Source organism: Levilactobacillus zymae (genome assembly GCF_032190635.1).
Classification (GTDB): domain Bacteria; phylum Bacillota; class Bacilli; order Lactobacillales; family Lactobacillaceae; genus Levilactobacillus; species Levilactobacillus zymae_A.
In genome coordinates this window covers 692057-749727 of sequence record NZ_JAVLAS010000001.1, presented here as the reverse complement: position 1 = coordinate 749727, position 57671 = coordinate 692057, and the positions used below count along the sequence as shown (strand labels likewise).

Genomic DNA, 57671 nt, shown 5'->3' with positions numbered 1-57671 from the left:
AAATTTTTAGTCAATGTCTGTTCCCCCTACTTCAACAGTTGGTAACCGGTGTCCTGCGACAAATTGGCGCGGAACAGGTCTTCCAAGGTCAACGGTAATTCTTCCAACAAGACCGGATTTAGGGCCCGTAACTGGTCGTCGAGTTCGGGCGTGTAGTCCGGAAAGACCACCACTAAGACCCGCCCGGACACGCGAATTAGCTTGCTGTGGGTCTTCAACACCTGCGGGATTTCTTTATCCTTAAAGACCAGCTGCATCTTCTTGGCCTTAGCCCGCACGTCCTCCAGATTGTAGTCATGGGCTAACCGACTGTCCTTGAGTAACAGGACCCGGTCGCTTAAGCCGTCGAGTTCGTTCAAATCGTGAGACGAGATCAAAAAGCCCTTGGTCTGATCGGCCACCTCGTCGATTACCATGCTGGCGATGTTTTCGCGCACGATGACGTCCAGACCGTCGAACGGCTCGTCCAGGATGATGTAGGTCGCGTTAGACGTCAACGCTAAGATCAGGTTGACCAACGCGCGCATCCCCTTGGACAGACGCCGGTACTGGTCTTGGCCGTTCAGTTTGAAGCGCGTCAGTAACTGCGCGTAGCGGTCCCGGTCGAACTGGGTGTACACCAGCGCGTAAAAGTCGGGTAAGTCGCGTAACCGGTAATTGCCTAAAAAGTTATATTGCGTGTCGATGAAAAATAATTGCCGTTGGGCCGCCGGTTCAGCCCCTAAATCGTGTTGGTCAATCAGTACTTGACCGGCGTCGGCCAGGTATTGGCGCGTCATGGTCCGAAATAACGTGGTCTTCCCCACGCCGTTCCGCCCCACGAGGCCGACAATCTCGCCGGGTTGCCAGTCGAAGCTCACGTCTTCGATGATCTGCCGGTGGTCGATTTGTTTCGTTAGTTTGCTGACCCGTAACATCTAATCTGCCTCCTGATATGCCGTTTTGATCCACCCGATAACCTCGTCGGCCGGTACGCCTAAGTAGCGTATCTCGGTCAATAGGGGCATCAGGCGTTGTTTAGTTTCAATAATTTGGCGGGTGTTGTCACTCGCGGTACTCGATTCTTTGACGTAGGTGCCCTTACCGTGAACCGTGGTGATCACCTGCTGGGCTTCCAGCTGTTTGTACGCCTTGCTGACCGTGTTGGGATTGAGCTGCTCTTGGCGCGCCATCTCCCGCACGGACGGCAACCGGTCCCCCGGCTGTAAGATACCGCGGACAATCTGCTGCTTGACGCGTAAGACCAGCTGCTCGTAGTACGGTAGACTCGAGCCATCATTGACTTGCATCCCCTCACCCCTTTGTGTGTCGTGTGTGTCCTGCGTGTACTATTATACATAGTACACTTAGAAAAACAAGCCCCCTTAACCAAAAGAAAAGGAACGCCACCGTCGTCGCGTTCCCGAAGTTTTGAATTAACTGCGTTGTGAAATGACCAGTCCGCTAATGGTTAAGCAAATCCCCACGATGATCCAGGGCGTAATCGGCTCATGCAAGACCAGTGCGGCGAAGATCACCGTGATTACCGGTGTCAGGTAGATGTACACGCTGGTCTTAACCGCTCCCAGGGTTTTGACTGCGTAGGCCCAACTCAAAAAGCACACGGCCGAGGCCCCGAGTCCCAGAAACAGAAAGTTCCCCAGGTTAGTCGGTTGCAGGATGGTGCTGAGGTTCAGTGTACTGTGCGTCAACCCAAAAATTGGCAGGATAAAGATAATCCCATAGGTAAACGTCCGTCGGGTCACCTGGATAGGATGGTACTGCAGCTGATTCAAGTAGATGACCACGTAGGAATACAGGGCCCAGACCAACGCCGCTAGAATTGCCATCAGGTCGCCCCAGAAGTTAAAGTGCACGCCGCTGGTGCCGTTAAACGAAATCAAGACGATGCCGGCCATCGCGGCCACGAACCCGAACAAAAACTGGCGGTTCAGCGTATTGTGGTGCATCAGTGCGCCAATCATGGCAATGAAGAACGGCGAGATCGACACGATCACCCCGATATTGGAAGCTAACGTCAGGGTCAACGCAAAATTTTCCAACAGGTAATACAGGCAAATCCCCAGCAGCCCCGCTAACGCGAAGGCCCCTTCTTCGTGCCAACTGGTGAATTTAAGGACCTTGGGGTAGGCCACAAACAGGGCAATTAACCCAATCACAAAGCGGGTCAATAGAATTTCAATGGGGGCAAAATCCACCAATAAAATTTTAGTCGAAATATACGTGGTTCCCCACAATAAAACGGTCAATAGAGCCACCAAATGCCCACTCAATACACGTCTCTGTTGCACGACAAAACCAATCCTTTCTCAATCCATTCTCTTAAACCTAAGACTAACATCCAGAACTTTCAGTACTTCCAGGCTACTCTGATAGCGCCGGTAGCTATGGTTCTGGTCCCCAATTGTGCAGCGGTCATCCGCTTAACTTGGCGCCGAATTTCACCCCAGATTTTATTCCGTTTCGGGCGCATGTTGGGCCGCCCCCACGACTTGATTGTAGAACTTCGCTAAGCTCAGGTCGTAGTACGGCATCACGAACAGGCTGGGTAAGCCCCAGAACAGCCCGCCAAGGATGAACCAACCGATAAACGACAGGTTCATGACGAACAAGAACGCCTTGTTGCCGTCCATCACTTGCCGCGAACGAGTAATCGCCGCCAGCGCGGTGATGGGGTGGCCCTGGTCATAGGCGTCGCGATAGAGGTAGAAAGCCTGCGAGTACGACAGGGTCTTGATGATGCCCGGAATCACGAACAAACAACTCCACAGGAAAATCAACACGGTCGACCAAATCGCAATAAACAACCAACCTAAGAAGTACCGGCCGTTTTCAAAGACCCGCAAACTACTTTGCACGGGCTGGTCAAGTTGGCGGGCTCCCCGGTCCACATCGATCATGGTCAGCATGGTACCGGCGTGCAACACCGCCCCCACCAACATCAAGAGCCCGGCAAACGAAAACGGACCGGCATAGTCGGTCAGACGGAGGTTCCCCGTCATGGCTTCCGCAATCCAGCTAAGGTGGCGATCGTTAATCGCCGCACCCACCCAATACAGGGCCAGCCATAAAATAGATAATAATAGATAGAATTTAAACTGGTCCAGGATCTGGCGTTTAGCCCCGAGCTTTAAATTTTTACGATCTTGTGCCGTCATGGTTCATTCCCCTTTCAAATGGTGCGTCATGCCCCTTAGTATACCGTTTTTCGGGGACGCTCGGCATCCCAATTTTTCTAGAATTACCGAAAAAAGCGGTATCATTTCATGAAAGCGGTTGTTGTTCAAAATGAATATTGCTAGAATAAATGGGAATGTATCAAATAATGCTACTGCAAATTATTTTAGGGAGTTGTCACCATGTCTAAGAAATTCTGGCGCATCACCGGGCTCGCTATCGTGGCGTTACTGGTCCTCGGCGGGGCCACCGCCTACCACGAGCGGCACAACATTCGGCGTTACTTGCTGGTCCACCAGCACTATACCAAGAAAGATATTTTGGCGACCAGCCAAATCAAGTTGAACTTACGGCCGGCGTTGTCAACCAAGCACACCACCGCGACGAATCACCTGACGGCGAAGTATCAGAAACAGCTCAAGGCCTTACCGACCGGGGTGGCGCAGGCTAAAACCATCGTTAACCCGTACCAGACGTCGCCACTCTCCGGGCTGATTTTAGTCAAGACGCCCCACGCGACCAAGGTCCGATTAACGGTCCACGGCGACACACCGGCTACCACGATTCATCAAACCGTGAGCGGTTACCGCACACAACACAGTGTCGGCGTGCTGGGACTGTACGCCAACCGCAATAACCGGGTGACGTTGACCTTTACCACCAAAGCGGGCACGGTAACGCGCCACACCTACCGGCTCAAAACGGCCAAGACGCCCCACGGCATTGGGACTAACACGCTCAAGACCAGTAAGCCCCAGCAAATGGTCCTAGGCAAGGGCCACACCAAGTTGACCTTCGCCGTCAGCAGTCAGGGCTACACCTACGGCCTCGACGCTCGGGGGAAGATTCGCTGGTACAGTTCCCTTAAAATTTCGCACGTCTTCAAGGAACTCAGCAACCACCACCTCTTGATTCTCACCAAGATCGCCCCAACCGAGCACAAATATAACGCGCTCCAGGAAACCGATTTTTACGGTCGAGTCTACCGCCAGTACAATTTCAGTGGGCTCTTCCCGACGCGGCAGGACACCAGCAAGTTGGCCACTAACACGGTGATTCACCACGACGCCATCGAACTGCCCAACCACAATCTGTTATTAACTGTGGACGACGGGAGTAAGAAGTTCGTCGAGGACACCATGATTGAGATCGACCGGAAGACCGGGAAGATTCAGAAGGTCATCGATTTGAAACGCCTGCTCCCGGCCTCGGCCTACCAACAATACACCGGGACCCACCGGCCGGACGGGAAGATCGACTGGTTCCACCAGAACTCGATGACTTACGACCAGAAAAGAGACGAACTCGTGGTGTCCGGGCGCAACCAAGACATGATCTTCGCCATCAACTATAAGACTACTAAGCTCAAATGGATCTTGGCGGCCCCCGAAAAACTACCCAAGAGCTACCAGAAGTACCTCTTGAAACCGACCACCAAGGACTACCGTTACAACGGTGGCCAGCACGCGGTTACCCTGATCCACCAGAACCAACACCAGGGCGATTCGGTTGAACTGGAATTCTACGACAACAACGTTCCCGTGACCCGGGGCAAGACCGCGCAGTCCAAGCAATGGTCCGCCGGGGAAATTGTGACGATCAACCAGTTAAAACGAACGGTCACCAAGACCTGGGAATTCGGTCAGTCCCTAGGCAAGCGCAACTTCACCAACATCGTCGGTAGTAGTTACGCCGTCGGCAAGGGCAACACGCTGATTGGCTTCGGCTATGCCGACTGGGGGAAGCGCAGTGAATTCGTCGAGGTCAACCGGAAGACGAACCGGGTGGTCTTCGACGTCGACCGCACCCACTTCGCGCACGGCGATTGGAGTTACCGGGCCGAACGGCTATCGTTGTACCCGGGTGAGTCCAACCTGAAATTAACCACCATCAAACCTTAATTAAGCATCCAAAAGGCCTAGAACGGTTGTGTGCCGTTCTAGGCCTTTTGCGTTAATTATTCAAGTTATGGCCCGCGCCCCAAGACGAAGATTTACGCGGAATGTTCGTTAATTGCTACTGCTACTCTGACTTGGCGTTCCACTGGGTTGGCCACTAGGCCGCTTGCCGCCCATGCCTTTAGGCGCCTTTTTCATCTGCTGCGTCTGTTGGGCCTTGGCCTGTTGTTGGCCCAGCATGTAGCCAGTCCCGCCGCCCCCGAAGAAGAGAATAACCCCCGCTACTAAGAGGGCGAGCCACTTTTTCGGTCGTTGATTTTGAATTGGTTGCATGGTAAACCGCCTTTCTAGAAACTAAATTGTTTTTCAGTCTAACAAAGTTGGCTTAACGTTGCCCTAAAGTTTCGGTAACGGGGCTTGCAATTTAGTCCGGTTCCCCGTATTATAAGAACTATCAAAGCGAGTTTTGATTATAATGTTCGTAATAAGAGGGAGAGACTTTTTATGCGTAATGTCTATTTTAACCACGACGGTAGCGTCGACGATTTGGTATCACTCTTGCTGTTGTTGCAGATGCCCGACGTTCACTTGACCGGAGTCGGGGTCGTTGGCGCGGATTCCTACCTGGAACCGGCCGTTTCCGCCAGTCGGAAGATCATTGATCGTTTCGGCCACGGAACCACGCTTAACGTGGCGGCCTCTAATTCGCGTGGGGTGCACCCGTTCCCCAAGGAATGGCGCATGGATGCCTTTAGCCTCGATGCTTTCCCCATCCTAAACGAAAGTGGCACCGTCAAGACACCCGTGGCTTCCAAACCCGCTCATCTGGATCTGATCGATAAGGTTCAGACCACGACCGGCAAAACCACGTTAGTGATGACCGGTCCCTTGACCGACCTGGCCCGGGCCCTAGAAGTCGACCCGACCATCACCGCTAAGATTGACAAGCTCTACTGGATGGGGGGCACCTTCGACGGTCGCGGCAACGTTGCTGAACCCGAACAAGATGGCACGGTCGAATGGAACGCCTACTGGGACCCACAAGCCGTCAAGACCGTTTGGGACAGTGATATCGCGATTCAAATGGTCGGCTTGGAAAGTACCCGTCAGGTTCCCCTAACGCCCGCTATCCGGCAACACTGGGCCACTTTACGTCAGCACCCCGCCCTCGACTTCATTGGCCAAGGGTATGCATTAGTCCCCCCACTGGAACATTTTGAAACCAACTCGACCTACTTCTTGTGGGACGTGCTCACCACGGTCGCTAGTGACACACCGGCCATCGTGACGACTAAGGAAGTGACCAGCGACGTCTTAACCACGGGGCCCGGTCAAGGCCGGACGTACGAAGTGGCAGACGGTCGCCCGCTCACCCTGGTGACTCAAGTCGACCACGACGGGTTCTTCGCCCGCATCGACGACCTCGCTAAGTTAGCTGATTAACCGCCCATCCCAGCTTGTGAAATAATAAGCGATATGGGTTGCACTTCCCTGACAAGTGGTTTACAATATCTTCGTGAACTTGCTAACAAGCTATCAGAGAATCTATGGAGGTTGATGAGATGAGCCATCGATTAGACGGAAAGGTCGCCATCGTAACGGGCGGCACTTTAGGCATTGGATTAGCAATTGCTAACAAGTTCGTTGAAGAAGGTGCTCGGGTCATGATCACCGGTCGGCACGCCGACGTCGGTGAAGCAGCTGCTAAGCGCATTGGCAACTCAGACGTGATTCAATTTTTCCGCCACGATGCAACTGATGAACAGGGCTGGCTCGACTTGTTTGATACGACGGAAAAGGCCTTTGGCCCCGTCACCACGGTAGTCAACAACGCCGGGATGGCCGTTAATAAGAGTATCGAAAACACCACGACGGCAGAATGGAAGAAGCAACTCGCCGTCAACTTAGACGCCGTCTTCTTCGGTACCCGATTAGGGATTCAACGCATGAAGAACCAGCATCTGGGGGCTTCCATCATTAACATGTCATCCATTGAAGGTCTCATTGGTGACCCGAACTTAGGGGCCTACAACGCTTCTAAGGGGGCCGTCCGGATTATGTCCAAGTCCGCCGCCTTAGACTGTGCCTTAAAGGACTACGACGTGCGGATCAACACCGTCCACCCCGGCTACATCAAGACGCCGTTAGTGGACGATTTGCCGGGTGCCGAAGCGGCGATGTCCGCTCGGACCAAGACGCCGATGGGCCACATCGGTGAACCAAATGACATTGCCTACATCTGTGTCTACTTGGCTTCTAACGAATCCAAGTTCGCCACCGGTGCCGAATTCGTGGTCGACGGTGGTTACACCGCCCAATAAACCCAACCGGTTCCCACTAGTAAAACCGCTTATTTTCAAAAAACCACAAATAACCCTCAGACGTGTGCTTGCGCCTGAGGGTTATTTGTTGGTTCTACTAGTTTTTACTCAACCGGATCTAACACTTTGGCCTTCTTCCGTTCGTTCCGCTTAGCCACCCAAGCCGTCAGCGTGGGCGTCAAGATGGCGGTCACGACCACCGCGGCTGTGATTTGCGCCGTAGCCGTCGCGGCAACCGCCTGGTAACTCGAGTCAACTGCCGCTAAGGCCGCTGGGGTTGCCATATTGGCCCCCGCACAACTCGAGATAGCGGCTCCGGCCACCCCGGAACCCCCGGTCAACCGGTCCGTCCAGATGGTAATGGCCCCGCCGACCAGCGTCACGATGACCCCTAATAGGATACCGGAAGCCCCACTGACGAAGATTTGCTGGAAGTTCATGGTACAGCCCAAGGCAAACCCCACCACAACGATTGAGGCGTTCATCCCATCGTTTAGGATCTTCTTGACCGCCGGGAAGAGGTTCGCTAAGACCATCCCCACTAATAATGGCAAGATGGTGGCCAATAGCGTCACGATGGAGAACGTGGCCAACCCCGACGACGCTAAGGCAATCATGGTGATGTACGGCCCCACACTAAGGATCGTGATTCCCACGGCGGCCTCGTCGATATCATCCCCAAAGTCGTGCACAATTCCCGCATACATGGCGTTATTGGCACCCGACATTGCCCCAATAATGGCTAGTGCGCTTAGACCTAAAAAGTTATTATTTAATAATTTCCCAAGCAACAGTCCTAGCGTCACGGCCACGATAATCTTGGTCAGAATAATGGTTCCGCCCCGCTTCACGGCTGCGGGCGTGGCTTTAAACGAAATCGTGCCCCCAATGACAAACAGGAAGGCCCCCACTAGCGCCCCCGACCCTTGGGCTAACGGCGTGGTAAAGCCACCAATTTTCAGAAATGACGGGAAAAAGGTGTTGATCAACGCCCCAATAAACATTGGAATGATGATATTCCCGCCCGGAATGGAAAAATGCTTCTTCTTTTTTACGGGTGTCGCAACATTTTCAGCCATAATTTTCCCTCCTAGCCGTCCATCACAACGCCACCATCGGCATCCCCAATCTCACCCGTGATAAAGCTTGCCGCATCCGACCCAAAGAACAGGATCATCTGGGCAATTTCCACGGCTTCGGCCGGCCGCCCCAACGGAATGATCCCAATGACCTTCTGGTTCTTCACGGGATCTTCCGATAGCGAAGTGGTCATCGAGGTGTGCGTGAAGGATGGCGCCACCGCATTCGCGTAAATACCGTACTTACCGCCTTCCTTGGCAATTGCCTTGGTAAACCCGTTGAGCCCCGCCTTCGACGACGCGTAAGCCACCGTTCCCAGCAGGCCCCCACCAATCTTACCGGCCACGGAGGACACGTTAACAATCCGCCCGCCACCGTTGGTCTTGAAATGATCCCAAATGGCGTGGACCGTATTGTAAGGCCCCGTCAAGTTAATCTGAATAGTCCGATCCCATTCTTCGGGTGACAGTTGGTCAAATGGGCGTGCACTGATAATTCCGGCTACGTTAATCAACCCATCCACGCGCTGATAATCGTGAATGATGGTCGCAAACGTTTTGTTAACTTCTTCACGATTTGCCTGATCGACGTGGTACGCGGTCACCTTACCCGGAAATTCCTGGGCGGTTGCTTGCGCGTTGACATCGTCAATATCGAGCAGGGCTACCCGGCCCCCACCGTCGACAATGCCTTTCACCACTTCTTTTCCAATTCCCTTAGCGCCACCAGTGACGATTACCGTTTTATCTTGATAGTCGTATCGCATGTCATCAGCCTCCATATGTTTAGGGGTGTCGTCGGTCAACTCGTTTGTGTAAACGTTTACAATAAGTACCATACCGAAGAATCGCTTTTTCGACTACTCCATTATTAACATAATGTGCGATTATTCAATTATGCATAAATTATATAGGCGTAACCGTCACGCCCCCAATCGATTAGAAATCCCTTTCCTCCGCCGTTTAGTTAGTACGTCGGCGGGCGTAGGCCCTTGGGCCGGTGACTTAAGTAACTCACGGAAAAAACGTCCAAATATTCACCACTCAATAACGGTTGCCGTTCTCCCGGAGATTACTTTCTGTGACACCCCGATCACGCCAGCAAAAAAAGGCCATGACAATCGTCATGACCTTTTTCGTGTCTTCGAATAGGTGGTACCGCAACGTGCACTAAAGGGCTACTAATTTGGCTTAACCCCGGAGGTCAAAAGCACCTAGAGCCCGGCACACGCTTGAGAATTAGGCGTACAATTTAGCCACTTGGGCTTGGACTTGTGCGTGGCCCAGGAATTCATCGTAGCTGGTATCCGCCCGGTCAACTAAGCCGTTCGGGCCAACCGCAATGATCCGGTCGGCAATCGTTTGGATGAACTCGTGGTCATGGGAAGTAAAGAGCATACTCCCCGGGAAGGCCACCAGACTGTCGTTTAACGCGGTGATCGATTCCAGATCCAAGTGGTTGGTTGGGTCGTCTAAGACCAAGACGTTGGCCTTACTCAACATCATCTTGGAGAGCATCGCCCGCACCTTTTCTCCCCCGGATAAGACGTTGACCGTCCGGGTCACGTCTTCACCGGAGAACAACATCTTGCCCAGGAAGCCCCGCAGGAAGGTATTGTCGCTTTCTTCCTTCGCGGCGTATTGCCGTAACCAATCCAGCACCGTCATATCGTCGGCCGAGAAGAACTCATTGACGTTCTTGGGCAGGTAGGTCCGGCTGGTCGTTTGGCCCCAGGTTACGGTCCCGTTGTCTGGTTCCAAGTTGCCGCCCAGGATCTGCATCAACGTGGTAGTGGTCAAATCGTTTTGACTGACAAACGCGGTCTTTTCACCAGGCCGTAAGGTAAAGCTCAGGTCGTCAAACAACGTCACACCGTCAATGGTCTTGGTCAGGTGTTCCACCCGGACCAGGTCATTGCCCAATTCGCGTTCGGGCACGAACTTGATGTAGGGATATTTCCGGGACGACGGTTGGATGTCATCTAGGGTAATCTTGTCCAGTTGCTTCTTGCGTGACGTGGCCTGCTTAGATTTCGAGGCGTTGGCACTAAACCGGGCGATGAATTCTTGGAGTTCCTTGATCTGGTCGGCCTTTTTGGCGTTAGCGTTGGCCTTCAGTTGGGCGGCCAGTTGGCTGGATTCCAACCAGAAGTCGTAGTTCCCGACAAAGACCGTAATCTTGTTGAAGTCAACGTCACACATGTGCGTGCAGACCTGGTTCAAGAAATGCCGGTCATGGGAAACCACGATGACCGTGTTTTCGTAGTCGGCCAAGAAGTTTTCTAACCAGCTAATGGATTGGACGTCCAACCCGTTGGTCGGTTCGTCGAGCAGCAGCACGTCGGGATGACCGAACAAGGCTTGGCCTAACAAGACCTTCACCTTTTGGGGTTCGGTCAAGTCACTCATCAGGCTGCCGTGCAGGCTATCATCGATCCCCAGGTTTTGGAGGAGCTGAGCCGCTTCAGACTCGGCTTCCCAACCGCCCATTTCGCCGAATTCGCTTTCTAATTCGGCGGCGCGAATCCCGTCTTCATCGTTGAAGTCGGGTTTCAGGTACAGGGCGTTCTTCTCGGTCATGATATCGTAAAGCTTCTGGTGACCGCGGATCACGGTGTCTAAGACCACGCTGTCTTCAAAGGCAAAGTGATCTTGGTTCAGGCTAGACATCCGCTCGTTGGGCCCCATGCTAACCGTTCCCGTCGTGGGTTGTAAGCGGCCTTCCATGATCTTCAAAAGCGTTGATTTACCGGCACCATTGGCACCAATCACCCCGTAACAGTTACCGGGCGTAAATTTCAAATTCACGTCGCTGTAGAGCTTGCGACCTGAAAACTGCATACTAACGTTGGAAACAGTGAGCATAGAACAATCCTCCATAGGTTGAATTTTGACAAGAAAAAACAACGCGACGTTTGCGCGTCCACGCTGTTTTTTTCTGAAAAGTCGTGGTTAATTTGCGTTAGTTTACCATAAAATTGCGGGATTCGCAACGACTGCCGCTTACCACCCCAACCGTTCAATGCCATTCCTGCTGAGCGGCGTACCGTTCCCGGTAGGTCTTGGGCGTCATCTCGAAGCGCTGCTTAAACGTCACGAAGAAGTTTTTCTCCGTCCGAAAGCCCGTCTGCCGGGCGATTTCTTGGATTGATTCTTGCGACCTCATCAGCAGCTCGGTCGCTCGTTCCAACCGAACCTGTCCCAGGTAGGCCTTGGGGGAAATCCCCATATAGGACTTAAAATACCGCGAAAAATAGACGCTGGAGTAACTCAATTTAGCCGCCAAGTCCGCAATCGACACCGAACTGACATAGTTCTCCTGAATCTCGTTAACCGCCTGCCGAAGCGGCTGCGGTAACGGTCGCTGATCGTTTAAGATCTGACCGTTGACCGTCAATCCCTTGATCAGTTCCCCGACCAACCGGTAAGCCATTCCCAGATCAATTAGGTACTGTGCGCGGGTGGTCGACGGTCGCTGGGCACTAGCCACCAGTGCCTGAACCACCTGGTGCAACGCCTGATATGGTGGCGTAGTCAAGTCCAAGTCCAAGGGTCCCCAAACCGGTAGCTGGTCGCTATCAACCAGATTACGCAGCCACACGGCCGGCAATAATAACGTGGCCACCTGATTGTCCTCATCTAAAATTGATTCGAAACTGTGGACCACCTCCGAATTAATCACGTACAGGTGCTGGGCCTGCATGGCAAAGGTGGAACTTCCAATGTGTACATCGCCCGGCGTTCCCCGGTAAACGTAGGTCAATTCGACGGCTTGGTGCCAATGGGGCAAGACGTTCTTGGGCCCCGCTGCTCCGTGCAAAATGATTCGCAGGGGTAACTCCATCGCAAAATTTAAACGTTCATGATACGGCCGTGGCATCTCGGTTCCCCGTTTCTTTTTCGTGTAACGGTCCCCAGACCGTTTACAGCTTCTCTATTTTTTACCAGTTCAGTCATTCCAGTCATCGACAATAGTATAACGCAGCCAGTCCTCAGGTGGTTAATTTTAGTAATCCAATAACTAAATTACGGGATTATATAAATGTAACAGTTTGGTTACAATGGGGTCATAAACGTTAAAGGAGTTTCAACCGTCACAGTGCTTGTAATTTCTCACACGTTTACTCACCGATAGCGGAAGCTTGGGGGAGTGTTCCGCTCCGTCGGTAAATTTGACTAGTCCGGGACTGGCTTTGGGGGAAGCCGGTCGCCGGTTTGGTGAACCCTTTCCAACTAACATGCCTTGTGTCCCGCCGCACCTTGGGGGAGGAACGGCGGTCACACAACGGCTAACTTCATAATGGTCATCTGCCTAGGGGAAATCAGCTAATTCGCATGGTTAGCTGATTTATTTTTGTCCTCAGCAATCTAAAAAAGACGTCGCTACAGCCAGCGACGCCTCTTTGCTATACATTGACTTAGTTTTGTTTGACCGGTTGGGCCGTCTGTGGTCGGCGTAACAGGAACGCCATCAGGTACGACACAATCAGGAACCCGGCCACCACGATGTACGGGTAGTGGGTGTTCATGTCGAGCAACATTCCCGACATGATGGGTCCGGCGATGTTACCGATGCTGGTCAACGACATGTTTAACCCGTTGATCAGACCCTGGTTGGTCTCGCTGGCCTTAGTCAGTAACGTGGTAATCGCCGGCCGTAAGAGGTCGAACGCCGTGAAGATGATCAGCGTGGCCACCATGACTTCCAGCTTGCTGTGCGCCTGGGTAATCCAGATGGTCGACACGGCCGCTAAGAAAAAGCAGATTCGAATCAACCGCCGTTCCCCCAGCCGACTGACCATGCCGTCGAATAACGCAACCTGGAAGAATAACGAAATCAACCCATTTAACGTTAACACCAGCGCGATGTTACTCAGACTGAAGTTGAAGACCTCGTTGACGTAGATGCTGTAGATGCTTTCGAAGCCCTGCAGGCCAAACGACGAGACCAGAATCATGGTAAACAGGATAATGATGGGCACCGTCCAAAACGCCCGACTCATCGGGTGACTGGTGGGTGTGGCCGTAGTGGTGGCCACCGGTTGTTCGTGTTCGGCGTCGTTGGGCAGTAAGGTGATCAAGACCACCGCACTCAAAAGACCCAACGCCCCGGCGACCCAAAACGGCGTCTTGTAGCTGACGCCGGCCAGGATACCACCGATGCCGGGCCCCAAGATCAGGCCCCCACTAAAGGCGGCGGACAACCAGCCAATCACTCGTGCCCGTTGTTGCTTGGTGGTGATGTCGGCGGCTAACGCCATGGCGGTCGGCACCACCATCGCGGCGGACAGGCCCCCGATGACCCGCGAAATGTTGAAGACCCACAAGTGGTTGGTCAGCGCGAATAACACTTCGGAGACCATATACAGGAACAACCCGGCCGTTAAGACCGGCTTGCGGCCAATCCGGTCGGACAGTCGGCCAATTAACGGGGAGGCCACGAATTGCGCGAAGGCAAACAGGGCGTTCATGATCCCCATATCGGTGGCACTCAGATGCAATTGCGTTTTAATAAACGGCATCACCGGTATCACTAAACTAATCCCTAAACACACTAGGAATTCACTAAAAATTAAAATAAAAATGGCCCGTTTCGTCTTCTTCGTCACGTGGCTCCACCCCTTTTCGGCAAAATTTAGAACAATATTGCTATTCTACAGGGTTTATTATTAATTGTCTAATAATAAGCTCACTTAACAAACTATCGGAGCAGCGCGCCGAGGGCCAGGGCTTCGATGTTCTACCTTTGCCTCCTATCGGAGCTGAGCGGCGAGCTGGGCGTAGTCCGCCGCAAAAAAGCTATCCTTGACGTAGACTAAGTCCAAATCGTGTTCCAAGCGTCCGGAAGCTAAGGGCAGTTCGACCAGCTGACCCGTGGCGAGTTCGGCCTGGACCACGGACCGGTAGACAAAGCTGACCCCCACGTCGGCCAATAACAGTTGGCGAATCGCCGCCGGGTGGTTGACCGTGATGACCTGCGGAAAGTCTGCCAGACTGACGTTGGCGGCCTGCGCCAGGTGCAGTAAGATGTCCCGGCTACCCGATCCACCTTCCCGGATAATCAGTGGGTAATTGGTCAGATCGGCCCAGGTCACCCGCGTCAATTGGGCCAACGGCGACGTGGCCCCCACGATACCCACGAAGGGTTCGTGGCGAATCACCTGGTAGTCGAAGGCGTGCTTTTCAAAGTTTCCTTCAATTAAGGCAAAGTCGCTGGTTCCCGTTTGGAGGGCCCGTAGCGCCGTTTGGGTGTTCGTAATCTGACAATTAATTTGCCGATAACTGCCTTGCGCTTGTAGTACACGCACCAACTGGGGCGCTAAGAATTCACTGATGGACAGGGTGGTACTAAAGGTCAGTTGTCGTTGCTGCCCCGGTTGGCGCAAGTCGTTGAGTAACTTGGTCGACTGAGCCTGAGTCCGCTGAATGAACGCGGCTAGTTGTTGGCCAGCCGTCGTGATGGTCAGATACGGGCGCTGATAATGGACCAACGGCACCCCGACTTCGGTCTCTAGACTCTTGATTTGTTGAGAAACGGCCGGTTGGGTGATAAATAATTCCTCGGCCGTACGGGTATAGGATTTCGTGGCGACCAGAACCCGAAAGGTTTGATAGCGTTGATCAAACATATGAAAGCACCTCATCATTAGCTAGATTTATGGAAACATCAGAAATAACAATTTTATCTTATGATACCACTCCGGTATACTCAATTTATCGATTTGAGAGGAGAAAATTGCTGATGTTAGAAATTCGAACGACCTTAGCGTCCCGACCATTCTGGGGGGCCGCCGTGATCACGTTGATCTGTGCCGTGGCCGGTAGCGAACTGGCCCAACTGCCCTACCTCAATCTAGTGGGGGCTTTGGTCATCGCCCTACTCTTGGGGATGGCTTGTCAGGTCCGGCCCCAACTGGTAACCCCCAACCTGGCCGGAATCGGCTTCATTTCCAATAAGTTCTTGCGTTTAGGTATTATTTTATTAGGCTTCAAATTGAACTTAATCCAACTGGCCAGCGCCGGGGTCAAGACCATCACCTTGGCCGCCGTCGTGGTTACCGGGATGATCTTACTGACCTACAACCTGAGCCGGAAGATGGGGGTCGAAAAGGACCTGGCCATCTTGACGGCCACCGGGACCAGCATCTGTGGGGCCGCCGCCGTCATGGGCGTGTCGCCACAGATCAAGGTGCCCGCCGAAAAGGCCGAACAACAACGGGAAAACGAAGTCCTGGCCGTGGCCATCGTCGCCATCTTGGGGACCGTCTTTACCTTGATTGAAATCGGCTTAAAGCCGCTCTTGCACCTGACCGCCGTTCAATTCGGGGTCATGACCGGGGGCTCACTACACGAAATCGCCCACGCGGTCGCCGCCGGGAGCGCCGGTGGTCCGGTCAGTCTGGACACCGCCATCATCACCAAGTTATCCCGGGTGCTCCTGTTAGCCCCGGCCGCCGTGATCATCGGGCTGTGGTACCAAAAGACGACGCCGCAAGCCAACACGGACGCCAACGCTAAGTTACCGATTCCTTGGTTCATGGCCGGCTTCATCCTGACCAGTGTCATCGGTACCTTTATTCCCTTGGGGGACGCTGTCGTCGCTGGGCTGGTCAAGTTGGCCTACATCTTCTTGGGGATGGCCATGGCCGCCCTGGGGATGAGCGTGAACTTCAAGGTCATCGCCCACCGCGGTAGTCGACCATTCTTAGCCGCCACTTTAGCTTCCGTAGTCTTAATGACCTGCGTCACGATTGCCAGCAAGCTGTTCTTCTAATAACCACGTTTTGAAAAGCGCGACCCGCCCACTGCGGATCGCGCTTTTTTTGATTACCTTAACCGATGCAACTGTTTCTTCTGGTCTTTAGTAAACAGGTAAACGGCTAACAGGCCCACCCAGAAGAACACTAACAAGCGACTCGTTTGGCCCGCCACGCGCCACCTTAACGCCCGCAATCGCCGGGTGTAATGAGCAGCGTCGACCTCTTCGACGGCTAATTTTAACCGATTAACGGCCCGGCTCAACCACCATTCGACCAGCAAGATCACCAGCAAATTACTGCCGATCAGTCCCCTAAAACCAACGTCGTTGAAAACCGCAACGTGGCGAGTAACGCTACCAGGTTCGACAGTAACAAGTATCCCCATAGGACCTGAAAGGTGCGGTTGCCTAGCCGATTGAGTTCGGCCACCCGGTACTCGTCTAACACGCCATGAATGTGGTAAAAATGCTGCAATGTCCATAGATAACCCTGAGTCATAACCTGCTCCCCCCGTCGATCGTTGTTTGCACTGGTCGCCCGTACCGCGCCGTCACTCGACAATCTTCAAGTGTAACCGCCAAACCACGTACATCCAGACGCCAAAGAACACGCCCCCGCTTAAGCCGGTGCCGTAGAAGCCGGGTGAGGTAAAGGTCGCCACTAGGCTGGTCCCGTCAAACCACCAATCCATTAAGCTCTGCGTCAGCAACGTGATTCCGAAAAAGTAGAGGCCCGCGCCCAAGGCCCGCCAACGCAACCGCTTCACCCGCTGGGGCAACTCGGCCGCCGTAATCTCAACATCATCTAACTTAAGTTTCCGTAAGACCCCGATCAGCACGCCAATCACGATGGCCACGACCACTAAATTGGCAAAGATGGCGACGGTCAGGACTTGCTCGGCGGGCACCTTCACCAGGGCAACCATGAGAGCCAAATCGCCCAATAGTAGGTACCCCATGAGCCACAGAAACATCACGTTGCCTAAATGATTGATCTTTTGTAATTTGTACTCGTCCAACACGCCGTCGATGCCGTAGAAACGCTTGACCAACCGGACGTATAAACTCGATTTCCCCATACGTCATTCCTCCCAGAATAAGCTGTTTAAATCCGTCCCTAGGGCCTTAGCGATACCCAAACACAATTTGAGTGACGGATTATATTTCCCATTTTCGATCAAATTAATGGTTTGCCGCGCGACCCCCACGGTCTGCGCAAGCTTCAACTGCGACAATCCCCGTTGTTGTCGATAGTCTTTGACGTGGTTCATGGCCCGCCACCTTTCGAAATGTCACTTATAATTGACACTTTTAGTTTACCCGTGGTTGCCAGTCGTGTCAACTATATATGACATTTGGTCATCAAAAAAGAGCTGCTCGGTGGCAGCTCAATCAATAATTGTTAAATGTTCCCGCCAGGTTTGATAGGTGTCAACGGCAAGTAATCCCGCGACCACGACACTAATACCTAGCGTCACCCGCCAATCAGCGACCGGTAACATGGTTCCCCAGAGAACCAGGGCTACGCCACCGCCCAGGTTCATCGCCCGGCGCCGTAATCGCCGCACCCGCTCTGCGTACTCTTGCCGGGTCGTTCGCAACTCGCGCAGTCCCAGCTGCTTGGCAAGATGACGGAACCACAAACCGCCACCACCGATGCCGACCCATAATCCGCACCACAGCCAACTGGTACTGCCCCCGTCACTAGCCGTTACTCCCCACGTCGTGACGCCCAGACCTGCCAGTAGAATCACTAACCCATTACTGGCGGTCCGGTTAAGCTGAGCAATCTGCTTCGGCGTAATCGTTTCGTCCTCAATTCCATAAAAATACTTGATCAAAATAACCACTAAATTAATATTAGACACGTCTAACTCCCCACTAGGTACTTCCCCCTACCCCAATCACGTTCTCGGTCACAACTTGAGCAGGCCTCTCTTGGATGCCTAACCCCACAACTTTAAACTAGTGTACCAATTCCCACTAAATTTTCCAACTCAATACAGCGCCGACTATCCGCTTAGCCAATGGCTAATCCATTGGCTAATTATTCAATTAAATAACTTACAATAAGTATTGGCAATCCGCGCAATTACTGATAGTTGCCATAGACATTGAGGCTAAACTAATTTATCATAGATGAATCAATCGTACTGGGGGAAACTAAACTTGATAAACGTCTTAACCACCTTTTACTTATTCGATTCACTCTATTACTTAGTGGTCTTCGCTGGTCAAATCGCCATCATTATCGGCATCGTCTGGCTGATTCGCCGACTCCTTAAACATAAATAACGGGCACCCTGAAGTACGGGAGCCCGTTTTAGGACGACTTTAGCTGAGTAATTCTGGCCCCACGATCGCATTAGTGTAGAGCCACCGACAAAGCGGCTCCGCAGCGGCGTGCCGATAAAAGTCATGAAGCACCCTTTGAAAAGCTACTTGCTGGTCGTCTGCCACCATCAGCAGTCCCGCCCCCCGCTTGGCTAGCACCTGATTGCCTACCAGAAAAGCAGTTTCCAGGTTGCCATCGCTAAATAATTGCTGGTGCAACAGGTAAGCCAGTGTTTGTAACGCTCGGTCAGTATAATCGCTATGGATTAACCGCAGATCTAGTAAATCCTTCTGCACGGCGGCTTGCTGGGGTAGGGGCAACCGGACCGCTTGCGTCCCCAGGTTCACCACGGGCATCTTCCGCAGCTCCCCGCCACCTAACCCGATGCCGGCGGTCACCAGGTCGTTGATGTGGCTAAACGTCAAGAGGTCAAAGCCTTCCGGTGAACCAGTAATGAAAGCGACCGCGGTTCGTAGATTTAACAAGCGCTGCACCACGGCATCATTGAGTTTGCGGTTGGTTAATCTTCCTTGCAGAAAGGCGTTCACCTGCGCAAACGGTGTCTTGGAATCCGTCAACCGCAAGAGCGCTGCAACCAAACTCACCTGATTACGAATTAATAACTGTTGCTGCTCAAACCGACTGATATGATAGCGTCCCTGCGGGTAACTAGCTTTAGCGTCCATGAACCAGACCGTCCTTTCCATCCATCATCCAATTGCTCCGTCCAATGGCTCTGATTATCTCTATTATAGCTAAATCTTTCTCACCCAAACATTAAAACAGCCTTCAACCAGTAAAAGCTTACGGTTGAAGGCTGTTATTTGGTTAGCATAGAAGATTCAATGAAAATTTGGCGGTATCCGTGAGTGGTGAGCTCACGAATCGTTGGCGCCATCTGTGGCCGCCGAAACGTGCTTATCAGGGGCAACGGGTTCCGCTTAATTCCACTAACGGAATCACCCCCTAAGACCGGGGATAAACCCGTTAGCGGCCTTAATGCTCGCCCGCTGACCGCCCCTGAACGCACTCTTTACATCTTCATCCCCATCTTATCGTACGAACTCATTCCGGCTAAGTGGAGGTCCTTGACGTCGACGCCCCGTTCCTTGGCGAACGCGTTCATCAGCGTGTCCATATCCATCAGCTTGTAGGTCTTTGGCTGGGCCGGATCATAGGCCTCAATTTGGGCCATCATCCCACCATCTTCGTGTTCGATAATGTGACAGTGATACATGAAGACCCCCGCCTTTTCGAACCGAACCTTGAGCCGGACCGTTTCACCCGGGTTAACCCCGACCGTGTCCTTGTAGCCCCGTTCGTTCGGGTACGGTGCCTTACCGTTACGGGAGACCACCAAGAATTGGGTCCCGTGCATGTGGAAGGGATGCACCATGCCGCTGTCCATCTCATTGCTGTTGGTCACATCCCACAGTTCGACGTTCCCTACTCGTTGACGTGCATCAATTCGTTGCATATTGAACTTCTTACCGTCAATCATGACGTATTCGTCCATTCCCGCCATAACGACCTTCCGAACGGGCGTATTAGGCGTGACTTCCGGATCCAGAATGTCGACCAAATGGTCCGGCAACGTCACGTCTTCGCGTTGATAGTCGTGAATCCGAAACTTTACTAGTGGCGTATCGTCGGAGTACAGTGTGACTGTTTCGCCCGGCTTGACACTGCCGAAGTCCACGATGATTTCGGCCCGTTCGGCACAGGTCAACATCAGGTGGGTAAATTTAACGGGTTCGGGCATCACACCACCATCGGACGCAACCTGGGTAAATGGCAAGTCGTGGCTAAAATGCAGCCGCCATTCGCGCCGGTTAGCACCGTCCAGAATCCGCAGCCGTAGCCGTTGAGTGGTGACGTCAAAGTACGGGTTGATGGTCCCGTTGATCATCGCCGTGGGGCCTTGAACGCCATCGGGATCGTAGTCTTGATTGTAGTCCCACTGGTTATCCTCGTGGAACCGGCGATCCTGTAAGACCAACGGAATGTCGTCGACCCCGTAGTTTCGCGGAAACGGCAATTTAGCTTCTTGATCGTCGGTGACCAGCACCATGCCGGCCAGTCCGTGCCAGACCTGTTCGGCCGTGGATGGACACGGGTGCGCGTGGAGCCACAATGTCGCGGCGGGTTGGTCCACCGTGAAATCAATGTGCCGCGTCTCTCCCGGGTACACGGGCGCGTGGCACCCACCGTCAGTGTACGGTCCTGGCACGTTTAACCCGTGCCAGTGGAACGTCGTCAGTTCCGGCAGGCTATTCTTCAAATCAATGTGCATGGTCTTCCCCTTCGCAAACACCAGGGTTTGACCTAACAGAGCCGTGTTGTACCCCCAAGTCTTGGTCTTCTTGCCCGGGAGTAACTGGGTTTCGCCGGCTTGGGCTTCGACCGTGTAATACGTATCCGTCGCAGTTTCCTTGTCCGGTTGCAACAATGGCGGAATCCGTAGCGCCATCTCGGGCGCATCGGCGACCTCCAGCGGAACGTAGCCCCCATCGTGGGTGTTGTACGCTGGTTCGTCAAAGAAATAATCGGTATAAGTTGGTTTAGTCATCTGGTTCTAGACGCCCCTTCCTCAGATTTATTGACTCTTGGCTCCCCCTCATCATACCGCAATTTCGGAACGGCGGTGTAACCGTTTTTTTATGATACCGGTTTCCGTCACACCCCACCAAGTCACAAAAAAAGTTCGATCCCCTGATCGAACTTTCTTAGTAACTCATTGATATTAGAAATGACGCCGAATAACCGCCGCCGTTGTGACCATCAGGAGGCTCAAACCGGCGAATGCTGCCCAGTTCCAACCCACTTGTTCGTTGGTTTGGGGTAACTTAGTCCCGTTGTGGGCCCGTTTAGCGTGGCTTTGGGTGGCCACGACTGGTTTAACGGCTTGTGCTTTAGTAGCCGCAGCGGTTTTAGCCTTCTGCGTCTTGGTTTTAGCCGTTACCTTAGCGGGCTGCTTCTTCGCAGCTTCTTCCTTTTCCCGAGCCGCTTCTTCGGCCGGTGTTTCGGTCCCGGCATCCACGTCAATGGTCCCGGTCCCCGGATCAGTAATATCGGTATTCCCGTTTTCGTCGATGTCCCCATCGCCGTCTTTATCTTCGTTACCGTCCTTATCGACGTTGTTCCCGTTACCGGAACCGGAATTGGTACTGGACGTCGACACTTTACCGTTCGCCTTTTCGGAGTTCGGCGTTCCCGACGTTCCGCCACCCCAGGTCATCGTAGCCTGATTGGTGAAGACGTAGCCACTGTGAATCAAGGATGGGTCATCAACTTTGGTGTAGTAGTCGATGGCGTACATATCGTTCACTGTGTCCTTAAACTTCAAGGTAAAGCCTTCGTCCGTGTAGTTGACCGTATACTCATCGGCGGCCAAGGCGGGCGTTTCGCGCTTATAAGAGGTCGGGCTGACCCAGTAAGCCTTGGAGACCGTGACATCGTGAATCATGGTCTGGTGCGCGCCAATCGTGTCTTCGACCTTCAGGTTCTTCATTTCCAGCTCTTGCCGGTTGACCAACACCGTCCATCTGACGGTATTGTTATCCTGAATAACCCCCTTCTTGGAGAGGTTAGCCAAATCTTCCACGATATTGATTTTGTCGTGGTGGTTGTTCGGGAAGTTCACGTCTTGTTCCCCGTAATTAGTTCCCGCGTATTTGGTGGCGATCTTTAGATCCAGCACCTTGTTATCCAGATTTTCCACCTTTTCGTTCAAGGTGATTTCGATGCTGTTGCCGCCCTTGGCGACATGTCCGGTCCCAATCACCGTCTCACCATCGGGACCCGTCACGTCAAAGGTGCTTTCCTTAGATGATTTCAAATTATCGGGCAACGGGATCGTAATCTTGTCGCCATTATGTAGGGCGGTACTGCCAAATTCTAAGTGATATTCCACGTTGATGGTATCTACTAGCTTAAAGTCTGGTCCGTTGGTCACCTTAGCGGACGTGACGTACGGGCTACCGTCAATCGTGGCCGCCTGTGCGTGTGTCGTCCGTCCACAAACGACCAACGCAAGCAAACTAACCAAAGCGATTAGCCATTTAGTGAAGCGATGGTTATTCCGCAAAAAAATCCCCTCCTAAAAGTTGTTCTCGGGGTTAAGTATACCCGTGAGCTAACACCGATTGCAAGGGACGACCGGGAAACTTTGGTCATATACCGTCCACTATCCCATCAAAAAACGGAACCCGCTCCCGCGACTTCCGTTTCTGATTCTATTCTGTTAGCAAATTCGCGTGCCTAAGGTTTGCATTTCTTTCTTTAAATCCAGCTTGGATTTTTCCGCGGCCGTGTAGGTAATCAGTCCCACCGCGCTATCCAGCATCCCGCTATCGTCCTTCAACGCTAACTGGTTGTGAACCCGGTCCAAGTTTAGACCGTTGCCCAAGTAAATGGCATCATTTTGGTTCGTCCGCATCTGGTAGCCGGCGTTGTTCTCAATCACTAATTGATAATCGGGATCTTCGGCCGTTAACGCGACCAGCTGGAACTTATTGCCGATGGCACACGACCCACCAATGGTCGAGTACTTGTTCGACCCATCGTCGGTCACCAGTAATAAAATACTGCCGGCCGTGACGTGGGCTGCCAAATAGTCCTTCGCTGCGTCTTTGATCTTGATGTCCATGTGAAGTCCCTCTTTCTCTGTGCTAACAATTAAATTGCGTACAATTATTTTATACACCGCTTGACCGCGTTTGTAAACTCATTAGCTCACAGAAAAAGGGTGATTGCCCTGATGCACAATCACCCTAGCCTTCAGTCCTGGTACGCCCGTTGAATCAGCGCAATGACTTCCGCTTCCGATAAATTTAATTTTTTAGCCTCGCTGGTAAAACGACTCACGTACCGGTCGTAGAACTGGGCGCGCCGCTTCTCACGGATCATCTCCGCGGCGTTGGCCGTCACGAACATCCCCACCCCCCGGCGTTTTTCAATCATCCCCGCCGCAACCAACTGGTTGATCCCTTTGAGGACGGTTGCCGGATTGATGTGAAATTCTTTGGAGACCTCCGTGGTGGAAGGCACCTGTTCGCCCGCCTGATAGACCCCCGTGAAGATTGCTTCTTCAACCTGTTCGGCCACTTGTAAATAGATGGGTTCTGGACTATCAAAATTAAATCTCATGTTTTATCTCACATTCTTCTTGAACTCGTCTTAATCCCGCGCTACGTCGCGTGGCATGACCAAGTTAAGGTATAACCCTAAGGTAATCACGTAATAAATGACGTACAGCCCGATGAAGATGGCAAAGGTGGTGCCGATTCCCAAGTAAGGACTCATGGGTTTGCCCATCAACGGCTTAAACATCTGTAACCCGAACAAGACATCGATTACTCCCATGATACCAGGAATCGCGAATAAAATCCCGATTTCTTTTGCCAGACTACCGCGCATTAAGCCTCGCCGGACCCCGACCTTATTGAGCATCGCGTAACGCCGTAAATCGCCGGGGGCACCGGACAAGATCTTGAACATTAAGCAGGACGCCAGCATGGCCAGGAAAGCAATCCCTAAGAAGTAGCCGATAAATTCTAACCCGCCGAAGATCCCGTTCATCATTTCAAACGATTGGTAAGTCCCGATGGTTAACTGAGACGCCGTCTGGGGAAACCGGCGTTGTTCGCTGCGATCGAGTTGTTTCAGCACCGTCAGGTCATCGGCCATGTGCTTCACGCGCACCGTGGTAACCCGGTAAGTTGCCCCCTTGAGTTGTTTAAAGGCCGTCGCACTCACGATTTTAGGCGCCGCAAAATCGCCTAACTTGTTGGGATTCAACATGATGAAGTCAAGTTGGGTGGCCCCACTAGTCTTGAACTTGGCCAGGGGTTCCGTGTAGAAGTGCGGTTGGCCGTTGGTACTACTCTGCATGCTCTTGATCAGTTGGAACGGTTGGGCCTTTAATTCGGCCGCGTTGTAGTAGGTGGTCTTGCCCTGAACCTTCTGGGTGTAGGTGGCCTGGTGCGCCACGTGAAGTTGCTTAATCAGACGCTTTTGGTGGGCGTTAGCGTCGTGGACGGCCACCGTGTAGGCGCCCAGTGAATCGGCAGTCATCGGCATTTGCCGGTGGTAGCCGGACCCCACGGTAATCGCCCCCAAGGCCATCGCAAACAGTAGCGACACGATGGTCAGCATCCGGGTGTAGTCGTGCACCCGAAAGTTCAGTTGGCCCAATAAAAAGCCGTTAAGCCGCTTTTGCGCCCAGGTCGTCCGCCGTAAGCCCCGAATTACGGCTAAGACGGCCGCGTGGAACAAGAGGTAGGTCCCTAACGTGATGGTAACCAGAGCCAACGGAATCGCCGTCATTTGCAGCTGTTCAATGGCAGCCAAGGCCCAGTACCCCACCGCCAGCAACCCGATGCCGACGAGGCCCAAAATGAACTGGCGGAACGGCCGGCTCTTGGGTTGGTTGGCCTGTTGGTCGGCGTGTAAGAGTTGTTGAACCGTGGTCCGCATCAACCGCGTCAGGTTAAACAATGACGCCAGGATGAACAGACCGATGTAGAGGACCGCCGTAAACAGAACGGCCGGCAGGTAAAAGGACGTCAGGTGGGCCAGGTGCAGCACCAGTTGGTCCAGGAGAAAGCCAACCAACAACTTGCTGACTACGATCCCCAGCACGATCCCGATGGCCGTGGCAATGGTCCCCAAGATTAAGGTTTCCAAGAAAACCAGTTGACCGACCCGGCGGCGTTTAGCCCCCAGCATCATGAACAGCCCGTAATCGTGTTGCCGCATGCTCAGTAAGAATGAGTTGGCGTACATAATGTAGACAATGGTAATCAACGCCAATAGAACCGCCCCGAAGCCAAAGACTACGCTCGCGGATTTGACCACGGCGTTGGCCTTGATGAAGGCCTGGTTGGTCGCGAGGTTGGCGAACATGTAGAAGATGGCCGCCGACATGGTCAGCCCGGCCAGTAGGACCAGGTAATCGCGGCGCCGGTTCTTCACCCCGGCTAAAGCTAATTTCGTTAACATCTGTTGCGTTCCCCCTATTCGCTAAACGTCCCCAGTTCGGTCAGGACTTGTTGGTAAAAGTCCTTGCGGTCCAGCTCCCCCCGTTTGAGTTCGGAGCCAATCTGCCCGTCCTTGATAAACAAGATGCGTTGGCAGAAGCTGGCGGAGAACGGATCGTGGGTCACCAGTAACACGGACATGTGCTGGTCGCGGTTGATCGTGGTCAGTAAGTCCAATAACTCGCGCGCACTGGTCGAATCCAGTGCCCCGGTGGGTTCGTCCCCCATCAAGATCGACGGTTGGTGCACGATGGCCCGTGCGGCGGCGACCCGTTGCTTCTGACCCCCGGAAAGTTGCGCCGGGTACTTCTTTAAGAGGTCCGTAATCGATAAGGTCGCGGCCACGGATTGAATCGCCTGGTCCATGACCTTCGATGGCGTGCCCTGTAAGGCTAACGGCAGGCCGATGTTTTCTTCAGCGGTCAGGCTTTCCAGCAGGTTAAAGTCTTGGAAGATGAACCCGACTTCTTGGGCCCGAAAATCCGAAAGTTGGTTGCCCCGCATCTTGGTGACGTCGTGACCGTTGACGATCACGTCCCCCTTGGTAGGCGTGTCCAGCGTAGATAGCATGTTCAGCAAGGTGGTCTTCCCCGAGCCCGACGCCCCCATGATGCCGACAAATTCCCCCTCGGCTACCGAGAAGTTCAAGCCCTTTAAGGCGGTGTACGGCCGCTCACCGGCCTTACCGTAGGTTTTTTCTAAATGATGCACGTCAACGACTGTCTTCGTCATGTTGATTTCCCCCGTTTGTTAGTTCATTGGTTAGTTACTTGTGTAATTAACTATACTGTTGAAATTTGAAAAGTCAATAAGTAATTTTAGTTAACCACGATGTTTAGGCGCGATTACTAGGGCCCTTATAGCTTTGGGTGTAGACTAGATTTGTATTGGATGAACCAGAAAGGAAGGATTTTTAGCATGAAACAACTTAACTTAGGTGGCACCGACTGGCAAGCTTCTGCCGTTGCCCTGGGCATCATGCGCATTGCCGATCTTTCAGTCGCCGACGCCGCTAAGGCCCTAGAAGCCGCTCACGACGCGGGCATCACCTACATCGACTCCGCGGACATTTACGGGGACGGTGCGTCAGAGAAGAAATTCAAGGAAGCCTTGGCTGCCTCAAACTTGTCGCGCGACGACTTTTACATTCAATCTAAGGGTGGCATTGTCTTAGACCCCGCCCGTAGTCACGACGGCTTGGTCTTCGGGAAGCGCTACGACTTCTCCAAGCAACACCTCTTGGATGCCGTGGATGGTATCCTCTCCCGGATGGGCGTGGATTACCTGGACGCCTTCTTGCTGCACCGGCCGGACCCGTTGATGGAACCTGAAGAAGTGGCGGACGCCTTCAACACGCTCCAACGTGAAGGTAAGGTACGCCACTTTGGGGTTTCCAACTTCAACGTTCAGCAATATCTGATGGTCCAAGACGCGGTCGACCAGAAGTTGATGTTCAATCAACTGCAATTCGGACCCGCCCATACCGGCATGATTGACGCCGGTATGCACGTCAACATGGAAGACAAGTGGGCCGTCGACCACGACGGGGGTATGTTGGAGTTTGCTCGACGCCACCACGTCACCATCCAGGCTTGGTCCCCGTTCCAATACGGGCTTTTCGCCGGGATGATCATCAACGATCCAAAATATCAAAAATTAAATGACGAGCTGCAGAAGTTAGCCGATAAGTACGGTGTCTCCAAGAACGGCATTGTGATTGCCTGGATCTTGCGGCATCCGGCTAATATTCAAGTCCTGTTGGGCACCATGAACCCCGCCCACATCGCCGACAGCGCAGCCGGTGCGGACGTGACGTTGACCAAGCAAGAATGGTACAACGTCTACTTCGCAGCGGGCAACACGTTACCTTAATCACCGGTGTTTGGTTTTATCCAGTTAGGGTAGCTCAACTGGATAAAACTAAACGGACACGTCAAACCCATTGATCTAAAAATTCGACCAGCTGAACGGCTGATCGAATTTTTTTATAGTTATTTAAAGCTTGGCCATGCTAAAATTCACATCAGGAGATGATTATTCCTAGACAAACCGATTCTTGGTGTGACTAATCTAAGAAAAAGTCGCTTTTTGCACTGATTTTTAGCGATGAAGGCGTACGTAATACGCCCAATAACAAAGTCAGATATTGTAGAGGAGCTTGACAATGACATTCAACAAGGTATTGCCTCTGATGAGCGGCCTATTGATTATTAGTGTGGGGTTAGGTGCTTGTGGCCAAGCAACCACCAAAACGAAACACAAAACCAGTACGGCGGCTCAAGTGGCGAAAGCGACCAAACAGACCGTCACCAAGGCAGACGTGACCAACGCCAAAAAGTTGTTAATCAATCACAAAAAATGGCGCTACAATGCGACTAATAAAGTGTACTATCAAGTCGGCATCAAATATGGCACGAAAACCACAAGTAGCACGTACGAATCGATGGGAATTTTTATTCCAGCTAAGTACGTCAAAGCCAAGACTAGCGGTCATCAAACTTACACGATTACGTTCAACCGCAAAGCCAAAATCAAGGGATACACAGCCAAGACTGCACCAATCGTCATGCCGGTCAATACCCCCGGCTACGCGGCCCAAGCAGCACCAACGGGTTACGATAGTAGTGCCAATAAGTACACTAAGGCCGGTTTTATCTATGTTGCCGCCGGGTGTCGCGGTTTGAATCAGTCTGACAAATCTAATGGTTCGTCGCCCTGGGGGGTAACCGACTTAAAAGCAGCCGTCCGCACCCTCCGTTTAAATCGTCAGAACATTGCGGGGAATACGAATCGGATCTTTACGTTCGGCCACAGCGGTGGTGGCGCGCAAAGTGCTTTGATGGGGGCCACGGGTGATAGTAAAAAATACACCACTTACCTAAAAGCCATTGGTGCCCCGTTGGCAACGACTACCGGCAACGCAACTAGTGACGCGGTGGCCGGTGCGATGGCGTGGTGCCCCATTACCAGTCTAGACACGGCTAACGAAGCTTACGAGTGGAATATGGGCCAATATTCTAACTCCGGAACGCGCAAACAAGGGACGTGGACCAAGGCATTGTCGAATGACATGGCGACGAGTTACGCGCAATACATTAACAAACTAGGTTTAAAAGATGCTAGTGGTCAGACGCTAACCCTCAAGAAATCAGCTAATGGCATCTACACCTCAGGAAGCTACGCAACGTATTTGAAAAAAGAAGTCGAACAATCACTGAATAACTTTTTGAAAGATACCACCTTCCCGTATAAGGCAACCAGTAATGAAGGGCCAAGTGGCGCGGCCACGCAAACTTCAGGACAGAAACCTAGTGGCAGTAAACCAACCGGTGTCACCAAGAGTGGAAGCAAGCCTTCCGGAAGTGCCCCTACTGGTGGAACGACCTCTAGTGGCAAAACTTACAAAACCGTAACCGCCTATATTAAGTCGTTAAACAAAAATGGCAAGTGGATCACGTATAATGCCAAGAAAAATACCGCCACAATCACTAGTATGAAGGCGTTCGTCAAGCACTGTAAGACGGCTTCAAAGGACGTTGGCGCATTTGACGGTTTGACACGGCAACAAACGGAAAACAAACTATTTGCGACCAGCGGAAGCAGTGCTAATCACTTCGACTCAACGATTAGTAACTTATTAACGACCAATCAAGCTAAGTACGCCAAGTTAAAAAATTATAAAACCAGTTACGCCAAGGCTTATCGCGCAGACTTAAAGAAGACTGATGCGCAAGGCAATTCAATGCAAACGCGACTGAATTTGTATAATCCACTGTACTACCTGACTAATTATTACGCTGGGTATAACACGAGTAAAGTTGCCAAGTATTGGCGAATCCGGACCGGTATTAACCAAAGTGATACTGCGCTAACCGTCGAAACAAATCTGGCCTTGACGTTACAACAAAATCAACAGGTTAAGAGCGTTGATTTTGCGACCGTTTGGGGACAAGGACACACGGAAGCAGAGCGTACAGGAAACAACGAAACAAACTTTATTAAGTGGGTCAATCAAAGTTTAAACTAATTGGGGCCTAGAAACGGTAGTATGACCTCCACAGCCACCTCACTGCATTCAGTTAAAAAGAATCTTCAATTGACTAGTTTAGCCGATTGAAGATTCTTTTTTATTGATTCCGTTCTTAATCAAGAGTTGCACCCACAGATTCTCAGTGATAATCATTTCCGATTACACCCCCAAACCGGCGTCCCACTAAACTGCGAGACGCCGGTTAGTTTGGCTGAATTTAAGTGATAACTCCGTTACTTAGGGGGCACGATGAAGCGTACTCCCCACCAGTTCATCGGGTTGACCAACGAGGTACCGGCTAACGTCACACCATGCGGTAAGCGGTAACGGGTTGTCGGTAAGGTCGCCCCGTGGTGAACCACCACGGGCCAGCGCAAACCGGCAATCTGGAATCGCCAGACCTGATGCGGTAACGTTAACCGTTGAATATTCTGTGGCCGGCCACGGTAAACCCACTGTTTGTTAGCCGTGATGTAGCGTCCGTTAGTTAACTGGTACCGGGTGGTCTGACCGTGACGAACCAGGCGTTTGACCACTAAGTGTTGGCCCTGCCGGTAATGCAAGTGCCGCCCGGTGAGTTTGATCGTGTGGTAACCGTTGATACCGCGGGCGTTGATCACCGTAATCACGCGAGTCCGGTGGTGGGGATGGTAATAGGTCGGCTGGACGTATGCAGCGCGCGTCGTGATGTACCCCACTAGACCATAAGTCTGGGAGTGGCGGTTAATGTCTCGGACCTTATACCGCCAGGTTCCGTGCCTAGATTGTCGTTGTCCCAGTACCTCAAACATTGGCTGGTGCGTCCGCGTCCGCTGCGCGTACCAGGTCAACCGGGCGTGCCGACTGAAGTTCGGTGAGAGGTACAGTCCCAACTTCTTCACCCCAGTCACCCGGAAGCGCTGAAAGCGGGCCTGATCAGCCACCGTATGCCGATGCTTCTTCCCCGAATGGTGTCCCCGGTGTTCTAATTGTCCCGTCTGTGGCTTAGCCCCGGATGTCGGTCGAACCGGATTCAGCATCGCGGAAGCGACCGCATTCGCCCAATCCTCAGCTGCAGCCTGACTAAGCGACGCGACGCTTTGACTGGTGACCACCGAACGTTCCCGTTGTGACGTGGTACTGACACTGACCTCGGCACGTGACGTCGCCTGGGCCACACTGGTTAACGTTTGTGACCGGTGCGACGTCCTGTGCTCCGCCACCGTAAGCGATGCGAGCTGACTGTCAGTTGCCTGCGACCGAGCATTCAGGCTGGCCAACGCGTCCGACACACTCAACTGGGCCACGGAATGTTGCGCTACGCTATTCACCAGTACGGTGCTGGTTTCTGCGGCTGCTTGATTCAATAAACTCGTGATTTGTGCCTGCTCCGTCGGCGTTGCGGGTTGGTGTGCGTGGACCAGACTCAAAGAGGCCGCTGAAGCAGCGCTTAATTGACTCACCGTTACGCCCAACGAGGTCAGTACACTCTGTTCACCCGCCTGTAACTGACTGGCGGTCGCCGTTAAGCTCGCCACGATGGCCTGAGACTGACTGGTGAGTGATGCTTGAACGTGCTGCTGAACATCCGCCGTGCTAGCCGCCAAGTCAGTAGATTTTTGACTCAGTGATTGCTCGCTTAAACTGGTTTGTGCTGATTGTGATAACTGACTGATGACCTGGGCGAGGTGGGTGCTAAGACTAGTTGCCACCGAGGACCACGTCCCCTGGCCAGTTTGCACCGAATCGGCCCCGCCAAGCACTTGGGAAACCCCAGCGCTCTGACTCGCTAATACCGATATTAACTGCTGGGATTGCTCACCAGCGGTACTACGCAATTGACTATCTTTGAGTTGCAGACTGGTCTGCAACGAGGTTACGGCGGATTGTCGTTGCTGCGCTTCCGACCATTGTGATTGGAGTTGCTGATCGCGTGTGGACTGTTGGGCCAGCTGACTCACTACTTGCATCGAGAGCGATAAACTGGCACTGGCCGAAGTTGTCTGACTCGCAACTATGGCCAGACTATCACTGGTCAGGCTCCGCTGTTGGGTTACGGACTGCAACGCCTGACTAACGGCGTGCATGGCCTGTCGTCCACTAGTCAACTCGGAGACCTGTGCCTGACGCCAAACTGACTGGTCACTCGCACTAGCCGCCGCCTGCGAATTCAGTGAAGCGGTGGCCCTTAACTCCCGTGAAGCTGCGCTTTGACTGGCTAAGGCAAACGACACTTGAGAACGGTCCTGAGCTAAACTGACACTGGTTTGAGTCACTGAAAGCAGGCTCAAGCTAATCACGCCACTGGTCAGGGCCAACGATGACTGAACATCGGTGGGCCGTTGCGCGAGAACGTGTTCACCGGCCGCTACCTGATCCGCCATCGAACTCGATGCCTGGTGAAAGGCTTGGGCCGCCGCCTCACTCGCCTGAGCGTACTGATGAACGATGGCTTGATTAGCTTGCTTTTGGTGAGCGATGGCTTGTTGGGCCGCGATTAGTGCCAGACTAGTGTCAATTTGTTGGTCAGTTACCCATAAGCTGGTGGCGACGTCTAGCACGGAAGCTGCCGTTAAGCTATCCCGTTGCGCCGTCAATAAGCTTTGCGTCGCAACGTTTGTTTGACTTTGCTCACTGAGACTTACCTGAGCGGAGTCCAACGCACTGAACTGCGACAACGGCGCCTGCGGATTCTGAGCAAGACTTTGTTGCACCTGCGTCCACGCGGACAATTGACTTTGACCAAACGCCGACTGTTCACTCATACTCGTCGTTATTAGGGCCTGTTGACTAGCCGCCTGGGCGAGTGATTGCTGGGCCGTGGCCGCGAGTTGGGCCGTTAAACTAGTAGTTGATTGTTGCCCACCGTCCCATTGGTGAGTCTGAGCCGCGATTTGCGTGTCCTGGTTATGCGCGGTCGTGATCAATTGGGTCTGGTGTGCAGCAATCGCCTGGGACTGCTGCTGCCAATCGTGATAATTTTCCTGCTGGTGGGTCACTTGGTCAGTAACACTCGTAGTCAGGCTCGCCAATGATTGAGAAATAGCCGTTGAGACACTTTGGTTCGCGGTCTGCAGGACCAGCGACAGGGATGCTAACGACTTAGACGTGACAAGACTGGTGTCCTGGTAGCCTTGCGAAGCCGTGACGTTTTGTTTATCAACCATCGATTGCGCACTCGTGCTGGCTTCGTAAAGCGACGTTAGCGATAACAACGAGGCGTGCAAGTTCGCTTGGCCCGCCTGTGCCAGCATGATCATTGACGCCATCGAACGATCATTAGATAGACTCACACTAGTGGTCGATAACGACTGCAGACTAAGACTATCGCCCGCACTCGCCAACGAAGCCGCTGCTGCCGACGTGAGGGACACGGTTTCACTAGCGTGTTGCCAAGCCGTTAGCTCTTGCTGAACCGACCTTTCAGCGGTCTGCATCTCCTGAGTAGCCGACTCACTGGCCGCCGCTAAGCTTTGCGTTTGGTCGACCAACAGTTGTTGTTGCGAATGAACGGCCGCACTAACCTGGGCTAATGAGTTCCGGGAGTCATCACAATGTTGCTTGGCAGTCTGACTATTCACCACCGCTAATGCGTTGGCCTGCTCCTGACTCGTGGATTGTTGTGCTAGCTGGTTGAATTCCGCGGCCATTTGTTCGCTCGCTAAGCTTAAACTGCTAGCTGCTGAGTTAGCAGCGGCCACTTGAACTTGCGGCGCTTGGGGCGTCGCCTGCAGACTGGTCTGAATTTCTGACCAAGTGGACTGTTGGGGCCACGCGATAAGGGACCGCGCACTTAGGCTGGTCTGAATCAACGACCATTGCGAGCTGGCCTGTTCTTGGGACTGTCGCTCACCGGTACTCAATGCCGTGGCTAGCCTAGATTCCGTTTGGGACTGTTGGATCCATTGTTGATCTGCCGTGACACTCTTTTGTGCTAGTGCCAAACTAGCATGGTCCAAATCAGCCTGATGTTGCGCCAGTTGATCCTGTTGAGTGGCCTGCTGAGCAGCAACCTGCTGCTGACTGGCCTTAACGCTAGCAACTGAGTTGACTATTAGTTCACGATCCACGGTGGACACACTCGCACTAGCACTTTGCAACCGGTAATCAAAGGCGCTGAGTTCCTGTTCCTGGGTCGCTAAGCTGATCTGCAGGGTTGGAAATTCTGCCAATTGCTCCTGGGCCGTTAGGGACTCAGCGCTCACACTCTCCTCTGCTAAGGAGAGCTGTGAATGCACCATCTCACCCCAAGTTGAGAGTGGTTTCAGGCTAGCTTGCATCATCGACACCTGGGATTCAACCAGCTTGGCGCTCTGACTGCTTACCGAAACGGATTGAACCGCTAGACTATCCCTGGCCGATCCCAAAGCGTGCAGTTGTTCGGACGTGGGCGTCGTCCAGGCCTGGCTGTTCCGAACGTAAGCCGCCTGTTGAAGCGCTAATGATGCCAGACTCGCATTGAGACTGTGGCTAGCCGCCGCAACTAAGTCGGCCTGACTACCAGCGTCCCGGCTCACGTGTTGCGATTGATCGGTCACCAGTGCAGCACTTTGACTTATAGCCGCCTGGTGTTTGGCCGTCGCGGCTGCCGCTTGTTGCGCAATAGCCTGACTAGCCGCAAGTGACTTGGCTAAGGCAGTCTGCTGGTGGGACCACTGCGACCACCGCTGTTCAGCTTGCCGACTCAAACTAGTCAGTCCCGACTTAAGGGCACTCCGTTGATTCGTCGTCAGCTGTGGTTGTGCAAGGCTTTGGTCGATTGCCGAGCCCATCCGCGAGTCGACCCGCGATGCCGCGCTAAGACTAGCTTCAGCCAACGAGGTCCAAACGCTGGTTTGCTGGGACGTTACCTGATTTAATAGGGTACTCTGCAGGACCAAACCGGACTGTTGATCATCAATTTGATCAACTGGCTGAGCATCAATGGCGGCCTGAGCTGAAAGACTCTCGCGCGCCGAAGTAAGTCGGTTGGCTTGACTGGCAACCAGTTGCGACAACTTAGCCAGCGACGCCGCACTATCCGCCATCACACTTAGCGATTGATCGCCGGAAAAAAGTTGACTCAGGCTCGTCGCGGCCTCCTGAACACTGGTCACCCGTTGTTGATCCACTAGGGATTGGGTGGCCGTAGCCGTTTCGAGTGACGAAAGAGCCGCTGCCTGATTGGCCACCGCCACACTGTGTTCGCTGACGCTGGCTACGACGCGAGCTTGACTGGCCACGACCATTGAGGTTTGCGACAGCGACTCATCAACGCTCGCCCGATTATCGACCACCGATGCGCGTTGAAGACTTTCACTGGTTTTAGAATTTTCTAACAGGTGCGTCGTGACCGATTGCGTCTGTTTAATCAAATCTACGATGGTTTGGCTTGTTTGGGATAAACTTTGCGCATCCGGTGCAGCAGTTTGCACCAAATTAGCTGAAACGTCCGAGGCCGACGTGAGCAAGCTCGCAATTTGTTGCGATTGGCGTTGCAGCGTACTCTGATCCGCAATTAAAGTCGCCGCCTGGCTTTGATGGGCAGCGGTGACCTTTCCCTGGCTGGCCACTGCCTGACTGCCAGCGGCGATAGCCAAACTAATTTGGCTATCTTTTCGTGAATCCACCTGACTGTTTTGGCTAGCCTGACTGCGTTTAGACTGCTCGTCTTTAACTGACTTGGCTTGTGATTCTTGATTGGCTAGCTGTTGGGCCGCCGCCTGACTCTTCTGAACCGCAACCAAAGACTGGCTGCCGGACAAGGACTGCGATTGCTGACTCAGACTAGCGATACTCTGCGAAACCAGGGAAACCGTCGCCGAATCGACCTGCGGATTCGTGGTGATGCTAGCCACGACATCCGAAGCAGCACTTTCCTGCGCCGAGATCAACCGGGAATCCATCTCTGCGTTCCGGGAGTCAAGCGCGCTCTGCGCAACCGAAACCTGAACCGCCAGACTGGTCCGCGACTTTTCCAGCGATGCCATCTGCGTTTGATCCGTTTGTGACTGGGTCAGCAAGCTCTGTTCATGATTGACCACGTTCGGCCATTGGGACGTTGCCAAACTCATCGCCTCACTAGCAGAGTGGTCCACCGACGTCAACGCACTGAGCGAGGTCTGTTGCGCCGCCACCGCTGCCGACTGGGCACAGGAACTCTCTTGTGAAATCACCTCAACCGTGGTGGTCGCCGTCACCTGTTGCCGACTAAGTGGGTCCAACAAGCTTAACTGAACGGACTTAGTCCCTGGAGTGGCCCAATCGACCGGTCCCATCGTCACGTCACTGGTCAGGTCTTTTCCCTGAGTCCCCGTGGCCGTGGCGACCAGATCCGCAACGGTCAAGGGATGTCCCGCCACCGTTGTTCCGGGTTTTCCCACTAACTTCGGTAAAAATTGGCTATTCTGGGCCGACGCAATCGTCAGGGTTCCCGTCGCTCCCATCAATTCTGCTGCTTCCGGAAGGATGTAAGGTAGATTGCAAATTTAATCCGAATTTTTGGACAAATTGGTCAGCATAACCTGATACGGTGTTTGCCAGTCGAGTATTTTAAGCGGTCGCTGGTTAATTTGGAGTAACGTCGTCGTTAAATCTTGAGCACTAATGTGCTCAAAACGAGTCCCCTTAGGATAAAAATAACGTAAATTCCGATTAAAGCGTTCATTACTACCACGTTCAGCTGGCGTATAAGCATGACAGTAATAGGTCTTAATACCATATTGTGATTCAAATGATACTAGCCCACTAAACTCAGTACCACGGTCCACAGTAAAACTGTGCACCGGTCCATTAAAAGTTGTTAGGAACTTAGTCAGTGCTTCATTAACACTCGCTGTCGTTCGATCTTTTAACCGGTATGCCCAAAGGAACCGTGATTTTCGATCGATTAAAGTTAATAAAACTGCCTTACTATGCCCACGAGGACCAACGACTGTATCTAGTTCAAAATCGCCGATGCGATTACGTTGATTAATCATCATGGGACGCTGTTCAATTGATCGCCCCAAAGATTGATTATATTTGGATCGTTGGTCAACGTTACGCCGTTGGCGTACGCCATGTTCAGGTAGATCATTCAAGGAGAAATCAATTCTCCCCTGATTTAGCCAATTATAAATAGATTTAGTAGCTAGTTTAAATTCGTGAGCAATCATTCCTGGTGACCAGCTTAGACGTAAATGGTTGAGAATTTTTTGCTTTAACTCATCGCTCAGCTTAGTTTTCCGACCACATCGTGATCGCTTGTATTCGGCATCTGTTTGTGCTAATTCAGCCTGATAAGGTTGACATCGAGATAATTCATAAGAAATTGTTGACGGTGATCGGTTCAGCCGAACGCCCATTTGGATATTGGACAGCCCTAGTTCACAAAAGGTTTCGATTTTAATTCGTTCGGAATAGGTTATACTAGACAAAAGATCAGCTCCTAAAAGATGGGTTTGTGGTAAACACCATTTTAAAGGAAGCTGATCTTTTTTGTCCGAACAGCGTTCGGATTAATTTTACAATCTACCGTAACTACTGTTGGCAAGCTGAGGACCAATCGTCTTTAAGACTTCCTGGGCCCCCGCGGCGGTTAGGTGGTACGTGTATTGCCCCACGTGGCTTCCTTGATCATCCGTGGTTAACCACCCCTGCTTGATGGGCAGCCGTTGAATCGTCGTCCCATCCGACCAGGTCAACGTCAACGCGGTATCTTGAAGCTGCGTCCGGGCCTTGTTGCCATTAAAGGTTCCGTACTGGTCCCCTAGAGTCGAAAGGGTCACCGTCTTGGCTTGATGATACGTAAACGTCACCGTTGTCGGTGCTTGACCAGCTAAATGAAGTTTTTGGGTTCGCACTACCGCTACCCATCCGGGAATCTCCGGCGCCTTTAAGCTGACGTCTTGGTTAGCCAACGTATGGACAATCTGCCCCGATTGCTGGGCCAATTGGGTTTCCTTAAATTTGGGATCCTCTGACGTCAGTACCAACTTAATGGGGGCCAGCATGGACTGGTAGCCTTTGCTAAAGATCTGCCCCGGCTTAGCATCCGTCGCCTGCACACCCCCAAAGTTGCGGTACTGCTCGGCCGTGCCATCTTGCTGCCAAGACCAATGATTTGCAGTTTCTCCCGCTTGCCGCAGTTCCGTGACTAGTCCCGTTTGCGGATCATAGTTGTGTGTCGCCCAGTCTTTCCCAGCACTTAACGCTTTGTTTGCCGCCGCCAGCTCTGTTTGGTAACAATCTTGATACCGACTTTCAAGCCATAACTTTAACTGGGCATCGTGCATGTAAGCTGGCGTCTCCCGAAAATCAATTATTTCCTGATACTGAGTCGTATACCCCGTATCTAGAGTTTGGGGATCAAGGGACGAGACATACCCGGAGCCCTGCTGTTGCAAGACTTGCTGATCAGCTAGCTGCATGGCGCGATAAGGGACGTTTAAGTTCTGTAGCAACTCATAAATATTTTGGTAATTAGTCGTGGTAAATTGGCTACCATCCGCCGGATTCGTAAAGTTGTACTGCGCCGCTTGTTGATCAGTAATCGTTAAATTAGGATTTTTCTTATAGTCCGTCAGGGCAGCATGGGCAGCCCGATACTCATTTTCGTAAATGGCGGTAATGACTGTCCGTACGCCCTCACTCGACTGGCGGATGTACGGCTTGGCGGGCGCAAACGGATGGCTTACGTTGTCGTGCAGAATCTGATCAGTTTCATCAGCTGATAAAACTGGTTTTTCCGAGTTAATCCCCTGGATGATTGCTTCCAGACTCTTTCGCGGTTGTTCCTTCAAGGCATCCGCCTCCGCCTGGCAAATGACCGGCACGATTACCTTCCGGTACCAGGCATACCCCGCTGCTTGGGCCACCAGGGATAACGGTGTGGTCTTGCTAGCATCGTCTAAAATCGCCTGCGGTTGTGTTTCCGAATATCCCTTAACCTTGAGGCCTTTACTGCCATAGAATGCTTCACTTGCCGTTGGCCGGACGTTGCGGTAAACCTCTGACAAGACACGGTTAGCCCCAATCGTCCAATTTCGCTCGATGGCGTCTTGAACATTGGTCCGGATGGCCTCATACACGTGCTGAATAATGGAGGTGCCTAAAACATCGTATAACCCGATCCCCTTAAGCATGTTTGCAATATTTCCATTTAACTTCACCGCTTCCGTTAACTCGGCTGGGGCATAGTCGTCATCCGCAATGCTTCCCCCAATCGACCGAATATCCGATAGCGCCTGGTGAGCGACTCCGTTAATAATTACCGGCGCCACAATCGACGTATAAAAATTAATCGCACCAACTGCAGCATTCACGCTGGCATTGGCCACGTTACCTGGCTCGCCACGGTACGCCAAAACCTTGTCGGCGTAGTCCACCTTCGAGAAAATTCCGTTCAGCCACTTCCAAGTGGTATGTCCCGTGGCATCGAGAATGCCGGTGAATTCCGCTCCTGATAATTGTGATCCATCATAATTACCATAGTTGATCAGCCCGTCGGCCACGCTCGAGTCCTTCGAGTGGGCCTTCGCCTTAATTCCCGCTACCCAGTCACTCATCCCCTTAGCAAAGGCGCGCAGGTAATCGGCATAGCCTAAATTATAATCATGATAAGGATTGCCCTGTCCCGGCTGAATGAGTTCACCGTTATACCAAACCGGCGTACCACACTGGTCGTCATACTGAAAATTTTGTTTACGGTAGAACAACTCCATCAAATTCGCCATGATTTGAATATTTTTCGTAATCTTGGCTGAGACATCGGGAACCGACGGATCCGTGATGATGTGCAGAAAGCCCGTCACCCCCGTCGACGTGAAATTTTTTACAATTTTATCGATTTGATTTTTAGCATCCGTCTGCCCTTTAGCATACGAGGTTTGATTAACCACCGCATGGGGATCCGGACCATTGGTTTCAAACTGAAACGCATAGGTTTGGGCCTGGTGGGGTACCGTCGCAGCCGCCGCGGCAAATTTCGCAACCGTCACAGACTGCGGCGCCGACGCGACTCCCGACGGCGTTTCCACCGTTACCGATGTAGTGGCTGTGGCTCCCGTTGAATCCGCTCTAGAGGGGCTAGCCTCGGCCACATGACTGGTTACCGAACTGGTCGTTTCATTGTGACTACCAGTCTGGCTAGTCTCGTCTGTGCTGGTACTCATCGTTGATTGACTCTGGTCCGAAGTACTGACACTCTGCGACGTCGCTGGAATCACCATCGATGTCTGCGTGGCCGTCACGTCATCTTCCGGCACTTGCTGACCGATACCATGCGCTAACGTTTGCGCCTTCGCCGTTTCCGTGAGCGCACTGCCCCCTAGCAGCCCACTCAGGATTGAAATCCCCGCTATCAGCCATTGCCTTCCTGCTTTATACATCCTAAAATGCGTTTTACAATTGCTCTGAAAGAGCGCCGATTGTTTCCGTGGATTTAATCCTTTCATGTGAGTCTCCCCTTTTTTAACCACCTTACTAGTGTTGATCATACCATGATCCACCCTAAATAACTGGTTTCACCTTGTATAATTAGTTCTATAAACGCTGATATAACAACATTTATAATTAAAGATCCTATGCATATTCTGCATGTACGTTGCAATATAAAATATATAATGGACAAAATAATTCTATAAATATTACACGTGAACGCATTTTTAACCGAATTTCTCACAACTTCTAAAATTTCAACGAGCGTCTTAACTAAATCACTCACCCCCCGTCTCTCTCGGTAAACCTAAATTTTCGCTCAACTATTTTCCAAATTTCCCTTGTCTTTTCCGAATTTGGTGTTAATATGAAGTTGTTCTTAAGGGCGAGTGATTACTCGCTCGACAAAACGAAGGGAGATTTTATGATGTTTACGACTAGTTTTTGGATTCTTGCCATTTGGTTGATTGTTAACGGGATTTGGACTTGCTTGGCGACGCATAATCAATCTCTCATGAAGTGGTTCGCCTGGATCAACGTCATCGCCATCGTCTGGGCCTTCTACGGTGCCACCAGTGTTGCCGCACTGTCTGGTTGGTTTACAACGGTCAACTGGGTCAACGTCATCCTCGCGATTTGCCAGTCCTACTTGGGTTATCGTAAGAATGGTCACATCGCTCAGCAACACTAGCCCCATCCCCTCATGCTAAAACGGGTAACGCCTGACAAGACGTTACCCGTTTTGCTTATTTTCAGCTAGAATGGACCTAAGACCTAGTTAGGAGCGATTTCCATGCCCAATAAAAAAATCCTTGCTGAGTTTCCCGCGGCGGTTAACGCCACCAAGGACCTCACCCAAAAACAAAAAGACGTCTTAATCACCAGTATCCAGCTCTTCGCCAAACAGGGGTACGCCAACACCAGTACGCACCAAATTGCCGTGGCGGCCCATCAATCCGAAGGGACCATGTTCAAACACTTTAAGTCCAAGGCCAATATTCTGCGCATCGCGTTGGACCCCATCATTCACCAAATCATTCCCGATATCTTGGACGAATTAAAACAAGAAACCCTACAACAGCCCATGACCAACCTACACGACTTTCTGGAATTTTTCGTGCGTAACCGGATGGCCTTTGCCGCCGAAAATCAAGACGCCATCAAGGTCTTTCTGAGCGAACTTCTTTATAATGAAGACCTGCGCGTCGAATTTATCGCCAACGCCCCCGCCAGCTTCGTCAACACCTTTAAAACGGTGATTGCCGATTTCCAACGCCGCGGCTTAATGGTCAACTGGCCCTTCCCCATCGTTTTTCGTCACATCATGTCCGTGTTGGGCGGCTACGTGATCGACCGTTACATTCTCTTTCCCGACCGCGACTGGGACGACGACCAGCAGGCCCACTATCTGGTGTTGGCCCTCGAAAGGGTCCTCAGCGCCTAGGCCCGTGCTATACTAAGACTTAACGCTTACAAGGAGGGGTTACCATGCCCGCAAAAACCTATCATATTGGCGTTGAAGCCACCATCGATGTTATCGGTGGTAAGTGGAAAACCGTAATCTTATGTCATTTACGTCACCAAACCATGCGCACCGGCGAACTGTCCCGGGCGATTCCCCAGATTTCTCAGAAGATGCTGACTCAGCAACTCCGTGAACTGGAACACGACGGCATCATCACCCGTCAGGTCTTCAAACAGGTCCCTCCCAAGGTGGAATACGCCCTGTCCCCTTACGGCGAAACGCTGGTGCAAATCTTACATGAGCTTTGCTTATGGGGTGAGGACAATGTCGAACGCCGCCAAGCGCACGGCGAAGATGTCGAGATTTTAGACCACGAAAATGTGCCGAATTAATTAATTGTTTATCAAATGATTAATTAATTACGGCCGCCCACACCTTATCTGTTGACTATCCTTCAGCGCTTTTGTACGCTGAAGCTAATTAAGCAAACTGGAGGGATTTAACATGTCAATCGATCCACGCCGCGCCCAAGATGTCTGGGAAGATGCCGGGGAACACGTTCAATTCACCGTTTTAAAGTTTAATCGTCAAGATCCACAACACGAACGCGAAGTCTTCCAAGAGTTCGCCGACCGCTCACAAGCCATTGTTCGGTCGTTGAAGATTCGGGATGCTAAGCCGGAGACCGGCTCACAGCTCAAAGTTGCTATCGGAATCAGCAACGCTGCTTGGGACTATCTGTTCCCAGACGCCCCCAAGCCAGCCGAACTGGAAACCTTCACCACCTTGAAAGGACCGAAGTACGAGATGCCCGCTTCCGAAGGCGACCTGTTCTTGCACATCCGGGCTAGTGACAACGCCGTGGTCTACGAAGCGCAGACCCAATTCCGGCGCGTATTGGAAGACGTGACCACCGTGGTCGACGAAACCCAGGGCTTCCGTTACTTTGAAGGCCGGGCCATCATCGGCTTCATCGACGGGACCGAAGCGCCAGCCATCGAAGACGCCGCGGACTACGCGTTAGTCGGCGACGAAGACCCGACTTTTGAAAACGGGTCCTACGCCTTCGCGCAGAAGTGGCAACACGACATGCCCGTCTGGAATCACCTCAAGACCGAAGAACAAGAAAAAGCCGTGGGACGAGAAAAGTTCAGCGATTACGAACTCGACGACGCCGATAAATTCAAAAACGCCCATAACGTGGCGTCTAAGTTTACCGAAAACGGTGTCGAACAAAAAATCGTACGGATGAACGTTCCTTACTCCAACCCGGCTGGCGGAAACACCGGAACCTACTTCATCGGTTACGCCCGGCACTGGAAGGTCACCAAGGGAATGCTGACCAACATGGTCGAAAAGGGGGACTACCTGTTGTCCTTCTCCAAGCTGTTATCCGGCCAAGCCTTCTTCGTCCCATCTCGCGACTTACTTGCCAAGATGGCCGAAGACGAATTCCATTAATTAACCGTAAAGCGCAAACAGCGTTCGCTGCCCCAATCGGCAACGAACGCTGTTTTAGATTATAATTTATTAGTTTATTGAGCTTACGAAAGGGAACTACGGTTAACCCGCACTCTGGTCCGCTTGATCGTCGCGTTGGTCCGGACCGCCGCCTTGACTCGCTTAGTCCGACTCGCCGCGACCAAGGTGGCTTCGGCGGGAATGGTCCCCTTCGGCTGCATGGCCGCCACTTCCTGGCAATCGATTGACCGGGTGATCTCCCCCTTAAGAGCATCACCATTGGGTGCTTCCGAACCGGTCGACCCCCAGTTCAGTAAGCTGTCCAGTACGGAAAGCGTTGCGGCGGCCCACTTGGGTCCCAATTTATGGGTTTGTGGCTGATTGCAACGCAAGACACTTTGTTGTTTAGGAGTTAATCCACTCATTGTTACCGCCTCCATCGATTGACCTTAACCAGTTTTCACCCTTAGTCTAGCACACCTAATATCACTAAAATTATATTTACCAACATTATTTCCCCACCAAAATTGCCCTTATGGCTATAAAAATGGTCACTCAGTTTACGCCGAGTGGCCATTTTTTATCAGGTGATTACAATAGGCGTTCTCCCGCCAAAAGATGCTGCGTTGTAGCGCTGACGTAACGTTGGTTAGCCGTCACGTAACCGCCAGAAATTCGGTAACGGAGTGTGCCATGATCACTATAGTTCCACCCCAAAACTCGCACGGTTTGGTGGCCAACATAGTGCTGGCCGGCCCGGGCGTGGAAGTTTACGTCCCGATACAGGTTTGCGCCGTACCTAACGGTGATGCGTCGTGGATATTTCAATCGGCCGGCATAAACCAATTGCTTATTGGCCGTCACGTAGCGACCGTTAGTTAACTGATAACGGGTAGTCAGGTGATGCTTGACGACCCGTTGAACCTTCAGCTGTTGCCCCTGGCGATAGTGCGTGACCTTTCCTTTCAGTTTAGCCGTCCGGTAACTATCGATTCCCTGCGGATTTAACACCGTAATCAGTTGGGGGCGCTGAACATGGTAGGTTCGTTTAACAAATGCTCGTCGTGCCGTCACGTAACCGGTCGTTCCGTACGTCTTCGAGTGGTGGTTCACGTCCTTGACCCGGTAGCGGAGAACACCATGTTTAGACGTGGTCACCCCGATGACGACAAACTGGGGTTGCCGCGACCGTGGCTGCTTCGCGTACCATCTGATCCGATTGCCCTTAGTAAAGGTCGGTTTACGATACAGGCCAATCTTCTTATCACTATTCACACTGAATCGCTTGAAACGAGTTGGCCGCGCTAGCGCACTACCTTCTTTCAAAGAAGCGGTCGGCGCCCCAATTGGCCGAGTGACCTGATTTTGACTCTGACTCGTTGCCGTCGAAAACTGAGCTTCACTCTGCGCAATTGACTGACTCAGCTCTAGAGAAATTGCCACGCTGCGGCTTCGTGATTGCGACTGACTCTGTTGCCGTGATAGGCTCTGACTCGCCACCACTGCAGCACTCGCGCTTAAACTTTGCGACGTGGACACTACTTGTGAAGAGCTAATTGATGCGGAAAGACTGGCTGCGCTGGCCTTACTCTGAGCAATCGATTCGGATTGCAACGACCTACTCTCCATCGAGGCCAAGCTGCGTGACGTCGACTCCGATTGCGAGACCAGACTCTGCGATTTTAGACTTTCCGCTAATGATTTCGACCGGGAGGCACTTTCGGATAATGACTCCGATTCCGAAACACTAGTCGACGTGCTTAGCGACTGCGATGTCGAGAGACTTTCTGACTTCGCACTTTCCGACATTGATTCCGACTGTGACACACTTTCAGATAGTGATTTTTCCACTGATTTGAATTGCGAAACGCTAGTCGATGCACTTAACGATTGCGACTCTGAGAGACTTTCAGACTTTGCAACACTTTCGGATAACGACTCCGATTCTGAAACACTGGTCGATGTGCTTACCGACTGCGATGTCGAAAGACTTTCAGACATTGATTCCGATTGCGAAACGCTAGTTGACGTGCTTAATGACTGTGACGTTGAGAGACTTTGCGACCTTGCACTTTCAGATAACGACTCCGATTCTGAAGCACTAGCTGACGCACTTAGTGACTGCGATGTCGAGAGACTTTGTGACTTCAAACTTGCCGACAACGATTCTGATTGCGAAACGCTGGTCGATGTACTTAACGACTGTGACTCCGAGAGACTTTGCGACTTTGCACTTTCGGATAACGATTCCAATTCTGAAACACTAGCTGACGCACTTAGTGACTGCGATGTCGAGAGACTTTGTGACTTCAAACTTGCCGACAACGATTCTGATTGCGAAACGCTGGTCGATGTACTTAGCGACTGTGACTCCGAGAGACTTTGCGACTTTGCACTTTCGGATAACGATTCCGATTCTGAAACACTGGTCGATGTGCTTACCGACTGCGATGTCGAAAGACTTTCTGACTTCGCACTTTCCGATATTGATTCTGATTGTGAAACACTAGTTGACGTACTTAGCGACTGTGACTCCGAGAGACTTTGCGACTTCAAACTTGCCGACAACGATTCTGACTGCGAAACACTAGTCGATGTGCTTAGCGACTGCGACGTTGAGAGACTTTGCGACTTTACACTTTCAGATAACGATTCCGATTCTGAAACACTGGTCGATGTGCTTACCGACTGCGACTCTGAGAGGCTTTGTGACTTCAAACTTGCCGACAACGATTCTGATTGCGAAACACTAGTCGATGTGCTTAGCGACTGCGATGTCGAGAGGCTTTCAGATAGCGATTTTTTCACTGATTCTGACCGTGAAACACTTTCGGATAACGACTCTGATTCTGACTGTGATGCACTTTCGGATAACGACTCTGATTCTGACTGTGATGCACTTTCGGATAATGATTTTTCTGTTGATTCTGATTGCGAAACACTAGTCGATGTACTTAACGATTGCGACTCCGAGAGACTTTCCGATTCCGAAACGCTGGTTGATTCACTCAGTGATTGCGATTTCGCACTTTCAGATAACGATTTTTCTGCCGATTCCGACTGCGAAACACTAGTCGATGTACTTTGTGAAACTGAAAGGCTTTGCGATAAAGATTTGCTTTTAGACGTTGATGCCTCTTGTGACCTCAGCGTTGACGCGGCACTTGCACTGGCCTCCGCCAATGAAACCGAGGCACCAGCGCTAGCTAACGAGGCCTCACGGGCCGACAAACTGGCAGCACTCGCCGACGCCTCACGAGCTAAGCTCAACACAGAATTTGACTGCTGTTGTTCGCTGACCACAGACAGCGAGGCCAGCGAAATTGACGTGACCGATGCCGCCACCGAAACCTCACTCAAACTAGGGCCTGTCTTAAAAGACTAATTTTGAGTATTCAGCGCCTCCGGGCCAGTCAGAAACGGGCTGGAACGGGGTGGGCACGGCTTCAAGCCCATAGCCCAGGTCTTGAAGACCGACCTTTGTCTAGGCCGGCAAAGGACACCGGCCAACACAAATTTCACCCCTGAGCCCACTTCTGACTGGCCCTCCAGCTTATACGAGTTATAACAATAAATAAACTGGATTCTTTTCAGTAAAGGGTAATGGATGATCACTTAAATCGGTGATCGAGTTTTAAGACAGACCCTAGTCAAAGATGTTGAATACTGCGACTGGGCCGTAACGACACTCTGTTGTTGCTCAGCCAGGCTATCTAGGGCTTCAGATTGGGCCCGATCCGGTTCACTCAATGATGTCAACGACTCTTGTAAGGATTGTACCGCCTGACTGGTCTTCGTCAGACTGGCTACGGCGGTCGAAATAGCGGATGCCGCCGTTAACGCACTCGTTGATTGTTGTCCCAAGCTTTCCAAGGACTTGGCATTTGACTGCGACTGCTCCGCCAACTTGGTCGACTGACTATTGGCCATAGATGTTCGTTGACTTACCCGCGTCGACTCCGAGACCATTGCTTGACTGCGCTTAAGACTCTCCGACCGAATCGCCGTCGAATCTTCCGTGACAGACCATTGGCTTTGATCTTGGCTAATCCGTTGTGCCAAGCTGACTTCGGATGCGGAAACACTGGCATCCCCCTGACTAGTCTCGCTAATGGTTTTCGCCACACTAGCAGCCGTTTTCGCGGTTACCGAGGCGACCTGGTTGACCGACGCCACGCTATCCTCGTTAGCACTAACGGAAGCCTGGCTAGCCGCCCACTGACTGGCCGAGAGTGACTGCTCGCGCTGCAACGCCGACGCGCTCGCTGTACTTGCACTGGTTTCAGCTGCAATCACGGAAGTCACCGCGTTAGTCAAGGACGCTTTGCGGGTTGCCAAACTAGCGGTTCGGCTGGCGACCTCGTCAGCTAATTGCTGAACTGATTGTGAGGCCCGTTGCTGACTCACTAATGACAGGGACACCACCGACAATGATTCCGCTGCGGCCGCTAAGGATTGCGCACTCAGGCTCATCAAGCCTGACTGGTACGCAGAAGTGGTACTGGTTAGACTGGCAGTAAAAGTTGTCGACCCATCGATTAAGCTAATCAATGAACGCGACGGGTTATCCGCTAACGTTCCCATGGTCGAGGCCAGACTGACCAGGCTCGCCGAGGCCGTCGACAATTCGTTGGCAATCGACTGTGAGGCAAGGCCAAATATGGAAACGGACAGTGAGGCTCCCGAAGCCACACTCGCTAGCTGAGTCGATTGAGCGGCCAAACTACTCGTTTGATTGGCGTAGACGGTTGACGTGGACGCCACCTGTGAGGCCAACTGCCCCGACGTCCGCTCCGCAACAATTTCTGAAATCGACGCCGACTTTACCGATAAACTTTGATCCCCACTAGCTGAGGCCAGTGATTGCGAATCTAGGGTGACGGACCATTGACTTTGGTCTCGGCTCACCCGTTGACTCAAGCTTCCTTCGGCCGTACTCAACGAAGCGGCTTCACGACCGGCTTCCTGGCGATCGGCTTGTACACTGGTTAACTGTTCAGCCGCGGTAGAAGCCCCCTGGTTCGCCGATACCACGCGAAGGCTCAACGAAGCAGCGCTATCTGCCGCCAACAGATCACTCATACTAGCCTCACTGGCCGAAACCATGGACAGCTGCCGGGTGACCTGACGTGAATCACCGGATAAACTAGCTTCAAACGTGGAGACGGCGGCTTCACGGCTCCCCTCCGATTGCGACCAAGCACTGAGACTGACCAACGAGACGGACGTGGCGACCGACCCTAACGCCGTGGACACTGACGCAGCCGCCGCGACAATCGCCGAATAGCGGCTTTCGTTAGCCGCCGCCGTTTGCGCAACGGACGTTCTAACGGCGGCGTTGACCGTTGCAGCACTGCCAATCGCCGATACCCGTGACGCTAATTCGGCCGAATCATCGTATAATTCGCTATCCGCAAACGACTGATTAAAAACCGACGCTAGGTTATCATACATGCTTTTAACCGAAGCCATCGAGTCTTCAAATTCAGAATCCACGATACTGGTCCGATCGACAATTTCCTGGGAGGCCGATGCGTAAGCGAGATTCTGACTATTAATCGACGCCGACGCATCCGCAATGGTACTCATCGACGCTACTTCCACCGTCGACAATGAGCCACTCACAGAGCCAACCAAACTTTCCTGCTGGCTAAACGACGCCGTACTCATTGACGCCTGCGAAACGGAATCGTCGGCCGCACTGGCCGCCCGCTTTGACGCCGCCTGCGCGCTTAATTCCGCTAATGATTCCGATTTAGAGGTAGACTGGTCGACCAGCTGTTGGCGCTCGACGGACTCACTCAGCGATTGGGAAATAGCGCTCGACGCATCACTCAGGCTGCTTTCCGCTTCAGACACCGCCGACACCTGCTGGTCGGTCACCGAAGTGTTCGCTTGTAAACTATCCACCGACGCCGAAATTTCTTGCAAACTGAGTGAGTGCTGGGCCGCTGTCGTGGACGCTTTGGCAGTCGAATAGACCTGATATTCGCTGGTATCAGCTGCTTGACGTTGGCTGACACTCGCGGCTGTTTGTGAATCGTTGACCGCACTATCCCGATCCGCCAAGGACCGCCGTGCCGTACTCCCCGAAGCGACCGATCCCTGGGAGATAGCCGTTGAGACCGAGGCCGACTCACTGGTAGATGCCGTAGATTCCGACGTTGCGGGAATGGTCCCCTTAGCCTGTGTGGCCGCAACCTCATTAGTATCAACTTCCTGCGCGACCCCCACATTACTGTTGGCTGCAGCCGTTATCGTGGTGGTCAACCCAATTCCCAGCAACCCCCCGATTGCTGAAATGGCTGCGGTCACCCACTTTGTACCTGCCTTATAGAGTTTAAAATGTGTCTTCTGGTTGCTGCGACGCAACTCAGACTGGCGTTTCGGCGTCAATCCTTTCATCCTCATCCACCCCTGTCCTGATATCCTCAAGAACTAATCCTATTCACAATTCAGTTTAGCACATAGTATGTTTATAAAATTGTTTTTTTATAGATTAATTTCTCACCAAAACAATTCTTATGGACATAAAAATGGCCACCCCGTTCACGCCGCGGTGGCCACTTTCTGTAACAAATTTTCAAATTAACGCTCCGCCGCTTCCCGTTGCCGCTGACGGGCCCAAATCTGTGTAATCAAGGTCGCCAAAGTAATCTGGGCCATCTGAGCTTCCGCCGCTTGCTGGACCTCTTGATAAGCCTCACGCAGGGTTTCCTGGATGTTTCCACCCACGATGCATTGGGGATTGGTCTTATCATCGACGTGCAACAAATTACCGTCATCCGCCACCGCCCGGTAAACGTCTAGCAGCGTGATCTCACTTGGTGTGCGGGTCAACCGCGGCTGAGCAGCGCCCTGTTGCGTCGTCAACAGCTTGGCTCGACGCAAAGCCACCATCAACCGGCGGACCAGTGCCGGATTGGATTCCACACTAGCCGCAATCGCCGTGCTAGCAAGATTCTGATCATGATAAATGTCGATGTAGGCCAAAATATGCACCGCATCACTTAACTTATGCGAATACCGCATGGTTGCTCACCTCCACTAAGCCTGCGTGCGCAATGCCGCTGTCAAGAAGTCAGGCAGACTTTGCGCGGGACGCCCCATAATCCGCCGGTAGTCGTCGGTTACCGTCGCCAAGAGTCCGCGGGCCCCACCCGCGTACATCGACGCCAGCATATGCCCCTCATTGCCTTGATTATAGAGTTCAGCGAACTGCCGCAACGTCACCGGGGCGTACCCGATAGTATGCCCACTAACCGTGCTCAGGACTTCCGCCAGCGCCGGCATGGTGTAGGACCGTTCCTGGGTCAGCGTGTAAGTGGTTTGCCGCCAGAGTGCTGGCGTCACCGCTACCTTGGCGAACGCCGCAGCACTCTCTTCCAGGCTGATAAAGCTTAATGACGCATCCCCCATGGGGTAGATGACGTTGTGTCGGTCGATCAATTCGGGAAGGTAGGGCACCAGCGGATCGGCGTACAGGGCGTTGCGTAAAATCGTATACGATAAGTTCGTCTGGGCCAACCGTCGCGGAACGTAACCGTAAAAGGCGGATAGCGCAAACGGGTTATCGGCTTGATCGGCAATAAAGCCCATCACGATCAAGTGTCCCACGTGGGCCCCTTCCACGGCGCTTAAGACGTGTTCGAACTCAGTCACCCGACTAAAACTATCGTGACTCTTGCTAGGAATATAGATCGCCACGTCGGCATCTTGAAGGACTGCTTGAACGGTGGTTGGTTGGCGGTAGTCCAAGGCCTTCACCGTCATCCCCTGGGCCGCAAAACTAGCCGCCTTCGCCGGGGTGTGTACGCCTAACCTGATTGTCTGTGGATCTACTAATTTGGCCAACTGTCGGACCACCGCTTGGCCCAAGTGCCCCGTCGCTCCGGTAATTACGTAACGCATGGCAAAACTTCCTTTCCAGTTACCTGTTGTTACTTGTATTGTTACACCTAGTCTTGAAATTGTCAATCTTCTTGTGTGTAAGCCACGAATACCATTGATGTTTTTTAAGATTAACCATCGATTAGTGCAACTATGAGCATTTTTAATAATCCTCTTAGCCCCGTTTAACAGTGTGCTTAGCGCATTCTTAGGCCACTATGGTTTAATGAAAGTAATTAATCAAAGGAGTGTTTTCTATGGGTCAACAACTAGCAGACCAAGTCATGTTAATTACGGGAGCTGGATCAGCAATAGGACGGCAAACGGCCGCACTGTTTGCCCGAGAAGGCGCTAAGATCATCGCTGTCGACTTACCGGGAAGCGCCCTCACCACCACGGTCACCCAGCTGACGCAGGCTGGCCTCGAAGCCATTGCGGTTCCGGCCGACGTGACGAACCCTACCGACGTTCAGACGTTACTCACGACCGCTACTCAGCACTTCGGCCGCTTGGATGGCTTAATCAACCACGCCGGTTCAATGAACCGGTTGATTGCCCCCGAGACCTTTGGCGATAAGCTTTGGGACCAGGTCACCACCATCAATACGGCCAGCGTGACCCTAGTCACCCGTGAAGCCTTACACGTCTTCACGCGCCAGCACCACGGTGTGATTGTCAACGTAGCCACGATCGGTGCCATCACGGGGGATCAGGCCGAAACCGCCTATGCGGCTTCCAAACGGGCCATCACGAATCTCACCAAAAATACGGCTTACATGTACGCCACTCATGGCATTCGCACCAACGCCATCACCCCGGGGAACATCCAAGCGGACGTGGTTGAACCGCTACGTGTCCGGCGTGCTCAAGAGGCTGGCGGTCTACAAGTGGCCACGAGAACTTACGATGAAATTGCCCAGACCGCACTGTTCCTCGCCTCGAACAAGGCCAGCTACGTCAACGGCGTCATCGTCTCCGTAGATAAGGGGTGGACGTTCTAACCACCTCATCAATTTTTAAAGGTTAGCCGCGGCTTCATCTAGTTTGCTCTGCGCTGGTACCGTCACCTGCGCCAAACGACAAGTTAGGTCATGGCACGCAAAAGTACCCATTATTCCAAATTCAGGAATAATGGGTACTTTTGACGTTAAGGCGCACAGCCTGCGCTCTTTGCTTCACGCTGTTTTAGCGTAACCGGTTAACTGTTCATGGAATATCAACTAGTCGTTCGGCGTGAACTCTAATCTTGACGCTTCCGCCGAAGTAGCCAACTGCCTAACAGACTGCCCGCTAAAGCTAAGCCTAAGAGTTGTGCCACGCTATGGTGCGCTTCACCGGTTTGTGGCAATCCCGTGCCCACACCGGTGCTCCGACCCATGGCCGTCAACAACTGTTGTTCCACCGCCTCTAACCGAGCCACTAAGGTCGTATCCCCGGTAGCCTTTGCTTTGGCGATCGCCGTTTCCAGCTTCGTCAGCGTCGCCTCTTGTTCGGCTTCGGTGACGTCCGCGGCAAACTCGTCTTCGAACTCGTCAACCACTTCATCGTCGGCATGATGGTGACCGTACGAGTTCTCCTCTTCGACGTCGGGTTCTTCAACTCCCGGTGTTTCGGGTTCAGGATTCTCCGTGCCCGGCGTCTCTGGTTCTGGTGTTTCGGGTTCAGGAACTTCCGGTTCTGGTTCTTCCGGCTTAGGTAATTCCACCCCAATTCCCGGTAAGGTCACGGCAATTTCAAATTCGTTTTCGTCGCCCCCGCCGTTCTCATCAACATCGGGTTTCTGGTTATCTTGTAGATCCCACCGGTGAGTTTCGGCGTTTACGATCACCTTATCGGCGATGATGTTCCCGTCCAGGTTCTGGTTTGCTTCCACCGTAGCGGATGGTGCCAAGACACTCCCCTGGAACGGCCGGTCTACGTGAATAGTTCCGGTGTATTGCTGATCTGCCGCCGAGCGGTCAATGAAGTTCCACAGCAAGTGGTTGTCCCCAAAGTCTTCGGTTTCTTGGTTATTCCGGTCGGTACCATCACTGTAAACAACCTTAATCTGCGAGTTAATGTGGTAGTCCGGGTCGCTACCGGTATCCACGTTAATAATAATCGTGTCCCCATCAGCATCTGGTGATAGCCCTTTAATGGTCAACGGCGTATCGCCTTGCAAAACGTCCGGCGACAGGTTGATGACGATCCGCCCGTTTTCGTCCGGTGTCATGTCCGTCACGTCAATCACCCGGTTATTCCGGTCCGGAAAATCAGCAGCCGTATAATCCTTAACACTGGTCATGGCCGCAAATTTGGCGTTCTTGGCCCGTAATTTTTCGAATTCCTGGTCGAAATCTATGTAGGTCTGGCCAACCTGATCCTGGTACACTTCGGCGGCTAGCAAGTGATCGATATAGGTCCCATTCACACTTGGTCGGTTAGGGTTACTGATGTCGATGTTGACCCCTTCACCAAAGACCACTTTGTTTTCCCGGGTCGATCCTGCGGAAACAAAGGAGCTGCTAGCAATATTGTTAAAGTTTTGAATGTAGGAAATATCTTTGTCCAAGAGTTCTTCAATGATATTCGTCCCGAAGTTAACGTTCCCGGTTAAGTTCTGAACGGCCACGTTCCCATTAGTGTGGGCGTTTAACTCCGCATCCCGCGCAAAGATATGAAAGGCCGATGACACCCCTAAGAGGTTGTCCTCCTCAATGGTCGGATAATCATCGTAGACGCTCCCCCCGGCTTGAATCCCACTGTCGGCTAATGGTTCGACGGCAGCGGCAGCTTTAGGCGTCTTGGCCGCCACCCGCTTCAAGGCCTGGGCAAACTGCAGTGCCTTTTGATGATTGGCTTTCAACTGTTGGGCCACTTTGGCAGTGTTATCTTTAGTGGTCGTCTGACTTGATTGACTAGTCGCCGTGGCGGTGCTGGTACTCGACGAACTCGTTGAATTCGATTCATCGGCGGCAGGGTCCGTTGCTGATGCCGAATAAGCCGAGATGCCTGACGTTCGTTGAGTGGTCGTGGTTGCGGCCCCGGACGTTTGGGTAGTGGACGAGTGATCCGTCGTGTCTTGACCCGCTGAACTCGACGATTGCGACGTGCTATCAGACTTAGTGTCCGCACTCGACGTCCCCGACTGATTCGTCACTACTGAGCTAGAGCTGTTGCTGACAGCGTTAGCGTTGTTGTCCGCGTGGGCAACGGTCGCGCTGCCCCCTAAAGCTAAAACGACCGCACAAGCGAAGACCCATTTCCGGCCATCTTTGTACATCTTAAAATGCGTTTGTTTAGTTTCCATACTAAGTTATCCCTACCTTCCTCAGATGATTCCTCCTTTATTTTGAGCCTAGTTCCGGCAACATTCAATATAAATGGTAGATTGTAAAATTAATCCGAACGCTGTTCGGACAAAAAAGATCAGCTTCCTTTAAAATGGTGTTTACCACAAACCCATCTTTTAGGAGCTGATCTTTTGTCTAGTATAACCTATTCCGAACGAATTAAAATCGAAACCTTTTGTGAACTAGGGCTGTCCAATATCCAAATGGGCGTTCGGCTGAACCGATCACCGTCAACAATTTCTTATGAATTATCTCGATGTCAACCTTATCAGGCTGAATTAGCACAAACAGATGCCGAATACAAGCGATCACGATGTGGTCGGAAAACTAAGCTGAGCGATGAGTTAAAGCAAAAAATTCTCAACCATTTACGTCTAAGCTGGTCACCAGGAATGATTGCTCACGAATTTAAACTAGCTACTAAATCTATTTATAATTGGCTAAATCAGGGGAGAATTGATTTCTCCTTGAATGATCTACCTGAACATGGCGTACGCCAACGGCGTAACGTTGACCAACGATCCAAATATAATCAATCTTTGGGGCGATCAATTGAACAGCGTCCCATGATGATTAATCAACGTAATCGCATCGGCGATTTTGAACTAGATACAGTCGTTGGTCCTCGTGGGCATAGTAAGGCAGTTTTATTAACTTTAATCGATCGAAAATCACGGTTCCTTTGGGCATACCGGTTAAAAGATCGAACGACAGCGAGTGTTAATGAAGCACTGACTAAGTTCCTAACAACTTTTAATGGACCGGTGCACAGTTTTACTGTGGACCGTGGTACTGAGTTTAGTGGGCTAGTATCATTTGAATCACAATATGGTATTAAGACCTATTACTGTCATGCTTATACGCCAGCTGAACGTGGTAGTAATGAACGCTTTAATCGGAATTTACGTTATTTTTATCCTAAGGGGACTCGTTTTGAGCACATTAGTGCTCAAGATTTAACGACGACGTTACTCCAAATTAACCAGCGACCGCTTAAAATACTCGACTGGCAAACACCGTATCAGGTTATGCTGACCAATTTGTCCAAAAATTCGGATTAAATTTGCAATCTACCAAATAATGAAATTATTTTAAATAAAAAATTATAACCAAATGATTAATTTGCACATAATATTGTTTTTGGAACCCGCCACCGTTAACTCGATCTGAACTAACGGGCATTTAGGTGCTCCCATTTCCATAGAAAAGCGAGCATTATTCCTAAAGCTGGAATAATGCTCGCTTTTAAGGTAAGTGGCAACCACTCGGTTAGATTCTACGGTTTAACGCCTCACGTTAAAAATTTTAGTCATCTTCATGTGACCGTCGCCGCCCCCACCAGCTTAACCCCAGCGTGGTCAGCAATGCGGCACCCAGCCACACGCCTAACCGACCGTGACGCTCATTTGTCTGGGGTAAGTCACCGGTCGCTGCCGGGGTTCCTTGGCTCGGAAAAACAGTTGGCGTGAGGTCTTCCGTCAACGTCTGGCTCGGCATTCCCGGCGTCTCACCGTTTAGGCCGCCTTCAAACGGACCGGCTGGCCCCAGGTTACCCGGCATTCCCGTAACGTCATCGTCCTGTTCACCGGTCACCACCGGAGCGGGCTCCGTCTCGGTCGTTGGCGCCGAACTGGTCCCCGTCTGGGGCTTGGACTGCGAACTGGAACTGGACTGCGCGGGTCCACTACTAGTTGAACTACTACTTGACGAACTGCTACTGGATGAACTGCTACTAGATGAGCTACTGCTGGAACTCGAGGACGCTCCCCCGGGGCCGGGTTGCTGGCCGGAATGGCTACCGTCGCCGGTGCCACCACCGGGCTCCCCAGCACCACCAGTGCCACCACCATTACCAGGATTGCCTTCACCGGTGCCACCATCACCTTCGATTAGCGAATAAATCTGGATCACAGTTTGCGCCTGATCGCTGAAGGTCCCCTTTTCCTCACCTTCGACCTTTGACCACACGTGCCCCGCAATCTTCAACCGTTCTGCTTCGTAGGGTTCCCCGACCTTTCCCGTCAGAACCACGTCCTCGCTCAGCTTTTCGCCCGTTCGGTCCTGATACTTGACCGTGACCGGCTGACCGGCCACCGGATCGGGTGTGTACACGTAGGTCACCGTCTGATCGGTATCTTTAAACGTCCCCTTGGCTGCGCCTTGGACCTCCTTAAACGTGTACCCGGGAATCGCTAATTGTTCCGTGGTGTACTCATCTCCGACCACCCCATCGAGGACCAGGTCATCGTGGAGTGACTTCCCGTTGACGTCCTGATACTTGACCGTCACGGACTTTGCCGCCGGAGCGATCTTGTACGGTTGAACCACCTTAAAGATCTGCTCCGCGTCTTGGCCAATTAGGTAAAATTTATCCGGTAGCGGGGACACGTTAACCTCCGGAAAGGACGTTGGCCCGGGTTCCTGGTCCACAATCTGATCGTAGGTCAAGCCTCCCTGGCCGTCCGGTTGACCGTTCCCGCCCCGAAAATACAGTGAGCGAAAGATTTCGCCACTGGGCGTCCAATCCGCTAACCGACCGAACCGCTCGGGGGCGGTTAGTTCAACCGGCTGGCTGTCCTTAAACTTTAAGGCCACTTTCAAATGGGCCCGCCGTGTCTCGGCGTTGACGTTAATCATGGGCCGTTCAATAAATTGGTTAATGTAGGTGAACTGCGTGTACTGCTGAATTGGCAGCATCGAAAAGTCTTCGATGTAGTTCCACCCTAACGACATGTGGACGACGTTCTTCAGTCCCGCCAATGGTGAAACATCCTTCAGCCGATTGTACTGTAGGTTCACGTCCTTCAGGCTCTGTAAATCCTTTAAAGGACTCACATCGACAATGTCGGCATTGAGCCGAATCGGGTTAGTATTGAGGTTTCCGCCCAGCGTGAGCCGTTCCATCTTCGTGGCGTACTGCAACCCCTCCAAGGAGTATTCGGTTTGCCCGTCGATATAGACGTGGTGGGTGTCGTGTAAACTTTCTAGTAGTTGCATATCGTCTTTAGTAATCTCAGCGACACTCGCCCAGTGCTTGTCTGGGTTATCTTTATTGAGGTCGTTTAACACGGCCTCCTGCAAGCGCTTGTTGGGCATCCAACTGTCGATGCTCTCATCGGCTTTCGAATGCGGTTTAGTGGAAGCGGTTACCTTTGTCGGTGTCTGACTCGTGGCCGAGCTGGCCGTGGCCTGATCCGTAGTTGTGGTGGGTGCGGCTAACGCGGCCACCGGACCACCAGTTAGACAGATTGCCGTTAGACTCATCACCGTCAGACTTTGGGACCACCAACGACCGGTTGCGCGTGGCATTGTACTTGTCATGAATAACTCCCCCTAGGAATTGTTGTGAGTAAATGGACGTGGTGGTCTCACCACATCCAGCGAATAATTCTTATAAAAGATAGCTAATACTCTAGCATTCCGTTCCCACGACCGTCTAGCGCTTCCCCGCAAAATTACCGAGTTATTCTGTATATTTTGTGGGCGTTATTCAGATTAAAATGGTAA

The 57671-nt window shown here is 52.2% G+C and carries 48 protein-coding genes (1 of these 48 cut by a window edge); 14 read left to right on the top strand and 34 right to left on the bottom strand.

Going from position 1 to position 57671, the window contains the following annotated elements; genetic code table 11:
- The 5 genes from RI501_RS03315 to RI501_RS03295 all read right to left on the bottom strand — a co-directional run.
- On the bottom strand, window positions 1-14 hold the beginning of the coding sequence (locus RI501_RS03315; RefSeq protein ID WP_313820346.1) for an ABC transporter permease. 910 nt of this gene lie to the left of the window's left edge; only the first 14 of its 924 coding nucleotides appear in the window; its start codon is at window positions 12-14; its stop codon lies off the left edge, out of view.
- Between the two features lie 12 nt (window positions 15-26).
- Entirely contained in the window at window positions 27-917 is an 891-nt protein-coding gene (locus RI501_RS03310) for an ATP-binding cassette domain-containing protein (protein ID WP_087741501.1), read from the bottom strand.
- Window positions 918-1289: a GntR family transcriptional regulator gene (locus RI501_RS03305; RefSeq protein WP_057732427.1), complete on the bottom strand. Its 372-nt coding sequence runs from the start codon at window positions 1287-1289 to the stop codon at window positions 918-920. It lies immediately after the preceding gene.
- 126 nt (window positions 1290-1415) lie between these two features.
- Window positions 1416-2291: a DMT family transporter gene (locus RI501_RS03300; RefSeq protein WP_313820345.1), complete on the bottom strand. Its 876-nt coding sequence runs from the start codon at window positions 2289-2291 to the stop codon at window positions 1416-1418.
- Window positions 2292-2453: 162 nt separating this feature from the next.
- On the bottom strand, window positions 2454-3158 hold the full coding sequence (locus RI501_RS03295) for a DUF975 family protein (protein WP_313820344.1): 705 nt from the start codon (window positions 3156-3158) through the stop codon (window positions 2454-2456).
- A 201-nt stretch (window positions 3159-3359) separates the two neighbouring features.
- Between RI501_RS03295 and RI501_RS03290 the strand changes: the two genes are divergently transcribed.
- Window positions 3360-5078 (top strand): aryl-sulfate sulfotransferase, encoded by a 1719-nt coding sequence (locus tag RI501_RS03290; RefSeq protein ID WP_313820343.1) that lies wholly within the window; start codon window positions 3360-3362, stop codon window positions 5076-5078.
- 108 nt (window positions 5079-5186) lie between these two features.
- Here the strand turns inward: RI501_RS03290 and RI501_RS03285 are convergent, their stop codons facing one another.
- Entirely contained in the window at window positions 5187-5408 is a 222-nt protein-coding gene (locus tag RI501_RS03285) for a hypothetical protein (protein ID WP_313820342.1), read from the bottom strand.
- Between the two features lie 171 nt (window positions 5409-5579).
- Here RI501_RS03285 and RI501_RS03280 point away from each other — a divergent pair, with 171 nt between their 5' ends.
- Together RI501_RS03280 and RI501_RS03275 are read left to right on the top strand one after the other, a co-directional pair.
- Window positions 5580-6518 (top strand): nucleoside hydrolase, encoded by a 939-nt coding sequence (locus RI501_RS03280; protein ID WP_313820341.1) that lies wholly within the window; start codon window positions 5580-5582, stop codon window positions 6516-6518.
- Between the two features lie 119 nt (window positions 6519-6637).
- Window positions 6638-7396: an NADP-dependent (R)-specific alcohol dehydrogenase gene (locus tag RI501_RS03275; protein WP_313820340.1), complete on the top strand. Its 759-nt coding sequence runs from the start codon at window positions 6638-6640 to the stop codon at window positions 7394-7396.
- A 104-nt stretch (window positions 7397-7500) separates the two neighbouring features.
- Here the strand turns inward: RI501_RS03275 and RI501_RS03270 are convergent, their stop codons facing one another.
- The 6 genes from RI501_RS03270 to RI501_RS03245 form a co-directional block, all read right to left on the bottom strand.
- Window positions 7501-8475, bottom strand: a complete 975-nt coding sequence (locus RI501_RS03270) for a 2-keto-3-deoxygluconate permease (protein ID WP_313820339.1) — start codon at window positions 8473-8475, stop codon at window positions 7501-7503.
- Between the two features lie 11 nt (window positions 8476-8486).
- Window positions 8487-9242, bottom strand: coding sequence for an SDR family NAD(P)-dependent oxidoreductase (locus tag RI501_RS03265; protein ID WP_313820338.1), 756 nt, complete (start codon window positions 9240-9242; stop codon window positions 8487-8489).
- Between the two features lie 472 nt (window positions 9243-9714).
- A complete protein-coding gene (locus tag RI501_RS03260; RefSeq protein WP_313820337.1) occupies window positions 9715-11340 on the bottom strand; it encodes an ABC-F family ATP-binding cassette domain-containing protein in 1626 nt (541 codons plus the stop codon).
- 154 nt (window positions 11341-11494) lie between these two features.
- Window positions 11495-12355 carry an AraC family transcriptional regulator gene (locus RI501_RS03255; protein WP_313820336.1) on the bottom strand — a complete coding sequence of 287 codons (861 nt, stop codon included), beginning with the start codon at window positions 12353-12355 and terminating at the stop codon, window positions 11495-11497.
- Between the two features lie 538 nt (window positions 12356-12893).
- Window positions 12894-14084, bottom strand: coding sequence for an MFS transporter (locus RI501_RS03250; RefSeq protein ID WP_313820335.1), 1191 nt, complete (start codon window positions 14082-14084; stop codon window positions 12894-12896).
- Window positions 14085-14228: 144 nt separating this feature from the next.
- Window positions 14229-15104: a LysR family transcriptional regulator gene (locus RI501_RS03245; protein ID WP_313820334.1), complete on the bottom strand. Its 876-nt coding sequence runs from the start codon at window positions 15102-15104 to the stop codon at window positions 14229-14231.
- 113 nt (window positions 15105-15217) lie between these two features.
- Between RI501_RS03245 and RI501_RS03240 the strand changes: the two genes are divergently transcribed.
- Window positions 15218-16249 carry a YeiH family protein gene (locus RI501_RS03240; protein ID WP_313820333.1) on the top strand — a complete coding sequence of 344 codons (1032 nt, stop codon included), beginning with the start codon at window positions 15218-15220 and terminating at the stop codon, window positions 16247-16249.
- A 53-nt stretch (window positions 16250-16302) separates the two neighbouring features.
- Here RI501_RS03240 and RI501_RS03235 read toward each other — a convergent pair whose 3' ends face one another.
- From RI501_RS03235 to RI501_RS03215, 5 genes are all read right to left on the bottom strand, one after another.
- Entirely contained in the window at window positions 16303-16527 is a 225-nt protein-coding gene (locus RI501_RS03235) for a hypothetical protein (protein ID WP_313820332.1), read from the bottom strand.
- A gap of 11 nt (window positions 16528-16538) precedes the next feature.
- Window positions 16539-16733 (bottom strand): DUF3278 domain-containing protein, encoded by a 195-nt coding sequence (locus RI501_RS03230; protein ID WP_313820331.1) that lies wholly within the window; start codon window positions 16731-16733, stop codon window positions 16539-16541.
- A gap of 52 nt (window positions 16734-16785) precedes the next feature.
- The gene (locus RI501_RS03225) at window positions 16786-17313 is read right to left on the bottom strand and encodes a DUF3278 domain-containing protein (protein ID WP_313820330.1); all 528 of its coding nucleotides are present in this window, start codon (window positions 17311-17313) and stop codon (window positions 16786-16788) included.
- Window positions 17314-17316: 3 nt separating this feature from the next.
- A complete protein-coding gene (locus tag RI501_RS03220) occupies window positions 17317-17505 on the bottom strand; it encodes a helix-turn-helix transcriptional regulator (protein WP_057733694.1) in 189 nt (62 codons plus the stop codon).
- Between the two features lie 117 nt (window positions 17506-17622).
- A complete protein-coding gene (locus RI501_RS03215; protein WP_313820329.1) occupies window positions 17623-18102 on the bottom strand; it encodes a hypothetical protein in 480 nt (159 codons plus the stop codon).
- 301 nt (window positions 18103-18403) lie between these two features.
- On the opposite strand from RI501_RS03215, the gene RI501_RS03210 reads away from it, so the two are divergent.
- The gene (locus tag RI501_RS03210) at window positions 18404-18529 is read left to right on the top strand and encodes a hypothetical protein (RefSeq protein ID WP_313820328.1); all 126 of its coding nucleotides are present in this window, start codon (window positions 18404-18406) and stop codon (window positions 18527-18529) included.
- A gap of 39 nt (window positions 18530-18568) precedes the next feature.
- Here RI501_RS03210 and RI501_RS03205 read toward each other — a convergent pair whose 3' ends face one another.
- The 7 genes from RI501_RS03205 to RI501_RS03175 form a co-directional block, all read right to left on the bottom strand.
- Entirely contained in the window at window positions 18569-19255 is a 687-nt protein-coding gene (locus RI501_RS03205; RefSeq protein WP_313820327.1) for a hypothetical protein, read from the bottom strand.
- A gap of 347 nt (window positions 19256-19602) precedes the next feature.
- Window positions 19603-21138, bottom strand: a complete 1536-nt coding sequence (locus tag RI501_RS03200) for a multicopper oxidase family protein (protein WP_313820326.1) — start codon at window positions 21136-21138, stop codon at window positions 19603-19605.
- A gap of 174 nt (window positions 21139-21312) precedes the next feature.
- Window positions 21313-22656: a collagen binding domain-containing protein gene (locus RI501_RS03195; RefSeq protein WP_313820325.1), complete on the bottom strand. Its 1344-nt coding sequence runs from the start codon at window positions 22654-22656 to the stop codon at window positions 21313-21315.
- Between the two features lie 156 nt (window positions 22657-22812).
- Complete coding sequence (locus tag RI501_RS03190; protein WP_313820324.1) at window positions 22813-23217, bottom strand: iron-sulfur cluster biosynthesis family protein; 405 nt, start codon at window positions 23215-23217, stop codon at window positions 22813-22815.
- Between the two features lie 131 nt (window positions 23218-23348).
- A complete protein-coding gene (locus RI501_RS03185; RefSeq protein ID WP_057733709.1) occupies window positions 23349-23717 on the bottom strand; it encodes a GntR family transcriptional regulator in 369 nt (122 codons plus the stop codon).
- Between the two features lie 30 nt (window positions 23718-23747).
- Window positions 23748-25571 (bottom strand): FtsX-like permease family protein, encoded by a 1824-nt coding sequence (locus RI501_RS03180; RefSeq protein ID WP_313820323.1) that lies wholly within the window; start codon window positions 25569-25571, stop codon window positions 23748-23750.
- Window positions 25572-25585: 14 nt separating this feature from the next.
- Entirely contained in the window at window positions 25586-26341 is a 756-nt protein-coding gene (locus RI501_RS03175) for an ABC transporter ATP-binding protein (RefSeq protein WP_313820322.1), read from the bottom strand.
- Between the two features lie 186 nt (window positions 26342-26527).
- Here RI501_RS03175 and RI501_RS03170 point away from each other — a divergent pair, with 186 nt between their 5' ends.
- Both RI501_RS03170 and RI501_RS03165 read left to right on the top strand, forming a co-directional pair.
- Complete coding sequence (locus tag RI501_RS03170; protein WP_313820321.1) at window positions 26528-27481, top strand: aldo/keto reductase; 954 nt, start codon at window positions 26528-26530, stop codon at window positions 27479-27481.
- 292 nt (window positions 27482-27773) lie between these two features.
- Window positions 27774-29636 (top strand): subtype A tannase, encoded by a 1863-nt coding sequence (locus tag RI501_RS03165; RefSeq protein ID WP_313820320.1) that lies wholly within the window; start codon window positions 27774-27776, stop codon window positions 29634-29636.
- 236 nt (window positions 29637-29872) lie between these two features.
- On the opposite strand, the gene RI501_RS03160 is transcribed toward RI501_RS03165, so the two are convergent.
- The 3 genes from RI501_RS03160 to RI501_RS03150 all read right to left on the bottom strand — a co-directional run bounded on the left by RI501_RS03160 (window position 29873) and on the right by RI501_RS03150 (window position 40033).
- Window positions 29873-36043: a DUF5776 domain-containing protein gene (locus RI501_RS03160; RefSeq protein WP_313820319.1), complete on the bottom strand. Its 6171-nt coding sequence runs from the start codon at window positions 36041-36043 to the stop codon at window positions 29873-29875.
- Between the two features lie 42 nt (window positions 36044-36085).
- Window positions 36086-37015: an IS30-like element ISLpl1 family transposase gene (locus tag RI501_RS03155; protein WP_313819825.1), complete on the bottom strand. Its 930-nt coding sequence runs from the start codon at window positions 37013-37015 to the stop codon at window positions 36086-36088.
- Between the two features lie 87 nt (window positions 37016-37102).
- Window positions 37103-40033, bottom strand: a complete 2931-nt coding sequence (locus RI501_RS03150; RefSeq protein ID WP_313820318.1) for a KxYKxGKxW signal peptide domain-containing protein — start codon at window positions 40031-40033, stop codon at window positions 37103-37105.
- Between the two features lie 410 nt (window positions 40034-40443).
- Between RI501_RS03150 and RI501_RS03145 the strand changes: the two genes are divergently transcribed.
- The 4 genes from RI501_RS03145 (at window position 40444) to RI501_RS03130 (ending at window position 42942) form a co-directional block, all read left to right on the top strand.
- Window positions 40444-40707 carry a hypothetical protein gene (locus RI501_RS03145; RefSeq protein WP_313820317.1) on the top strand — a complete coding sequence of 88 codons (264 nt, stop codon included), beginning with the start codon at window positions 40444-40446 and terminating at the stop codon, window positions 40705-40707.
- Between the two features lie 102 nt (window positions 40708-40809).
- A complete protein-coding gene (locus RI501_RS03140) occupies window positions 40810-41460 on the top strand; it encodes a TetR/AcrR family transcriptional regulator (protein WP_313820316.1) in 651 nt (216 codons plus the stop codon).
- Between the two features lie 44 nt (window positions 41461-41504).
- The gene (locus RI501_RS03135) at window positions 41505-41873 is read left to right on the top strand and encodes a winged helix-turn-helix transcriptional regulator (RefSeq protein ID WP_313820315.1); all 369 of its coding nucleotides are present in this window, start codon (window positions 41505-41507) and stop codon (window positions 41871-41873) included.
- A 112-nt stretch (window positions 41874-41985) separates the two neighbouring features.
- Window positions 41986-42942, top strand: coding sequence for a Dyp-type peroxidase (locus RI501_RS03130; protein ID WP_313820314.1), 957 nt, complete (start codon window positions 41986-41988; stop codon window positions 42940-42942).
- 83 nt (window positions 42943-43025) lie between these two features.
- On the opposite strand, the gene RI501_RS03125 is transcribed toward RI501_RS03130, so the two are convergent.
- Both RI501_RS03125 and RI501_RS03120 read right to left on the bottom strand, forming a co-directional pair.
- Complete coding sequence (locus tag RI501_RS03125) at window positions 43026-43367, bottom strand: hypothetical protein (protein ID WP_313820313.1); 342 nt, start codon at window positions 43365-43367, stop codon at window positions 43026-43028.
- A gap of 166 nt (window positions 43368-43533) precedes the next feature.
- Window positions 43534-44556 (bottom strand): DUF5776 domain-containing protein, encoded by a 1023-nt coding sequence (locus RI501_RS03120; protein WP_313820312.1) that lies wholly within the window; start codon window positions 44554-44556, stop codon window positions 43534-43536.
- Window positions 44557-44698: 142 nt separating this feature from the next.
- Between RI501_RS03120 and RI501_RS03115 the strand changes: the two genes are divergently transcribed.
- Window positions 44699-46327 (top strand): hypothetical protein, encoded by a 1629-nt coding sequence (locus RI501_RS03115; RefSeq protein ID WP_313820311.1) that lies wholly within the window; start codon window positions 44699-44701, stop codon window positions 46325-46327.
- A 230-nt stretch (window positions 46328-46557) separates the two neighbouring features.
- On the opposite strand, the gene RI501_RS03110 is transcribed toward RI501_RS03115, so the two are convergent.
- The 3 genes from RI501_RS03110 to RI501_RS03100 all read right to left on the bottom strand — a co-directional run bounded on the left by RI501_RS03110 (window position 46558) and on the right by RI501_RS03100 (window position 50853).
- Window positions 46558-49347 carry a KxYKxGKxW signal peptide domain-containing protein gene (locus tag RI501_RS03110; RefSeq protein WP_313820310.1) on the bottom strand — a complete coding sequence of 930 codons (2790 nt, stop codon included), beginning with the start codon at window positions 49345-49347 and terminating at the stop codon, window positions 46558-46560.
- 183 nt (window positions 49348-49530) lie between these two features.
- Window positions 49531-49974: an Rrf2 family transcriptional regulator gene (locus tag RI501_RS03105; protein WP_313820309.1), complete on the bottom strand. Its 444-nt coding sequence runs from the start codon at window positions 49972-49974 to the stop codon at window positions 49531-49533.
- 15 nt (window positions 49975-49989) lie between these two features.
- Complete coding sequence (locus RI501_RS03100; protein ID WP_313820308.1) at window positions 49990-50853, bottom strand: SDR family oxidoreductase; 864 nt, start codon at window positions 50851-50853, stop codon at window positions 49990-49992.
- Between the two features lie 236 nt (window positions 50854-51089).
- On the opposite strand from RI501_RS03100, the gene RI501_RS03095 reads away from it, so the two are divergent.
- Window positions 51090-51833, top strand: coding sequence for an SDR family oxidoreductase (locus tag RI501_RS03095; protein ID WP_313820307.1), 744 nt, complete (start codon window positions 51090-51092; stop codon window positions 51831-51833).
- A 239-nt stretch (window positions 51834-52072) separates the two neighbouring features.
- Here the strand turns inward: RI501_RS03095 and RI501_RS03090 are convergent, their stop codons facing one another.
- On the bottom strand, window positions 52073-54121 hold the full coding sequence (locus tag RI501_RS03090; protein WP_313820306.1) for a collagen-binding domain-containing protein: 2049 nt from the start codon (window positions 54119-54121) through the stop codon (window positions 52073-52075).
- Between the two features lie 174 nt (window positions 54122-54295).
- On the opposite strand from RI501_RS03090, the gene RI501_RS03085 reads away from it, so the two are divergent.
- On the top strand, window positions 54296-55225 hold the full coding sequence (locus RI501_RS03085) for an IS30-like element ISLpl1 family transposase (RefSeq protein ID WP_313819825.1): 930 nt from the start codon (window positions 54296-54298) through the stop codon (window positions 55223-55225).
- Window positions 55226-55469: 244 nt separating this feature from the next.
- On the opposite strand, the gene RI501_RS03080 is transcribed toward RI501_RS03085, so the two are convergent.
- Window positions 55470-57485 carry a MucBP domain-containing protein gene (locus RI501_RS03080; protein WP_313820305.1) on the bottom strand — a complete coding sequence of 672 codons (2016 nt, stop codon included), beginning with the start codon at window positions 57483-57485 and terminating at the stop codon, window positions 55470-55472.
- Between the last annotated feature and the right edge of the window lie 186 nt (window positions 57486-57671).

Excerpts from the sequence above, each read along its gene's own strand:
- RI501_RS03095 (WP_313820307.1), top strand. The coding sequence starts at position 51,090 with ATGGGTCAACAACTAGCAGACCAAGTCATGTTAATTACGGGAGCTGGA.
- RI501_RS03150 (WP_313820318.1), bottom strand. The coding sequence starts at position 40,033 with ATGAAAGGATTAAATCCACGGAAACAATCGGCGCTCTTTCAGAGCAAT.
- RI501_RS03165 (WP_313820320.1), top strand. The coding sequence starts at position 27,774 with ATGACATTCAACAAGGTATTGCCTCTGATGAGCGGCCTATTGATTATT.
- RI501_RS03275 (WP_313820340.1), top strand. The coding sequence starts at position 6,638 with ATGAGCCATCGATTAGACGGAAAGGTCGCCATCGTAACGGGCGGCACT.
- RI501_RS03160 (WP_313820319.1), bottom strand. The coding sequence starts at position 36,043 with ATGGGAGCGACGGGAACCCTGACGATTGCGTCGGCCCAGAATAGCCAA.
- RI501_RS03220 (WP_057733694.1), bottom strand. The coding sequence starts at position 17,505 with ATGAACCACGTCAAAGACTATCGACAACAACGGGGATTGTCGCAGTTG.
- RI501_RS03105 (WP_313820309.1), bottom strand. The coding sequence starts at position 49,974 with ATGCGGTATTCGCATAAGTTAAGTGATGCGGTGCATATTTTGGCCTAC.
- RI501_RS03310 (WP_087741501.1), bottom strand. The coding sequence starts at position 917 with ATGTTACGGGTCAGCAAACTAACGAAACAAATCGACCACCGGCAGATC.
- RI501_RS03200 (WP_313820326.1), bottom strand. The coding sequence starts at position 21,138 with ATGACTAAACCAACTTATACCGATTATTTCTTTGACGAACCAGCGTAC.
- RI501_RS03280 (WP_313820341.1), top strand. The coding sequence starts at position 5,580 with ATGCGTAATGTCTATTTTAACCACGACGGTAGCGTCGACGATTTGGTA.
- RI501_RS03190 (WP_313820324.1), bottom strand. The coding sequence starts at position 23,217 with ATGGACATCAAGATCAAAGACGCAGCGAAGGACTATTTGGCAGCCCAC.
- RI501_RS03180 (WP_313820323.1), bottom strand. The coding sequence starts at position 25,571 with ATGTTAACGAAATTAGCTTTAGCCGGGGTGAAGAACCGGCGCCGCGAT.
- RI501_RS03080 (WP_313820305.1), bottom strand. The coding sequence starts at position 57,485 with ATGACAAGTACAATGCCACGCGCAACCGGTCGTTGGTGGTCCCAAAGT.
- RI501_RS03100 (WP_313820308.1), bottom strand. The coding sequence starts at position 50,853 with ATGCGTTACGTAATTACCGGAGCGACGGGGCACTTGGGCCAAGCGGTG.
- RI501_RS03230 (WP_313820331.1), bottom strand. The coding sequence starts at position 16,733 with ATGACTCAGGGTTATCTATGGACATTGCAGCATTTTTACCACATTCAT.
- RI501_RS03295 (WP_313820344.1), bottom strand. The coding sequence starts at position 3,158 with ATGACGGCACAAGATCGTAAAAATTTAAAGCTCGGGGCTAAACGCCAG.
- RI501_RS03260 (WP_313820337.1), bottom strand. The coding sequence starts at position 11,340 with ATGCTCACTGTTTCCAACGTTAGTATGCAGTTTTCAGGTCGCAAGCTC.
- RI501_RS03285 (WP_313820342.1), bottom strand. The coding sequence starts at position 5,408 with ATGCAACCAATTCAAAATCAACGACCGAAAAAGTGGCTCGCCCTCTTA.
- RI501_RS03245 (WP_313820334.1), bottom strand. The coding sequence starts at position 15,104 with ATGTTTGATCAACGCTATCAAACCTTTCGGGTTCTGGTCGCCACGAAA.
- RI501_RS03185 (WP_057733709.1), bottom strand. The coding sequence starts at position 23,717 with ATGAGATTTAATTTTGATAGTCCAGAACCCATCTATTTACAAGTGGCC.
- RI501_RS03140 (WP_313820316.1), top strand. The coding sequence starts at position 40,810 with ATGCCCAATAAAAAAATCCTTGCTGAGTTTCCCGCGGCGGTTAACGCC.
- RI501_RS03305 (WP_057732427.1), bottom strand. The coding sequence starts at position 1,289 with ATGCAAGTCAATGATGGCTCGAGTCTACCGTACTACGAGCAGCTGGTC.
- RI501_RS03265 (WP_313820338.1), bottom strand. The coding sequence starts at position 9,242 with ATGCGATACGACTATCAAGATAAAACGGTAATCGTCACTGGTGGCGCT.
- RI501_RS03205 (WP_313820327.1), bottom strand. The coding sequence starts at position 19,255 with ATGGACGCTAAAGCTAGTTACCCGCAGGGACGCTATCATATCAGTCGG.
- RI501_RS03255 (WP_313820336.1), bottom strand. The coding sequence starts at position 12,355 with ATGCCACGGCCGTATCATGAACGTTTAAATTTTGCGATGGAGTTACCC.
- RI501_RS03270 (WP_313820339.1), bottom strand. The coding sequence starts at position 8,475 with ATGGCTGAAAATGTTGCGACACCCGTAAAAAAGAAGAAGCATTTTTCC.
- RI501_RS03145 (WP_313820317.1), top strand. The coding sequence starts at position 40,444 with ATGTTTACGACTAGTTTTTGGATTCTTGCCATTTGGTTGATTGTTAAC.
- RI501_RS03175 (WP_313820322.1), bottom strand. The coding sequence starts at position 26,341 with ATGACGAAGACAGTCGTTGACGTGCATCATTTAGAAAAAACCTACGGT.
- RI501_RS03290 (WP_313820343.1), top strand. The coding sequence starts at position 3,360 with ATGTCTAAGAAATTCTGGCGCATCACCGGGCTCGCTATCGTGGCGTTA.
- RI501_RS03110 (WP_313820310.1), bottom strand. The coding sequence starts at position 49,347 with ATGAAAGGATTGACGCCGAAACGCCAGTCTGAGTTGCGTCGCAGCAAC.
- RI501_RS03170 (WP_313820321.1), top strand. The coding sequence starts at position 26,528 with ATGAAACAACTTAACTTAGGTGGCACCGACTGGCAAGCTTCTGCCGTT.
- RI501_RS03225 (WP_313820330.1), bottom strand. The coding sequence starts at position 17,313 with ATGGGGAAATCGAGTTTATACGTCCGGTTGGTCAAGCGTTTCTACGGC.
- RI501_RS03130 (WP_313820314.1), top strand. The coding sequence starts at position 41,986 with ATGTCAATCGATCCACGCCGCGCCCAAGATGTCTGGGAAGATGCCGGG.
- RI501_RS03090 (WP_313820306.1), bottom strand. The coding sequence starts at position 54,121 with ATGGAAACTAAACAAACGCATTTTAAGATGTACAAAGATGGCCGGAAA.
- RI501_RS03135 (WP_313820315.1), top strand. The coding sequence starts at position 41,505 with ATGCCCGCAAAAACCTATCATATTGGCGTTGAAGCCACCATCGATGTT.
- RI501_RS03125 (WP_313820313.1), bottom strand. The coding sequence starts at position 43,367 with ATGAGTGGATTAACTCCTAAACAACAAAGTGTCTTGCGTTGCAATCAG.
- RI501_RS03240 (WP_313820333.1), top strand. The coding sequence starts at position 15,218 with ATGTTAGAAATTCGAACGACCTTAGCGTCCCGACCATTCTGGGGGGCC.